This window comes from Brachybacterium sp. AOP3-A1-3, assembly GCF_052378285.1.
GTDB lineage: Bacteria > Actinomycetota > Actinomycetes > Actinomycetales > Dermabacteraceae > Brachybacterium.
Genome location: NZ_JBQSXM010000002.1, coordinates 282008 through 339678 on the forward strand (window position 1 = coordinate 282008; position 57671 = coordinate 339678).

Genomic DNA, 57671 nt, shown 5'->3' on the forward strand with positions numbered 1-57671 from the left:
GACCGCGCCGGCGGCGGGATCGACGCCGAGCATGGTCCAGCCGGTGAATCCGCCGGTGGTGGGGGTGCCGGCCGGGCTCTTCCCGGAGTTGCCGTTGATCAGGGTGGTCACGCCCTCCGTGGCCGCGCCGTGGAAGGCGCCGACGTGTCCGTTGACCAGCGCGACGGACTTCCCGGAGGTGCGGCGGAAGTCCGCCAGCAGATCCTCGACGGCGCGGGCCTCGCGCTGATCGGTGAGCTGGCTGGTCATGCTGGGCAGGGGATCGGTGGGCGGGTGGTGGAAGAAGACCGTGACCCCGGTGAGGTCCGCGTCGCCCGCGGCCTCCTCGAGCGTGCTCTCCAGCTCGGCGATCTGGTCGATGCCCCCTCCGGCGAGCGTGCCCGAGGAGGTGTTCAGCGTGACCACCCTCGTTCCGCCGAGATCCTGCTGCGTGGTGACGGGACCGAAGGCGGCCTCGAAGGTCGAGATGTCCCCGCCCATCACCTCGTGGTTCCCGGGCACGTACACGTACGGGATCTCCTCGCCCCACTCCTCCTCGAGGATCTGCGCGGCCAGGGCGAAGTCCTCGGGGGCGGCCTCGTCGACGAAATCGCCGTTGATGACCAGCAGGTCCGGTTCGGCATCCTTGATCTCGCGCAGCGTGCGACGCGCGCCCTCGACGGCCCCTGACCCGGGATCGGCGGCGATGAACTGCGCGTCGCTCAGCACGGCGATCTGCTGGGGACGATCCACCACGCTCCCGGTGGACAGCAGGGCCGGGTCGTGCACGGGCGACTGCTCGGGGAGGTCCACCGCCGGGGTGGTGATCGCCTCGAGATTCGCGACGGCGATGTCACCGGAGTACTGCGCCTCGGGGCGGGTCTCCATCATCCGCACCCGCTGCACGGTGAGCGGCTGCGCGAGGCCCTCGGGCACGGTGAAGCGCACCTGCTCCCAGCCCTCGTGGTCGATCATGTCGCCGTCGAGGTTGGTGACGGTGCCCTCGGCGTCGGCCACCTGCAGGCGCGGCCAGGCGCCGCTGGCATCGCCGCGTACGTCCATCGTGAAGGCGAGTGCATCGCCCTGGACCGTCACCGGCTCCGTCGCCACCAGGTAGAAGCCGCGGGTGGCGGTAGAGGTGGTGAAGTCGTAGCTCATCCCGATCGCAGAGCCGGCTTCGCCGTCGGGGCCCTCGGCGGCGCTGATCGTGCCGGTCGCGCGGGCCGCGTCCGTGGCGAACGCGGAGAGGTCCGAGAGGTCCAGCACCGTGGTGATCTCGGTGCCGTGGGTGAGAGCCACCGTGGTGGAGAGATCGCCGACGGTGAGGGTCGCCGAGCCCGTCTCGGTGGCGCCGGTCGCGGTGACCGTCCACGCACCGGTCCCGTCCGGGGTGACCTCGAAGCCGCCGTCGACGGCGACCTCCACGTCGGCGGTCTCGATGCGGGCCCGCTGCCCGTCGGCGTCGACGCCGTCCAGGGTCAGCTCCGCGGAGTCCTCGGCGTCGGCCAGGTTCAGGGCGCGCACCGCCGGTTCGAGGCCGACGGGCGTGCCGAGCACGCGCAGCTCCAGGCGGTCCTCGAGCGTTCCCGTCGAGTACGTCACCGAGCCGGTCCCGCGCCCGGTGCCGCGCACGACCGCGCCCTCGGCGTCGGAGGAGACCAGGTCGAGGGGCCCGTCGGCCGCGAAGAAGCCCTCCGCCTTCAGCGGTTCGAAGTTCGCCCCGAGACCTGTGCCGCGCAGGGTGCGCTGCAGGCCGGGGAAGACGGCGTTGTCGTCCAGCGAGGTGGTGGTCTGCACGGCGGTGAGCTCCTCCAGCGGGGCATCGGAGTAGAAGACGAGAGCGTTGGGGACGTCACGGACCTTTCCGTCCGAGGGACTGTTCCAGATCGAGGAGCCCTCGGCGCCGGCGGTGCGCGCGGCGAGGGCGGAGGAGCCGCCGCCGTCGAGGTTCACCGCATTGTGCGCACCCATGTCCTGCAGGATCTTCCCGGCCTCCGGCAGCGTCATGCCGCGGGAGTCGGTGGTGCGGCCATCGATGACCATGACGAACAGCTCGCTGCCGTCCCGGGACACGCCCACCGCCGTGCGCGGATGGTCGCCCGTCACGAGCGAGTCGTCGCCCATCTCGGGCACGGCGCCGTCGGTGAGGATCTGGTGGGAGCCGGCGAGGCCGAAGTCCACGTCCGCACTCGGGCCCACCTCGATGTCGACGCGGTCGCCCACCTCGAGGTCGGCGATGGTCTCCGCGCCGTCCTCGCGGCCCAGGAGCACCTGCTCGCCCTCGGCGATGTCCGGTTCGCCGGCGCTGTCCTGGAGGCCGCTGACCTCGGTGACGACGCCGTCGACGATGCTCGCGCGGGCCACCTGCTCGGCGGGGGCGTCGGGGGCGCCCATCGGACGGTCCAGGGTGTACTCGCCCCAGGCGGCGGTGTACAGACCGATGCCATCCGCTGAGATCGAGGGGTTGTTCATCCCGGCGAGCTCGAGCGAGGTGCCGTCGGCGAGGGTCGCGGTGCCCGTCGCCGAGAGCGCCTGGATCGCGGCGTGGCCGTCGGCGATGGTGAGGGCCGGCTGCGGGGAGGGGGAGCCCATCTGCACGCCCTGCTGCGAGATGGAGGTGTAGATCGGGGCGTCGGAGTGGTTGATGTCGAAGAAGGTGCCGTTGACTGCGGCCACGGCCCGGTCGCCGTGCTCACCGGAGGCCATCACCTCCTGCAGCGGCGCGCGCCCGGAGACGGAGTCGCCGTGGGCCACGTCCAGCGAGAGCGTCGGGACGTCGAGGTCCGCGGTGAGCACGCTGCCCTCGTTCCAGCCGCCGTCCTCCAGGCGGGAGAAGTTCGTGAGGTCCAGGCCCGGGGCCACCTGATAGGTGCGGGAGTCGCGGAGCACGCCGTCGGCGGCGAGCTGGTCGTCGGTGACCTCGGCGGCTGCGGGCGGGGCCTGCATCGCCTGCAGAGCCAGGGCGGAGGGGGCGAGCAGGGCGAGGGCCGCGAGCAGAGCGAGGAGCCTCGCGGGTGGGGAACCCGCTGCCGGGGAGGAGGGGCGGGTGGGCGAGGAGTGGGCGACCATCACGATTCCGGGAGAGGTGGGGAGAATGGGTGGGGGCGCCCACACCGTATGCTCCCTGCGCTCCCGGGGAGGGGCGAACGGGTGAACGTCCGGTGGCAGGAACCGTCGTGGGCCGTCATGCTGGGGGGATGGCGGAGATGACGGACGAGCAGTGGAAGCAGGAGCGCGAGCTCGTGCTGTCCGAGTACGGCACCTGGCGCATCACGGCCGATGACGAGGCCCCGGTGGCGGGAGAGGTCAGCACCCTGGAGACGCTGCTGCGCCTGAAGGCCGAGCAGCAGGGGAGCCCGGAGCCCGGATGGTGGACGCAGGAGCTCGCCACGCAGCTGCTCACCGAGGTCGTGCCGCGCACCGTCGTCCAACCGCGCGAGCGCGTGATGGACATGGTGCCCACGCTGGTGCGCTTCTTCACCTATCTCGCGGAGACCGGTCGCTGGGAAGCCGGCGCGATGCCGATCACGGAGGCGCCCGCGATGGTGGAGTCGCTGGAGTTCGCGACCCTCGAGGCGGCGGATGACCCCTCGCGCCGCTCCTTCTCCACGAACGTGCTGGGTCACGGCATGGCCCTCGGAGTCGACCTCGAGGACGACGAGCAGCTGGCCGGCTACATGCACTGGTACAACTCGCTGCCCGACGAGGAGCGCGTCGAGCTCAGCGACACCGGACGCCTGCCCGCGCCGACGGTGGCCTTCGATCGCGAGGAGGAGATGCAGGCCGCCCGGACCGACAGCACCGTCTCGGGGACCTGGCCGTGGTTCCTGCCCGCGCTCGACGAGGACGACGGGATCGCCCTGGAGGACATGGTCCCCGGGGATGACCACGCGGTCTACGCCGGCAACGCCTTCGTGCGCCGGGCCGCGGCCCTCCTCGATCTCCTCGGGGACGGGGACCGTCCCGTCACCGCCACCGGCGCGCTGAACCGGGCGGACTGCATCGTGCTGCTGGAGGGCGAGCACGCGGGGACGGCGCCGGCGGTGCGGACGATGTGGGAACGTCCCGAGCTCGCCGGTCCCTGGGTCACCCTGCTGGACGGCGGCTGGCTCGAGGTCACCGGCTCCCGGGTGCGCCGTCGGCCGGGACCCGTGCCCTACGTCGCCCCTGATGCCGACTCCGAGGCCGCAGAGGGTTTCGTCGAGTTCGGCCATGCGGTGCTCACCGCGCACCTCTTCGGCAAGGACGCCCGGGAGATGGAGGACGGAGGGTTCCGCGGGATGCCCGACACCATCGCCGCGCTGCTCACTGCCTGCGGACCCTCAGGGCTCACCCTGCCCCGCCTGCAGTCGTCCGATCCGTACGCCCCGCAGGTCCCGATCGACCCGGCCACCGGGGAGTGGGACCGCGACGAGGTCAGCCGCTTCGTCGCCGTGCAGAGGGACCTCGGCGACCTCGCCGAGATCGGGATCCTCGAGCGGGACGGCGAGCACTACACCGGTTCCCCTGCCGTGATGGTCGCCCTCGTCGCGCTGATCAGGGACCAGAACGCACCGGATGACGGAACCGACGGCCGGATCTAGCGGGCCGGGACCCAGGCGGTGTCGGCGACGCTGCCGGGCAGGTACGCAATCGCGGTGAAGTCCGAGGCGGGCCGGGCGATGTCGCCGCGCTGCGTGACGGGTGCTGAGGAGTCGATCTTCCAGCCGAGGAATCGCCGGGGCCCGGGATGGGAGAACTCGGTGGTGAGGACGAACGAGTCGTTGCGGGCGGCGAGCGCCGCCTCCGTCGAGCCGGGCAGCACTGCGGGGAGCGGCACGGAGCGGTAGTCGTCCTCGCCGGTCGACGGGTCCACCGCCCGGCACATGCCCTCACCGCACAGGATGCCGACCGCGGCGTAGTCACCGCCGAGTTCATCGGCCAGAACCTGCCCCATCGCGGGCCCTCCGTAGAAGTCGGGGTTGATCGCCACGTGCTCGTTGTGGGCCCACAGCGCGGTGAGCCCGTTCGTCGGCCGCTGTTCGAGGAGGGTGGCGGCCATGAACCTGTCGCGGAGGTGGAGATCCGGAAGCTCTGGTGCATCCCGGTAGGCCTCGATCCAGCGGAGGAGCTGACGGGCGAGGGCTCCCGTCGACGGTTCGGGACCCGTGGCGAGCCGGCGGCAGAGACGGGTGAGGTTCGCCCGGGCGGGGCCGAGGGGATCGCTGCCGCCGGCGAGCTCGTGCAGCGGCGGTTCGTCGTGGCCGCGGTCGAGCAGGCCCTGCGCGGCGAGGGACGGCTTCTTGATGTCGATCCCGAGGAACGCGATGCGGCGATCCGGGGGCAGCGAGCGGTTCAGATCCCGGAGCGCGCCGAGACCCTCGCGGATCACCGGGGTTCTCCACACGGAGGTGGCCCGGGCCCAGGCGGCGTCGAGGTCTCCGTCACCGCGAAGCGCCCTGTCCACCTGCAGACCCAGTGCGTAGGACTCCTCGAACGCGAGGGCCGAGAGCTTCCCGCGACGAGCGAGCTCGAGCACCAGCTCCATCTTCGCCGCGAAGACGTTCGCGCTGCCATGGGTCGGTTCACCCAGACCGATCACCCCGTCCGCAGGAACCAGTTCGAGGAGATGGTCGGCGGGAAGCGTGGTCACCCCTCCAGTATTGCGGCCGCGCCACCTATCGTGGAGCCGCGCACTGCTGCCACACTCCCAGGAGCGATCGACGATGACGCTGCCCACCACCCGCCTGCACGCCGCCTCCACCGCCCTGCCGCCCGGCGTGATCAGGCCCCGGGGATGGCTCGAGCGCCAGCTGCGGCTCCAGGCCGAGAACATCACCGGGCAGCTCGAGGAGATCTGGCCCGACGTGGGCGCCGACAGCGGCTGGCTCGGCGGGACGGGGGAGAGCTGGGAGCGCGGCCCGTACTACCTCGACGGGCTCGTGCCGCTCGCGCACGCCCTCGGCGACGAGTCGCTGATCGCGAAGGCCCAGCCGTGGATCGAGTGGATGCTCGCCTCCCAGCGTGCCGACGGGTTCTTCGGCCCGGCGGCGACCGAGGACTGGTGGCCGCGCATGGTCGCCGCCAAGGTCCTCGTCCAGCACGCCGAGGCCACCGGCGACGAGCGCGTGGCCCCGTTCCTGCTGCGCTGGCACCGCTACCAGCGCGAGCATCTGCCCTCACGGCCGCTGACCGACTGGGGCAGGGCACGCGGGGCCGAGGACGTGCTCACCATCGCCTGGACCCATCGCGCCACCGGCGAGGACTGGCTGCTCGAGCTCGCCGCGCTGGTGCAGGAGCAGACCTTCGACTGGAACGACCACCTCACCACCGAGCTGATCACCGGGCAGGCCCAGGTGTTCACCCACTCCACCCATGGGGTGAACGTCGCCCAGGGTCTGAAGACCGGGGCGACCGCTCATCTGCTCGACGGCGACCCCGCCCACCGCGACCGCACCGAGGCCGCCCTCGCCGCCCTGGACCGCTGGCACGGACAGGCCCACGGCTGGTTCTCCGGGGACGAGTGGCTCGGCGGGCGGGAGGCCACCGCCGGCATCGAGACCTGCCTCGTGGTCGAGATGATGCACACCGCCTCGACCCTCTCCCGCGTGTTCGGGGACGCGAACCACGGGGACCGTCTCGAATCGCTCGCCTACAACCTGCTGCCCGCCTCGAGCGACCCGTCGATGCGCGGGCACCAGTACCACCAGCAGGGCACCCAGCTCGAGATCTCCGTGGCCCGGCGGGACTGGTCCTACTCGAGCGATGACGCGAACATCCTCGGCCTCGAACCGCATTTCGGGTGCTGCACCGCGAACCTCCACCAGGGATGGCCGAAGTTCGCCACCTCCCTGTGGGCGCGCGACGCCGACGACGCACTGCGAGCGGTCGCCTACGCCCCCGCCACGGTGAGCACCGAGGTGCGCGGCATCCCGGTGCGGATCGACGTCGAGACCGACTACCCCTTCGAGGACACGGTGCGGATCACCGTCGACGCCGACGAGCCCGGCGTGCGCTTCCCGCTGCGGCTGCGGGTGCCCTCGTGGTGCGAGGACCCGACGCTTCGGGTCGACGGGGTGCAGATCGCCGTCGAGGCAGGAATCGCGAAGGCAGGCAGTGATGGGCACGTCGAGATCGACCGGGAGTGGTCCGGCGAGGTGACCCTCGAGCTGACGCTGCCCATGCGCCCGCGGATCGTGCGCCGGGAGCGCCAGGCCGCCGCGGTGCACCTCGGCCCGCTCGTGATGGTCGCGAGCCCCGGGGAGATCTGGACCGAGGTGCCCGACGCCCCGGGGCTGGGGGAGTGGACCGTGCATCCCCGCACCACCTGGAACTGGGCGCTCGCAGATCTCGAGAAGGCGCCCGAGTGGGCGGTGCGTCGCGGCGCGGTGCCGGAGGTGCCGTTCTCGCTCGGCGAGGCGACGACCGTGGAGGCCGTGGGTGCCAGGGTGCGGCAGTGGGGGAAGGACGGCGCCTCCGCCGCCGTTCCGCCGGCGAGCCCGGTGCTCGACCACGGGCCGATCCATGGGATCCGCCTGGTGCCCTACGGGACGGCGAGGCTGCGGGTGATGGAGTTCCCCGTCGTCGGGGCCTGGAGCAGCGCGGACAACCAGCAGCTGTTCTGAGCCGCGGCCCGGCTCCGCGGGCCACTTCCGGCGGAATTCCCCCTGCGTCCCCCTGCGCCGTAATCCCAGTATATGCCCTGGTGGGGGGCTTGCGGCAAGGTCCCCCCGGTGCGCAAGAATCACCGGTCGATCACATCGAGCACCGGGGGAACCATGACCACGACCAGTATTTTCTACCTGCGCGGGCAACGGGCTCACAAGGCCGCGCCCGCCCGCATCGCCGCTGACGACGCTTGTTTCCGGCAGGTCGCGGAGGCGCTCGCGGCGGATATCCGCGAGGTGCAGGGCAACCTCGAGGAGACGCTCCTCCATCAGACCGGGGACGCCGCGGGACGGGTCGAGCGCGAGGCGCGCGTGGACCACTTGCGCGCACGCCTGCACGGGCTGCGGCGCGTCGAGCTGGACGCCGTGCTGGGTCGGATGACCCCGCAGGACGGTTCGGCGCCGCTCTACGTGGGACGGCTGGCGGTCCACGACGACGGCGGCACCCCGCTCCTGCTGGACTGGCGTTCGCAGGCAGCCGAGCCCTTCTTCGCCGCGACCCGTGCGCACCCGCACGGGCTGCTCTCCCGCCGCCGGTACCGCTGGGAGGGCGGCCGGATCCGCGACTACTGGGACGAGACGCTGGGGGAGAGCGCGGAGCAGGGCGACGGCGCAGAGCTCGGGACCAGCCCGGACGAGGAGTCGGCGCTGCTGGACGCCCTGACCCGCGCGCGCACCCCGCAGATGGGCACCGTGCTGACCACCCTCGCCGCAGACCAGGACGCCATCATCCGCGCGAGCTCCCGTCGCCCGCTGGTGGTCGAGGGAGGGCCCGGCACCGGCAAGACCGTCGTCGCCCTGCACCGCACCGCCTACCTGCTGTACACGGACCCGCGCCTGCGGGACCGCCGCGGCAGGGTGCTCGTCGTCGGCCCCCATCAGCCCTACCTCCGCTATGTGGCCGATGTGCTCCCCAGCCTCGGCGAGGAGGACGTGCTCACCTGCACGCTCGCCGACCTTGTTCCCGAGGGTGCGCATGCGGTCCCCGAGAGCGATCCGCAGGTGTCGGCGCTCAAGGCAGGTCCTGCGCTGGTCGCCGCGATCGAGCCCGCGGTCGCCCTGTACGAGGAGCCGCCGGAGGTGGCGCACGTGCTCGAGAGCCAGTGGGGCCCCGTGCGGCTGGAACCCGAGCACTTCGCCGACGCCTTCGAGGCCGTGCATCCTTCGACCCCGCACAACCTCGCGCGCGAAGAGATCTGGCAGGAGCTGGCGGAGATCGTCCTGGCGCAGCTCGACCCGGGCGAGGATCCGGAGGAGGACCCGGTCGTCGAGCAGGTGCGCGAGGAGCTCGCCGCGGACGAGGAGCTCGTGGTGATCGTGCACCGGGCCTGGCCGCTGCTGGAGGCGAGGGATCTCGTCGGGGATCTCTTCGAGGTCCCCGCCTACCTGCGGCGATGCGCGCCCACCCTGGGTCCGCAGGAGGTGCGGATCCTGCAGCGCGAGCAGCCTCGCGCGTGGACGCTCGAGGACCTGCCGCTGCTCGACGCCGCCCGGCACCGGCTCGGCGATCCGGGAGCCGACGGTCGGCGTCGCCGGCAGGACGCGGCCCGCCGGGAGACCGTCGAGGAGGTGGAGCTGATGACCGACTACCTCATCGCCTCCGACAGCTCCGACATGAAGGAGATGTCCATGCTGCGCGGCGAGGACCTGCGCAATGCGCTGGAGGATTCCACCTACGTCGAGGTCGCGGCACCGGACGTGCTGGCCGGCCCGTTCGCCCACGTCGTCGTCGACGAGGCGCAGGAGCTCAGCGATGCCCAGTGGGCGATGATCCTGCGGCGCTGCCCGTCGGAGAGCCTCACCCTCGTGGGTGACAGGGCGCAGGCGGCGCACGGCTTCACCGAGACCTGGGAGGAGCGGCTCGCCCGGGTGGGCCTGGAGCGGGTGGAGCGGTCCACGCTCACGCTGAACTACCGCACCCCGGCAGAGGTCATGGAGCACGCGGAACCGGTGATCCGGGCTGCGCTGCCCGATGCGAACGTGCCGACCTCGATCCGCGAGTCCGGGATGCAAGTGCGCCACGGCCGACCCGACGAGCTCGGCACGATCCTCCAGCGCTGGCTCGCCGAGCACGAGGAGGGGACGGTCTGCGTGATCGGGGAGGACACCGGGTACCGGCAAGAGCGCGTCATGACGCTCCCGCCCCACCTGGTGAAGGGGCTCGAGTTCGACCTCGTGGTGCTCGTGGAGCCGGAGAGCCTCGGGGCCGGCATCGAGGGCGCGGTCGCGCGGTACGTCGCGATGACCCGGGCCACGCAGGAGCTGGTGGTGCTCTCGACGGAGTCCTGATTCCCACGTGGGCAGTGAAGTTGTGGCAGGCTGTGCGGGTACCGCTGGCCCCCTCTCCACCAGGAGCGAACGACGATGACGCTGCGCGCCACCACGCATGACGGCACCCACCCCCGCCCCACGATGATGCGCGAGGACTGGACGCTGCTCGACGGCGCCTGGGGATTCGCCCATGACGACGACGCGGTGGGCCTTGCCGAGCGCTGGTTCGAGCCTGCCCGCGACGAGCACTTCGATCGCGAGATCACCGTGCCCTTCGTGCCCGAATCCGAGGCCTCCGGGATCCACGACACCGCCTTCCACCCGGTGGTCTGGTACCGCCGCACGATCACCGCGTCGGCCGCTGCCGGCACTCGGCTCCTGCTGCACCTGGGCGCCGTGGACCACGAGGCCCACGTGTGGGTGGACGGGCACCTGGCCGGGCACCACGTGGGTGGGCAGACCGCTTTCACCTGCGATCTGACCGACCTCCTCGCCGAGGGCACGGAGCACGTGCTCGTGGTGCGCGCCCACGATGATCCGCACGACGTCGAGCTGCCCCGGGGGAAGCAGGACTGGCGCGAGGAACCGCACGGCATCTGGTACCACCGCTCCACCGGGATCTGGCGCAGCGTGTGGCTCGAGACCGTGGCCGAGCAGCACGTCACCGGATTCCACTGGGACTTCGACATGCCGCGCGCCCGTGTCGACGTGACCCTGCGCCTGGCCCGTCGGCCCGAGCCCGGCACCACCGTGCGGATCGCCTTCGCGGGGGAGGAGCAGAGCCTGGGCGCCGTCGAGGTCGCCGCGCACGACCCGCGCGTGCAGACCACCATCGACGTGCCCGCGGTGCGCAACACCCAGGACCGCGACCGCCTGCTGTGGAGCCCCGAGCATCCGCACCTCGTGGACGTCACCCTGCAGGTGCTCGTCGACGGAGAGGTCGTCGACGAGGCCGCGAGCTACCTCGGCCTGCGCACCACCGGCATCGACCGCGGCCGGTTCCTGCTCAACGGGGAGCCGTACTTCGTGCGCTCCGTGCTCGAGCAGGGCTACTGGCCCACCTCCCAGCTCACCGCACCGACCCTCGCGGCGTACAAGGAGGAGGTGGAGCTGATCAAGGAGCTCGGCTTCACCGCGGCCCGTATCCACCAGAAGGTCGAGGATCCTCGCTTCCTGTTCTGGGCGGACCGGCTCGGCCTGCTGATCTGGGGCGAGACCGCCAACGCCTACTCGTACTCACCCCGCGCCGTCGCCGCGATCACCGCGGAGTGGACGGAGATCGTCGAGCAGGTGCGCGCCCATCCGTCGGTGGTCACGTGGGTGCCGATGAACGAATCCTGGGGCGTGCGCGACCTCGCCGACCACGCCCCGCAGAAGGACCTCACGATCGCGCTGACCGCGATCACCCGGGCCCTGGACCCGAGCCGGCCCGTGGTCGCCAACGACGGCTATGAGATCACCGGCGGGGACATCCTCGCGCTGCACGACTACACGACCGACGCCGCGACCCTGGAGCGTCGTTATGCCGATGACACCGCGGTGCAGGACGTCCTGGAGGGCCGGGGTCCGCAGGGTCGGCGCCCGGTCGACGACGCCGCCCAGCACGTCACCGAGGGTGCCCCGGTGATGCTCACCGAGTTCGGCGGGATCGCCTACGCCGCCGAGAACACCTGGGGCTACGCGACGGTCACCACCCCGGAGGAGTTCGAGGCGAAGGTGGGCGGGCTGTTCGCCGCGCTCAACGCCAGCCCCGTGCTCGCCGGTCACTGCTACACGCAGCTCACCGACACCCTCCAGGAGGCCAACGGCCTCGCGGACGCGGACCGTCGGCCCAAGCTCGACGCGGCCACGATCCGGGCGTTCGTGACGGGGCGCGCTGAGCGGTGATCGCACGACGGTGATCGCACGACGGTGAACGCACAACGGTGCACGCACGATGTGATGGTGAAGGCGCTGCTCGGGACGCGCTGGTCCGGTGACCACTTGGACATCTGACCGAAAGTTCCTACGGTGAGGCCATGGAACCCGTCCCCGCGTCCCGTGCCCGCCCGCCGATCCATCGGACCCGTCGGACCGGAGAAGGCCGATGATCGCGCTGCTGAGCGCGGTCGGGGCCCTCGCGGTCCTCTCCTTCGTGCTCTTCGTCGCGCTGGGCCTGCTCAAGGGCTGGCACGACACGACCGCCCGGACGCTGCTGCGCGTCGCGGGCGGTCTGGGCATCGTGTGCGCCGTGATCGGCGTGCTCATCCCCGTCGTCATGCCCTGACGGCGGGGGAGCGGGGGCGTCAGAGGACGCCGCGCATGCCCTGGTGCACCGGCTTCGAGATCGCCAGCATGATCAGGCCGATCGCGATGGTCACCGCGCCGAGGATGCCGAAGTAGGCGCCCTCGGTCTCGGCGGAGTAGAACTGCGCGAGCGCACCGGAGAGCGACGTGCCCAGGGCGATCGACAGGTTGTACAGCGCCATCATCATCACCGGGAACGCCGCGGGGGCGAGCTTCGTGGTGAGCGAGAGACCCACCGGGGACAGCGAGAGCTCGCCGAGCGTGGCGACCAGCATGATCAGGGCGATCCACAGCACCGGCACCGAGGCCACCGGGACCATCGGCAGGAACAGCAGGAATGCCGCGCCCATCAGCATGATGCCCAGGGCGAACTTCTTCGGGGTGGTGGGCTGGCGGGTGCAGAGCTTCGTCCACAGCGCCGCGAACAGGGGTGCCAGCGTGATGATGAAGAACGGGTTGAAGGACTGCGCCCAGGAGATCGGCATCTCCCAGCCGAACAGGTTGCGGTCCAGCCGGGTGTCCGAGTACAGCGTGATCACCGTGAACTGCTGCTGGAACAGCGCGAAGAACGCCGCGGTCCCGACGAACAGCGGGATGAAGGCGACCACGCGCGAGCGTTCGTCGCCGGTCACCTTCTCCGAGGTCAGCAGCAACGTGAAGATGACGACCGCGCCGACCACCGACAGGCTCACCATGATGGTCGCCAGGTTGCCGGGGTTCATCGCCCCGGTGAGCACGAGGATCAGCACCACCAGCACCACGACCACGGCGATCGCGGCCCACAGCGGGTACTTCGAGCGCGGCAGGGGATCGGGGACCACGTGCACGGTGCGCGGCAGCGACCTACGGGTGAGCAGATACTGCGTGAGCCCGACGGCCATGCCGATCGCGGCCAGCCCGAAGCCGAGGTGGAAGCCCCATTCCTTCTGGGCGAAGCCGGTCACGAGCGGACCGAAGAGCCCGCCGATGTTGACGCCCATGTAGTAGATGGAGAAGCCGGCGTCGCGCCGGGTGTCCTGGAGGTCGTACAGCGAGCCGACGAGCGTCGCGGCGGTGGCCTTCAGGCCGCCGGAACCGATCGCGACCAGCAGCAGTCCGGCGACCAGGCCTGGCACTCCCGGCACGAGGGCCAGGGCGAGGTGGCCGATCATGATCATCACGGCGCTGCCGAACAGGGTCTTCTCCGGGCCCAGCAGCCGGTCCGAGACCAGCGCGCCGAGGATCGAGAAGATGTACACCGAGCCGCCGTACGCGCCGACGATGCTGAGGGCTACGCCCTCGTCGATCCCCAGACCTCCGGCCGTGGCCGAGAAGTACATGTAGATCGCGAGGATGCCCTGCATGCCGTAGAAGCTGAAGCGCTCCCACAGCTCCACGCTGAACAGGTTCGCCAGCGGCCGGGGCTGGCCCATGAAGGTCTTGCCGGAGGGATTGTGCAGATCCGCCTCACGACTCTCGGCCGCGGGGGCCGACGGGGTCGGAGCGGAGGGGTCTGAAGAATTCACGGTCAATCATCCTGCGACACAGGACGTCCTCCGTCACGTTCAGGGACGCGGATGTGACGGGTCAGTCGCGGAGCCTGTCATGTCGGTCGCCTGCGGGGACAGGTCCGGCAGCTCGTGGATCCCGAACTCGTGGCGCAGCACCCGTCGCGCGGCGTGCCAGCCGTTCATGCCGTGCACGCCCGGGCCGGGCGGCGTCGCGGCAGAGCACAGGTACCAGCCGGTGTCGGCGAGCCGGTACGGATCCCAGCGGGCGGTGGGTCGGGCGATCATGCGCCACATGGTGACCTGCCCCAGCGAGATGTCCCCGCCCACGAGAGCGGGATTGTGGTGGGGCATGTCTGCCGCGCTCACCCCGCGAGAGGCGACCACCACGTCGCGGAATCCCGGCGCGAAGCGCTCGATCTGGCGCATGACCAGCTCGGTGGGGTCCGTGGTGTCGCCGGTGGGGACGTGGGCGTAGGCCCACAGCGGTCGCAGGCCGGCCTGGATGCGGGAGGGGTCGCCGACGGACGGGTCGCTGACCAGCGTCACCGGATGCTCGGGGACCCGGCCGGCCGCGACCTCGGCCTCGGCGGCCGCCATCTGCGCACGGGTCCCGCCCAGGTGCTGCGTGCCGGCGCGGCCCACCTCCGCATCGCGCCACGGCACCGGGCCGGACAGCACGAAGTCGACCTTCGCGGCGGCGTTGCCGTGCCGGAAGCGCCGCAGCGAGTCCTCGAGGGACCGGGGCAGTCGGTTCGCGAGGATGTCCGCCGCGGCGCCGGCGGTCGTGTCCAGCAGCACCGCTCGCGCCGACGGGACATCGCGCCAGGTGCTCACGTGGTGACCGGTGACGATCTCGCCGCCATGGGCGCGCAGGTCGGCGACGAGGGCGTCGATGATCGCCTGCGAGCCGCCGACGGGGATCGGCCAGCCGGTGCCGTGCGCCAGGGTGCCCAGCAGTGCGGAGGTGGCGCCGAGGGCGAGGGACGGAAGATCCCCGATCGCGTGGGAAGCGACCCCGGTCAGGAGGGCCCGGGCCCGCTCCGTGCGGAAGGGCAGGTTCCAGGCGGCGGTGCCCTGCAGGCCCAGCAGAGCACCGAACATCGGCGCCGCGGCGAGCGTGCGGGGGCTCAGCAGCGCCGACGGCACGGACCGCTTGTCGCCCAGGGACAGCTCGACCACCAGGTCCCAGTGGGCCGCGAGGGTGCCGAGGGTGGCGCGCCAGGCGGCGGCGTCGGCCCCGAGGCCTGCGGCGGTGCGCTCCACATCCCGCCAGGCGATCGCCGCGGGCTCGTCGTCCAGGGGCTGGGCGTAGGACGCCTCCGGGGTGCGCAGCTCCACCCCTCGGGCCCTCACGTCGAAGGCACGGAAGAACGGGCTCGCCAGGGCGAGCGGCTGCACGGCCGAGCAGATGTCATGGGTGATGCCGGGGGCGAGGCCGAGATCCAGGGTGCGGGCGCCGCCGCCGATCGTGTCCTGCGACTCCAGCACCTGCACCCGCAGCCCGGCGCGGGCGAGGGTGACGGCGGCGGCGAGGCCGTTGGGCCCCGAGCCGACGACGACGGCATCGAGCTCGGCGAATCGCTGTGCACTCATGTCCCCAGCTTAGACGTCGTGATCCGAAAGCCAGCAGAGACCAGCAGAGACCAGCAGATGAGATCCCAGCTGCCGTTCATTAACGAAACGCAGGTGTCGCGTAATGTGGAGACATGGAGACCACGCCTGCCCCGTCCGCCCCCGCGAAGCGCCCCCGGAAGCAGGCGGTGCTCGAGGTGAGGGACAAGACCCGTCTCTCCCCGCGCCTGCTCCGAGTGACCCTGGGCGGGGAGCAGTACGACCACCTCAACCGCAACGAGAACAGCGACGCCTACGTCAAGCTGCTCATCGCCGATCCCGCCTCCGGCCTGCACCCGCCATACGATCTCGACGCCCTCCGCGAGGAGCAGCCCGAGCTGCTCCCGGCACGCCGCACGTACACCGTGCGTCATTGGGACGACGAGGCCCGCACCCTCGACCTGGACTTCGTGCTGCACGGCCACGGCGAGGACAGCGGGATCGCCGCCCGCTGGGCGGACGAGGCCCTGCCCGGCGACCTGATCGCCCTCTCCGGAGCCGGCGGCGGCTACACCCCGCAGCCCGGCACCAGGACCCACCTGCTGATCGGCGACCACGCCGCGCTGCCCGCGATCGCCGCGTCCCTCGAGGCCATGGACGAGCAGGCCGAGGGTCTCGTGCTCCTCCACCTCGATCACGAGGAGGACGCGCTCGAGCTCCCACGGCCCGCCGGTGTCGAGCTGCGCTGGATCGTCGGTGAGCGCGAGCTGCTGCTCGAGGCCGTGCGCGGTCTGGACCTGTCCCGCACCGAGGGCCTGCAGGTGTTCTGCCACGCCGAGCGAGGGCTGACCAAGCAGCTGCGCCGGCTCCTCGTGAAGGACTCCGGGATCCCGCGCGAGCAGATCTCGGTCTCCGCGTACTGGGCGCTGGGTCGGATCGAGGACCAGTTCCAGGCCGAGAAGCGCGAGATCATCGGGAAGATCGACGACTGATGGCCGACGGTCTCGTCCTCGGGCCCGACGGGCTCCACCGGCCGGCCTGGGCCTCCGTGCACGAGGACCTCCGCCACTACTACGACACCGAGTGGGGCCTCCCGGTGCGTGACGAGCACGGAGTCTTCGAGCGCCTCGCCCTCGAGGGGTTCCAGTCCGGGCTGTCCTGGGCGACGATCCTGCGCCGACGCGAGGGGTTCCGGCGGGCCTTCGCCGGCTTCGAGGTCGAGGTCGTGGCCGATTTCGGTCCCGAGGACGTGGAGCGGCTGCTCCACGACGAGGGCATCATCCGCCATCGCGGCAAGATCGAGGCGACGATCTCCAACGCGCGGGCCACGATCGCCCTGCGCGGCCTCGACGGGCTCGGCCCGCGCGGCGAGCTCGGGCCCGGCGCCGATCTGGCGGATCTGGTCTGGTCCCACCGGCCCGAGCGCACCCCGATGCCCGCGACCGCGCAGGACGTCCCCACCACCAGTGCCGAGTCGATCGCCCTGGCGAAGGAGCTCAAGCGCCATGGGTTCCGTTTCGTCGGCCCCACCACGATGTTCGCGCTCATGGAGGCGCTCGGCGTGGTCGACACCCATCTGCTGGGATCGCACCGCCGCGGATCCTCGCAGGTGTGGACGCAGCACGGCTCTCCCGCCTGACATGACGGTGCGTGACCCGGTGCGACGTGAAGCCCGCGCACGGCCACAGTCCGTCACACTCCTCGCGCGCACTGCGCGGTCTCCCCGAAGCTGAGCAGGATTCCGCACAGGACGACACCCCCGGGGAGGCCACGTGAGCACGTCAGCGATCCACGCAGGCTGGAGCGGCGGCGACATGCACGGCGCCGTCACACCCCCGATCTACGCCACGAGCGCCTATGCGCACCCGGACCACGATTCCCTCAAGGAGCTGTTCGCCCGGCGCCGCAGCGGCTTCGCCTATGCCCGTTCCGGCAACCCCACCACGGCGGTGCTCGAGCAGCGCCTCACCGCGCTCGAGGGTGGGATCGGGGCGATCGCGGTGGCCAGCGGCCAGGCCGCCACCACGATCGCCCTGTGCGCGCTGCTCGAGCCGGGCAGCCATGTCGTCGCCTCCGAGCTGCTGTACGGCGGAACCACCGAGTTCCTCGACGACACCCTGGCCGACCTCGCCGTGACCACCACGACCGTGGATCCCTGGGACCTCGATGCCTGGGAGCGTGCGATCACCCCGAGCACCCGCGTGGTGCTCGTCGAATCCATCGCGAATCCCGGCGCGCAGCTCGTGGACCTCGACGCGATCAGCGCGATCGCCCACGCCCATGACGTGGCGGTGGTCGTGGACGCGACGCTGTCCACCCCCGCGCTGTACCGGGCGGGCGACCACGGGGCCGACGTCGTCGTGCACTCCGCCACCAAGTACCTCTGCGGCCACGGCACCACCATCGCGGGGATCATCGTGGACACAGGGCGCTTCGACCCGCGGCGATGTCCGCAGCGCTGGCAGCGGCTGACCACCCGCAACCGGCGTTTCGGCGTCGTCTTCGCCGACGACTACGAGCGCGGCGCCTCGGGGCTGCTGTCCTACGCCCGCGCGAAGTACGTCACCGACTTCGGGACCACCCTGCCGGCGACCAGCGCGCAGCAGATCCTGGTGGGCATCGAGACCCTCGACCTGCGGATGCGCAAGATCAGCGCCGATGCCGCGACGCTCGCCGGGCGCCTGCACGGCAGCGCCGGGATCGCCCGGGTCAACCATCCGAGCATCCCGGGCCGTCCCGACGCGCACCTCGTCCGTCGCGACTTCCCCCACGGCACCTCCGGCGTGTTCTCCGTGGACCTCGCCGGGGGAGAGGAGGCGGCCGCCGCCTTCTGCAACGCCCTGGAGCTGTTCACCCTCGCCGTGAACATCGGCGATGCCCGATCGCTGGTCTGCCACCCCGGGACCACGACGCATTCGCATCTGACCGAGCCCCAGCGTCGGGCCTGCGGGGTGCACCCGGGCACGGTGCGCCTCAGCATCGGCCTCGAGGATCTCGAGGACCTCTCCGCCGATCTCGAGCGGGGCCTGGCCGCCGTCGAGGCGGTCGCACCCGGGACCGATCGAGCGGCGCAGGAACCGGCTCTGCTGAGCTGATGCCGCACAGGCCGCGGTGATGTCCGACGCGTCGGGGAACACCCCGGGCGTGCTCGGAGTTCGACCGGACATGTGGATCCCTGGAGGCAGCGTGGACGGCGTGGTGGACGTCGTGGTGATCGGTGCCGGCCAGGCCGGGCTCTCGGCCGCCCATCATCTGCTGCGCCGGGGCGTACGGCCGGCGGCGCTGGCGGCACCGGGGGAGCGCAGCGTCGTGATCCTCGACGCCGGGAGCGGCCCGGGCGGGGCGTGGAGGCATCGCTGGGACAGCCTGACCATGGCCACCGTCAACGGGATCCGGGAGCTGCCCGGGATGCCGGTGGTCGAGGCCGATCCCGCCGACCCCGCGAACCGTGCGGTGCCCGAGTACTTCGCCGACTTCGAGCGACGGTTCGAGGTCCCGGTCCAGCGGCCGGTGCGTGTGGTCCGGGTCGAGGACGACCCGGAGACCGCCGCCCGGGAAGGGACGGCACTGCTCCGGGTGCACGCCCTCGGGCCCGATGACGTCCCGCTGCCGCCGCTGCGCACCCGCGCGATCCTCAACGCCACCGGGACCTGGACGAGACCCTTCCTCCCCGCCTCTCCGGGTGCCGCCGACTTCCGCGGCCGGCAGCTGCACACCGCGGGCTATGTGCGGGCCGCGGACTTCGCCGGTCAGCGTGTGGGCATCGTCGGGGGAGGGATCAGCGCGCTCGGCTTCCTCCAGGAGATCGCCGACGTGGCCGAGACGTTCTGGTACACGCGGCGGGAGCCCGTGCTCGAGGACGGCCCGTTCACCCAGGAGGACGGGCGCGAGGCGGTCGCCGGGGTCATCGAGCGGGTGCGGCAGGGGCTTCCGGTGGGCTCCGTCGTCTCGAACACCGGCCTGCGCTGGACCCCCGCGCTGCGGGACGCGCAGCGTCGTGGGCTGCTCGAGCGCCGCCCGATGTTCGTGCGGATCACCCCCGACGGGGTGCGAGAGGCCGACGGGACGGAGACCGGGCTCGACACGATCCTGTGGGCCACCGGGTTCCGCCACGAGCTGCGCCATCTGCGGCCGCTGGGCCTGCACAACGCCGCCGGCGGCATCGCCCTGGACGGCACCGCCGTGGTCTCGGACCCGCGCATCCACCTGCTGGGCTACGGCCCCAGCGCCTCGACGATCGGCGCCAATCGTGCCGGTCGCGCCGCGGTCACCGCGCTGCTGGCCGCGCTCGAGCGCGAACCGGCGGTCTCTGCCTAGAGTGGGCAGGGACCCGCCACCAGCCCAGGAGGATCCCGATGACCGACACCGCCGCCCAGCCGCTGCCGCCCCTGCCGGAGCACGGGATCCGTCGGGTGCTGTGCGTGGTCGCCCACCCCGACGACATGGAGTACGGCGCCTCCGCCGCCGTCGCCGCCTGGACCGCGGCCGGCATCTCCGTGACCTACCTGCTGCTCACCCGCGGCGAAGCGGGGATGGCCGAGGACCCCGAGCTCGTCGCCCCGCTGCGCGCGACGGAGCAGCGCGGCGCCTGCGACGTGGTCGGCGTGGAGGATCTGCGGATACTCGAGCATCCCGACGGCATGCTCGAGGCGACCCTCGGCCTGCGCCGCGACATCGCCCGCGTGATCCGCCAGGTGCGCCCGGATCTCGTGCTCACCACGAACTTCGACCTCGAGGCCTACGGATCGCTGAACCAGGCCGATCATCGCGCCGCCGGCCTCAGCGCCGCCGACGGCGCCCGCGACGCCGCCAATCCCTGGGTGTTCCGTGAGCTGCGTGAGCAGGAGGGACTGGAGCCATGGAGCGCCCGCGCCCTGCTCGTCGTCGGCCATCCCGCCCCGACCCACGCCAAGGCGGTCGGGCCCGAGCAGGTGCAGGCGTCGGTGGACTCGCTGCGCGCCCATGCCGCGTATCTCGCGCACGTGACCGGGCACCCGGTGCCCGAAGGGTTCATCCCCCAGATCCTCCGCGACGGCGGCGAGGCCGCCGGGACCGAGCACGCCGTGACGATGCGGGTCCACGACCTCGGTGGGCTCCGGAGCGCCGAGAGCGACTGACCACCGCACTTCTGGACCGAGCGGTCGTCAGCACCCTTGTCGTCCTCCGGGCACGCTCCTAAGGTGATGACCACACAGGACGATGAACATCGGCGCCCCGGCGCGGTCACGTCTCCGCACCCGGGCTCCGGGAAGGAGCAGTCCATGACCACCACCCAGCACGAGGGACTCGATCTCTCGCAGATCCCCGAGCTCGCCGCCCAGCTGCGCGTCGACTCGATCCGCGCCTCCACGAGCGCCGGTTCGGGACACCCCACTTCGAGCATGTCCGCCGCGGACCTGCTCGCCACGCTGATGAGCCGCCACCTGCGGTACGACTGGGACGACGCCGACGCCCCCGGCAACGACCACCTCGTCTTCTCCAAGGGACACGCCTCCCCGCTCCTGTACGCCGTGTACAAGGCCGCCGGCGTCGTCTCCGACGAGGAGCTCATGACCGGCTACCGCCGCTTCGACGAGCGGCTCGAGGGCCATCCCACCCCGGTGCTGCCCTGGGTGGACGTCGCCACCGGCTCGCTCGGCCAGGGGCTCCCCGACGCGGTCGGCATCGCCCTGTCCGCGAAGTATCTCGAGAAGGCCCCGTATCGCGTGTGGGTGCTGTGCGGTGACAGCGAGATGGCCGAGGGCTCCATGTGGGAGGCCCTCGACAAGGCGTCCCTCTACGGCCTGACCAACCTGATCACGATCGTCGACGTCAATCGGCTCGGACAGCGCGGCCCCACCGATCTCGGCTGGGACCTCGAGGCCTACCAGCGCCGCGTCGAGGCGTTCGGCGCCCGGGCGATCGTGCTCGACGGGCACGACCTCGACGCGATCGACGCCGCCCTGGCCGAGACGGACGGCGACCTCGACAAGCCCCTGGTGATCCTCGCGAAGACCATCAAGGGCAAGGGATACCCCGAGGTCGAGGACGCCGAGGGCTGGCACGGCAAGCCGCTGCCCGAGGACAAGGCCGCCGAGGCCATCGACGGCCTCGGCGGCGAGCGCCACCTGCTCGTGCGCGGGCCGAAGCCTCCGGAGGTCGAGCGCGCGGCGCCCGAGGTGGGCACCGCGAGCATGCCGACCTTCGAGAAGGGCGAGGAGGTCGCGACGCGGAAGGCCTACGGCGCCGCACTCGCCGCGCTCGGTGATGCTGATCCCCGCATCGTCGCCCTGGACGGCGAGGTCTCCAACTCCACGGGGACAGGCACCTTCGTCGAGAAGCATCCGGATCGATTCTTCGAGATGTTCATCGCGGAGCAGCAGATGGTGGCCGCCGCCACCGGGCTCGCCACCCGCGGCCACATCGCCTTCGCCTCCTCCTTCGCCGCCTTCCTCACCCGTGCGGCGGACTTCCTGCGGATGGCCCCCGTCTCCCGTGTCGACCTGCGGATGGTCGGCTCCCATGCGGGCGTCGAGATCGGGGCCGACGGACCCTCCCAGATGGGCCTGGAGGATCTGGCGATGTTCGCCGCCCTCCAGGGCTCCACGGTGCTCTACCCCTCCGACGGCACCTCCACCGCGGCTCTCGTGCAGCAGATGGCGGAGACCTCCGGGGTGAGCTACCTGCGCACCACACGGGGCGAGTACCCGGGACTGTACGAGGCAGGGGAGGAGTTCCCCGTCGGCGGATCCAAGACGCTGGTGGAGTCCGCGGATGACGACGTCACGCTGATCGGCGCGGGCGTCACCCTCCACGAGGCGCTCTCGGCGGCCGCCGCTCTCGCGGAGCAGGGCACCCGGGCGCGGGTCGTGGACGCCTACTCGGTCAAGCCGATCGATGCCGAGGGCATCCGTGCCGCGGTCGAGGCGACCGGCGGACGGGTCGTCGTCGTCGAGGACCACCACGCCGAGGGCGGACTCGGAGCCGCGGTGCTCGCCGCGCTGGCCGCGGAGCCGATCACGGACCTGCGCTTCAGCCACCTCGCGGTGGACGGCGTCCCGGGATCCGGCACCCCCGCCGAGCTTCTCGACTGGGCCGGGATCGATGCGGCCCACATCGCCGAGGCGGCCCGCAGCCTGCTCGAGGCCTGACCGCCCCGTCCGGACGGCCCCGTCCGAACGGCCCTGTCCGACAGCGACGGCCGCCCCTGATCTCGGATCAGGGGCGGCCGTCGTCCGTGCGGAGCGACTGTCGGTGCAGGCGCCAGGAGGTCGGTCGGCGGAGCCGGCTCGCGTCGGGGTCGTCTATGTCGTCGTCTACGTCGTCGTCGTCTTTGTCGTCGTGTTTGCCGTCTACTTCGTCGTTTTCTTCTTCGTCCGTCCCAGCTGCAGGTCCTCCATGTCCTCGAGCTCGCGGTCCTTGGTCTCCGGGACCCTCAGGAACACGAACAGCAGGCTGAGCAGGGCGAACAGGGCATACAGGCCGTACGCGAAGCTCAGGCCGACGGTCGACAGGGACGGGAACGTGGCGGAGACCGCCCAGTTCGCGGCCCACTGCGCAGCAGCGGCGACGGCGAGGGCCGAGGCCCGGATGCGGTTGGGGAACATCTCGCCCAGGAGCACCCACACCAGCGGGCCCCAGGTGGTCCCGAAGAACATCACGAAGGCGTTGGCGCTGATCAGCGCGACCGTGGACCAGGGATCCGGGAGGGTGATGGCGTCGGTCCCCGGGGCGATCTCCCCGAAGGAGAACGCGAGCGCCATGAGTCCGAGGGAGACGGTCATGCCGGCCGAGCCGACCAGGAGCATGAGGCGGCGTCCCACCCTGTCGACCAGGAGGATCGCGATGATCGTGGCGACGATGTTCATCACCGAGGTGAACGTGCTGGTGAGCAGGGCCTGGGATTCGTCGAAGCCGACGGACTGCCACAGCGTCGTCGAGTAGTAGAAGATCACGTTGATGCCCACGAGCTGCTGGAACAGCGAGAGCAGGATGCCGATCCAGACGATGGGCTTCAGCCCGAAGCGTCCGCCGACGAGATCGCGCAGGCTCGCCTTCTCCTCCCGCTCGAGGGTGCGACGGATCTGCTCGATCTTCAGGTTGACGTCGAGCTCACCGGTGAAGTCGTAGAGCACCCGCGAGGCCTTGTCGAGCTCGTTCTTCGCGATCAGGTAGCGCGGGGACTCCGGCAGGAACAGCGCCATGACCCCGTAGACCGCGGCGGGGATGGCCTCGATCATGAACATCCAGCGCCAGGCGTCGACCCCGAACCAGAAGGACTCGGCCGCACCACCGGCGGTGTTCGCCAGCAGGGAGTTGGAGAGCAGCGCGGTGAAGATGCCCAGCACGATCGCGAGCTGCTGGAGGGAGCCCAGACGGCCGCGGTACCTGGCCGGGGCGACCTCCGCGATGTAGGCCGGAGCGATGACGCTCGCGGCGCCCACGCCGAGACCGCCGACCACGCGCCACACGATGAGGTCCCACACCCCGAAGGCGAGGCCGGAGCCGATCGCGGAGATGAAGAAGAGGATCGCGGCGATCACCATGACAGGGATGCGTCCGAAGCGGTTGGACAGGCTGCCGGCGAACCAGGCGCCGACGGCGCAGCCGATCAGCGCCGAGGAGACCGCGAAGCCGGTGAGCCCGGCGCCGAGGGCGAACTCGTCGGACAGCGCATTGACGGCGCCGTTGATGACGGAGGTGTCGAAGCCGAACAGGAAGCCGCCGATCGCGGCGGCCACGCTGATGACGACGACCTTGGGGTTCAGATGCTGGGCGTGCTGCGCCGTGGAGCCGGCGGACTGCTCGGATGTGGACATGGGAAGGACGCCTCCCGTTCGGTATCGGTGTCGCGGTCGCGGATGCTGACACGCTATACCCGGCGTGACCAGCGCGTCGGACCGGGCGGTCGCTCCAGGGTCCGGCGGTCAGCCCTGCCGGCGCACCTGGGCGGCGTACTCGTCCAGCACCCCGAGGATCTCGGTGTGCTGCCACACCCGGTTGCGTGAGCGCCCGGTCGCCTCGGTGAGCACGCCGGTCTCCGTGAGCTGGGCGAGGGCGCGCTGCGCGGTCATCGCGGTCACCCCCAGGTTCCGCTGGAGATGCGCCGCATTGACGATCGGCTGTCCCACCAGCAGGGGCAGCACCCTCCATGCGAGCGCATGGCGGCGCACGCCGGCCAGACGCTCCCGATCCCGCTCCAGCTGCGCGGCGAGATCGTCGACCAGCTGCGTCCCGGTGACGGCGGCGTAGCGGGCGGCCTGCGCGAACTGCTCGACGACGGGTCGGGCGTTCCCCTCCCGGTAGGCGGTGAGGGCTTCGGTGTAGCCGAGCAGGTCCGTGAGCAGACCGGCCGAGACCGGGGCCGTGGTGCCCGTCAGCAGACCCTTTCCGGTGAGCATCGCGTGCACGAGGGCACGTCCGGTACGGCCGTTGCCGTCGGTGAAGGGATGGATCGTCTCGAACTGGGCGTGCGCGATCGCCGCGTGGAGCAGCACCGGGAGGTCGTCCCGGGCGATGAAGGTGAGCAGATCCGCCATCGCGGCAGGCACCAGCTCCGCCTCCGGGGCGATGTGCACAGCGCCGAGCGGGCTGTGCCCGCTGCGTCCCACCCAGACCAGCTGCTCGCGCAGACGGCCTGCCGTCGGGTCCGGGGCGAGCAGCTCTGCCTGCATGCTCAGGACGGCCTGGAGATCGAGGTCCGAGGCGAGTCGCAGAGCCGCCTCCATAGTGCGCACGTTCGCGACCACGGCGCGCGCGTTCGCGCTGCGGGATTCCTCGAGCTCCGCGAGGGCGAGCTGCCGCGCCCCGACCGTGAGGTCCTCGATCTGCGAGGAGGAGGCCGACTCCGTGCGCAGCAGGATGCTGCTCATCGGGCCGAGGGCGGGGTTGTCCGCACCGAGTCGGGCGGCGGCGTGGAGCCCGAAGGTGGTCAGGGCACGCTCCGCGTCGGCGACATCGGCGGCGAGATCCCCGGGCAGGGCGAGATCGAGGCGGTGGTCGAGGTCGTGGTCGGCCGCCCCGGCGGGACGGGACAGCGCCGCGGGCACCGTGGACTCATAGGGTCCGGTGCCCCGGGACCGGGCTGACCGCGAGACCAGGCCGTCATCGGGCACGACCCAGGTCCCTGCACGCCGGGTGGTGGCGGGAACGGGCAACGGCGCCGGATGTGTGGGCATGCCGCCAGTGTAGTAACACTTCGGGGAGGAAGTGTTATCTAGAGACGAGGACCGTGCACATCCGGCGGGAAGGACAGCCGTCGGGATCAGCCCTCCGAACCAGCCCTCTGGATCAGCCCTCTGGATCAGCCCTGCGGATCGGCCGCGGTCGTGGCCTCGAGCCGCTCGAGCTCCTGCTCCGCGATGACCGGATCGAGCTTCACGAAGATGCCGGTGGGCTTCACGACCTTCTGGCCGACGCCCACCGGGTGGTGCCCCCAGGCCGGGACGCCCGTGTAGTCGCCGGTGATGATCGGGTATCCGGGACCGCCGTCGAGGTCGTCGACCTCCACGATCGAGGGCATCGGGGCGATCAGCCGTTCCCCGCCCAGCGCCTTCTCGACCTCGTTGGCCGAGTGCGGCAGGAAGGGAGCCATCATCGTGTTGAGGTCGGTGACGGCCTGCGCGAGGACGTGCAGCACGGTGAGCAGGCGGGGCCGCTGCTCGTCGGCCTTCATCTTGAAGGGCTCGGTCTCGGAGACGTAGCGGTTCGCCTCGCCGACGAGACGCATGACCTCGGCGATCGCGGCGCGCTGCCGGTGCGCCTCGATGAGACCGCCGACGGTGTCGAAGCCCTGCCGGATCGCGCCCAGGAGCTTCTCGTCGACTTCCTCGAGCTCCCCGGCGGCCGGGATCTCGCCGACGTTCTTGGCGATCATCGCCGCGGTGCGGTTGACCAGGTTGCCCCAGCCGGCGACCAGCTCGTTGTTGGTGCGAGAGACGAAGTCGACCCAGGTGAAGTCGGCATCCTGGTTCTCCGGACCCGCGGCCGAGATGTAGTAGCGCAGCGCATCGGGCTGGTATCGCTCGAGCATGTCGCGCACGTAGATCACGATCTTCTTCGACGAGGAGAACTTCTTGCCCTCCATCGTGAGGAACTCGCTCGAGACGACCTCGGTGGGGAGCTTCAGCTCGCCGAACCTCCCGGGCTCGCCGCCCTTGTCGCCCTTCCCGTTCTGGGCGATCATCTCCGCCGGCCAGATCTGCGAGTGGAAGACGATGTTGTCCTTGCCCATGAAGTAATAGGCGAGCGTCTCGGGGTCGTTCCACCAGGCGCGCCACGCCTCGGGGTCGCCGCTGCGGCGCGCCCACTCGATCGAGGCGGAGAGGTAGCCGATCACGGCGTCGAACCACACGTACAGGCGCTTGTTCGGCTGGTCCTCCCAGCCCGGCACCGGGATGCCCCAGTCGATGTCTCGGGTCATCGCGCGCGGCTTGATGTCGTCGAGGATGTTCTGGCTGAAGCGGATCACGTTCGGGCGCCACAGGCCCGTGGCCTCGCGGTCGTCGAGCCAGCGGCCCAGCTCGCCGGCCAGGGCCGGGAGGTCGAGGAACCAGTGGGAGGTCTCGATGAACTCCGGGGTCTCCCCGTTGATGCGGGAGATCGGGTCGATGAGGTCCGTGGGGTCGAGCTGGTTGCCGCAGTTGTCGCACTGGTCGCCGCGGGCGCCGCCGGCGCCGCAGATCGGACAGGTGCCCTCGATGTAGCGATCGGGCAGGGTGCGGCCGGTCGACGGGGAGATCGCGCCGGAGGTCAGCTTCTCGACCATGTAGCCGTTGTCCCGCACGGTCACGAACATGTCCTGCACCACCTGGTAGTGGTTGCGCGTCGTGGTGCGGGTGAACAGATCGTAGGACAGCCCGAGCGCGACGAGGTCCTCGACGATGAGGCGGTTGTTGCGGTCGGCGAGCTCGCGCGCGGTGATGCCCTCGGAGTCGGCCTCCACGAGGATCGGGGTGCCGTGCTCGTCGGTGCCGGAGACCATGAGCACGTCGTTCCCGGCCATGCGCATGTAGCGGGAGAAGACGTCGGAGGGGACGCCGAAACCGGCGACATGGCCGATGTGGCGGGGACCGTTGGCGTACGGCCAGGCGACCGCGGACAGGACTGTGCTCATAGCAGTCGATTCTAGGGGAGTGCGGGTGGGTTCTCCGACGGGTCCTCCGATATCGGGTCCGCGGTGCCCGCTGAGGCAGGGTCGGACGGGGCGTGGTGGAGCACGGCCCGCCATCCGAAGCGGACAGCCCCGCCCACATGCCGGGAGGAGTCGTCGAGGAAGGCGACCTGGTCGGGGCGCAGCGACGTTCCGAGCTCCTGCTCGATCCGGGCATGGGCGCGGGCGTAGGCCTCCTGGTCGGGCTTGGCCGCGCCGAGATCTGCGGTGTTCAGCAGGAAGCGTCGGCCCGGACCGAGGAAGGGCGTCATCCCCAGCTCCTCGAGCTCCTCGGGCACCCGGTCCGTGCCGTTGGTCAGCACGAACACCCCGAGTCCCGCGGCGCGCAGCGATTCGAGCTGCGTCAGGACCCCCTGGTCGATGCGGGCGGGGGAGGCGAGCCAGGCGGCGATCGCGGCGTCGGCCGCCTGCGGGCTGCTGCCTGCCGCGACCAGTGCGGAGGCGGCGTGCTCGCGCCATCGGCGATGGGTGCCGCGCCCGCGCACCACCTCGTCGAGGAACGGATGACCGAGCACAGCCTGGTACGCCGTGCCGGCGGGAGTCCCGGTGATCCCGTCGAGCTCGGCCCACAGCGACCCGTCGAAGATTCGCAGCACGCCGTCGAGATCCGACACGACCGCCCGGATGTCGTGGTCGCGGACCAGCTCGCGCAGCTGCTGCAGGGAGGTGCTCATCGCGCCATCGTACGAAGGCGGGGCGAGAGGCTCCTGGAGGCGAACGGAGCGGAGCACCCGCCCGCCCCGATACCCTGGACCCATGAGCACCGAAGGACTTTCCGCAGCGCAGAAGAAGATGGCCGACGAGGGGGTCGCACAGACCGCGATCGACGTCTTCTCCCATTACTACGGGCAGCTCGAGGACGGGGTCACCGGCTCCATCCCCGAGGACACCATCGAGCCCTACCTCGACCCGCCGCTGCTCGAGGACGTCTCGATCGATCCCGCGCACGCCAAGCAGGTCTTCGACCAGCTCGCGATCATCAACCTCAACGGCGGCCTGGGCACCTCGATGGGCCTGGACCGTGCCAAGTCGCTGCTGCCGGTGCGCGAGGGGAAGACCTTCCTGGACCTCATCGTCGAGCAGGTCCTCGCCGCCCGCCGCGGCACGGGCTCGCGCCTGCCGCTGATCTTCATGAACTCCTTCCGCACCCGCGAGGACACCCTCGAGGTGCTCGCGAAGTACGAGGACCTGCCCGTGGGCGACCTGCCCCTGGACTTCCTGCAGAACAAGGAGCCCAAGCTCCGGGTCGACGACCTCACCCCGGTGGACTGGGAGGCGGACCCGACGCTCGAGTGGTGCCCGCCCGGACACGGCGACATCTACACCGCCCTGCAGACCTCCGGCCTGCTCCAGCAGCTGCTGGACGCCGGTTTCAAGTACGCCTCGGTCTCCAACTCGGACAACCTCGGCACCGTGCCCAATCCGGTGATCGCCTCCTGGTTCGCCGCCACCGGCGCTCCGTACGCGGCAGAGCTGTGCCGTCGCACCCCCGCGGACCGCAAGGGCGGCCACCTCGCCGTGCGCAGGTCCGACGGCCGCCTCATCCTGCGGGACACGGCCCAGACCCCGGCGGAGGAGATGGACTACTTCACCGACGAGCACCGCCACCCGTTCTTCCACACCAACAACCTGTGGTTCGATCTCGAGCAGATGGCGGCCGTGCTCGAGAAGCAGGGCGGCATCATGGGTCTTCCGCTCATCCGCAACGAGAAGACGGTGGACCCCGCCGACAAGACCAGCACGCCCGTCTACCAGATCGAGTCCGCCATGGGCGCGGCGATCGAGGTGTTCGACGGGGCGACCGCCATCGTGGTGGGACGTGACCGCTTCCTGCCGGTGAAGGCCACCAGCGACCTGCTCCTCATGCGGTCGGACGTCTATGCGCTCGATGAGCGCGCGGCACTGGTCCAGCAGGTCGAGTCGGTGCCGACGGTGTCGCTCGCCCCTGACTGCTACAAGCTGATCCAGGACTTCGAACCGCGCTTCCCGCAGGGTGTGCCGTCCCTCAAGGAGGCCACCAGCCTCGACGTGCAGGGCCGCTGGACCTTCGGTGCGGACGTCTCCGTGTTCGGCGACGCCGTGCTCGGCGACGAGGGCGGCGAAGTCCCCGAGGGCGCCCGGGTGGGCACGGCCAGCACCTCCTGACCTCCAGCACCGCCCGCCCTCCGGCACGGCCAGCACCGCCTGCCCTCCAGCACCGCCCGTCCTCCAGCACCTCCAGACATCCAGCACCGCTTGACCTCCAGCACCGCTTGACCTCCAGCACCGCCTGACCTCCAGCACCGCCTGACCGCAGTTACCCGCATCCGTGTCCGTGCGATCGTTCGGTCGTCGGGACGGATTCCCCGCAGGACTTCCTGGTGCGATGCCTATCGAGTGCGTCCTTGGCGTTGCCCTAGGACTGCTTATCCAGCTCCAAGGACGCACTCGACGAGGGCACGGGGGTCTGGCGCCTCTGCTGAGAGCGGCGCGCTTCCACTGAGGGCGGTGCGCCTCTGCAGTGTGCGGTGCGACTCTGCTGAGGGCGGCGCGCTTCAGCGTCTCGCGATCGACAGCCGGGGCACGTCGACAGTTGGCGCTGACGGTGTCTGTGTTCCTCTGTGTTCCTCTGTGTTCCTCTGTGTTCCTCTGTGTTCCTCGGTGTTTCTCTGTGCGCCGCGGACCTGCGTCGTCAGCTGGGGAGGAAGGGTTCGTCCTCAGCTGACCTGCGATGTGTGCACAACCCGACGAGCCGCGTTCAGGTGTTCGATGCTGTCGGTATGCCGAGCCGACCGCGCCCACTTCCTCCAGATCTGCCCTTCGCCGTCTTCACGACGGAGGAGGCGACGGGGCTCGATGTCTCCAGCGCTCGGCTGAGGGCGTCAGATCTGCGCTCCGTGGCCCGTGGGCTGTGGGCGCGCCGTGACCTCCCGCTCACCGAGCTGGATATCGTCGCCGCGTACTGCCGCCAGGACCCCGCGGTCTTCGCCGCCGGGCTCACGGCTGCTCGACTCTGGAAGTTCCCGCTGCCCGGCGCCCTGTCCGAGGACGTCGTCGAGCCTGTCAGGTCGACCGGGCATAGGTCGGGTCGATCCGTGTTCAGACCGCGCGGGAACTGGGTGGACACCCGTATCCATCTGGCGACTGCCGGCGTACGGCGTCGGGAGACGGCACTCCTGAGGTGGAGCCTCCTCCCGATGGAGCCGACCCTGCTCGGCAGCGACTCCGGAGTACGGATCACCTCGAGGATCCGGACATACCTCGATCTGGCCGGGACACTGCGTCAGGACGCGCTCGTGGCCATCGGCGATCATCTGGTGCGGAGGCCGCGCTCGAAGTTCGAGGGTCGCGCCGAGCCCTACACCACGTGCGTCGATCTCGCGGACGCAACGCAGCGGTTCTCGGGCCGTGGTGCCCGGAAGCTGCGTCGGGCGGTGGATCAGGTCCGAACCAGCAGTGATTCTCCCGCGGAGACCAGGCTCCGCCTCGCCCTCGTCGCTGCTGGCCTGCCGGAGCCGCTGGCCAACGTGCGCATCTCGGGGCCGGTGGAGGCGGACGAGGGGCCATGCGATCTGGGCGAGCCCGACCTGCACTGGCCGCAGTGGAAGGTTGTCGTCGAGCATGAGGGCCCGCACCATCTCCGGGCCGAGCAGCTGGCCAAAGACATCTCACGGGGAGATCGCCGTCGAGCGGCAGGATGGCAGGAGGTGCGGACCACAGCGGACGATCTGTCCTTCGGCTGCCGAAAGGCGGTGGCGCGCGTTCGCGCCGCCCTCGTCGCAGGAGGGTGGAGACCGTCGTGAGCCCGTGAGCCCGTGAGCCCGTGAGGAGTGTGCCGTGGCCCGTGGCCGGTGGCCCGTGAAGAGCGGTACGCGAGACCAAGCAGGGGACGCGGACCGTGGAGTGCGGTACACGTGACCAGACAGGGACGCGGCTCTTGGAGATGATCGACGGGCACCGGGTGGGCGTGAGCGGGATCCGGGCAGGACCCAGCCGCGCACCTCGGGCGGACGTCAGATTCTGCTCTTCCAGTGCGTCCTTGGCGCGCCCTCCGCTGATCGAGGACAGCGCCAAGGTCGCACTGGAGCCGCTGGAGCCGCTGGAGCCGCTGAGTTGCTAGAGCCGCTGGGACCGCTGGACCGCTGGGCCGCTGGGCCGCTGGGGCTGCTGGGCCGCTGGGCCGCTGGGCCGGCCCTGGCTCAGCTCAGGTGCGTCCACTGCCGCCGCGGGGTGGCGGCGAGGGCGAGGGTGCGGGCGAAGCCGGCCTGGTCGAGCAGGTGGGTGCCGACGTCGGTCTCGCGGGAGCCGATGACCAGGTCCGTCTCCGGATCGCGCCGGTCCTCCCACAGCCGCTGAGCGTAGGCCTGCGTGATCTTCCGACCCTGGACCCGAGCGCCCAGGATCGACTCGGCCATCAGGAGGTTCGACAGCAGGATGGCGTTGAACTGGATCGGCTGCTCGTCGAATCCCGCCCCCGTGGTGTAGGGGTCGTAGTAGGCGACGATCGATCGGGCCAGCGCCAGCGCGTTGTCCCGGTGCGTCGCATCGCCGGTGAGCTCGTAAGCGAGAGCCTCGCAGCCCAGCGGGACCCCCTGGTTGTAGGTCCAGAAGGTCCTGTCGATCTTCCCCTCGAGATCGATGTTGTCCCAGAACAGCCCGACGTCGGGATCGAGCAGGGTGTCCCGGCCCCAGGCCATCCAGCGCAGGGCGTCCTCGAGCGCGCTCTCGTCGCCGGTGAGCTGATGGATGCGCAGCGCCACCTTCGCCGAGGGGAAGGTCGAGACCGTGTTGCGGGAGTGGTTCCAGTCCCCCTGGGTCCAGAAGATCCCGCCGGGGGAGGGCAGCGAGGGATCGGTCGACTCCCCGGAGCGGAACAGCTCCAGGAGTTCGACCGCCCGATCCAGGTCCCCGGCGGCGCCGCCGCTGACCAGGTGCTGCTCGATCTCGAGCAGGGCGATCCAGTCGTTGTCGTCGTAGAAGAAGTCGCCGTTGGCGCCCTGCTGCGAGTCCGTGGCGGCGGTGTATCCCGGCACACCGGTCGTCCCGCCCTGCGGGTACCAGTAGTGCTCCTGGGCGCGGATCAGCGCCGCGTCGGCGGCGTCGAGATCGAGATCGCCGAGATCGGCCGACGGGCCGCCCGCGTCCAGTGCGGTGATCAGCTCGGTGACGGCGGCGCGGGCCTGGGAGAGCGGCCAGACGTAGGTGAACTCCGGGTCGTCCGCCTGGCGGGGGAAGCGTTCGATGAGCATGTCCGGATCGGTCTCGGCCGGGAAGTTCGTGAGCAGGGCGCGGGTCGCGTCGACCGCGCGCTGGGAGGTCTCGCGCGGCGACGGGGCCTTGCCGCCCTCGGGGTCCATCTCGGTCACGGCAGGATCGGTCCTCTCGGTCGGTGCGGGGAGGGCGGGCGCGGCCAGGGCAGGTGCGGCCAGAGCAGGCGCAGCGCTCAGCGCCCCGCCTCCGAGCGCGGTGGCAGCGAGGACGGTGCGCCGTGACGGCGCGGACGGGATGGGCATGACGAGGCACCTCTGTGCGGTCGGAGCGGGATCGGTCCCGCCCTACGCTAGCCGCGGGCGTGACCTGTCGCACAGCGTTTGGTCGAGAGTCTGGAACGGGCCACGGCAGAGCGCCCCTCGGGTCAGGACCTGGCAGTCGTCGGGCGCGACGAGGCGTCCGGCTTCTCCTCCGGCTTCTCCTCGGGCTTCACCAGCAGGTGCCCGATGGGTGGATCCGTCACCCAGCGCGTCAGCCGGCCCACGATCCCCGAGCCCAGGATCGCCGTGAGGAGCAGCGCTGCGACGACCAGGCCGAGGGTTCCCCACCAGGTCGAGGTGATGTCCGGCACCTCGTCGGCGTACCGGAACGAGACCAGGACGAGAGGATGCAGCAGATACACGGTCAGCGAGCGTTCACCCAGCGTCGTCAGCGGTGAGCGGCGCCGCGGCGTCACGATCAGCAGGGCGAGGGCGCCGATCACCCCGACTGCGAGGACGGCGAGGCGCAGGACCATGCCGATGAGCAGCCCGTTGTCCTCGTCGTACGCCTCGCGGAGGAAGAAGATCGACGTGCTGAAGTCCTCCCGCATCAGAACGGTGCAGACGAGGGCCCCCAGCAGCACGAGCGCTCCCAGCCAGCGGTGGCGGAAGGCCTTGAGCCGCTCGAGCATCTGCGGCGTGCACACGAGGCCGACCACGAAGAACGGCAGCATGCTCACCAGCCGGCCCACGGTGAGGGTCGAGTCGAGTCCCGGATCGAGCGGGGAGATCACGGCGATCGCGACGGCGAACACCAACGGGTGGCGCAGCTGGCGCAGCACAGGGGTCGCCAGACGCCACAGCATCAGTGCCAGCAGGAACCACAGCGTCCAGGCCGGCAGGAAGAGCTGGAGGTGGTACTGGTCGCCGAGCAGGACCATCTTGGCGAACTCGTGGATCAGCTGGAAGATCACATACGGCACGACCATCGAGGTGAGCAGACGGCGCACCTGTCGGGGCTCATTGCGGTACGAGCGGGAGAGGAACCCCGAGATCATGACGAAGCCCGCCATGTGGAACGAATAGATCCAGGTGTAGATGGTGTCCGGGAGCATCTCGGAGGACTGGAAGAAGCTCTCGATCGTATGCCCGACGACCACCAGGGTGATCAGGATGCCGCGCGCATTGTCGAGGAACGGGTCCCGGGGCGGACGGGCCGCCGTCGTACGGGACGTCGTCGTGCGGGCCCCCGAGGTCGAGGCATCGCCCGGGGTCTCGGGGTGCGGGGATGCCGGGTCGCCGTCGGGCATGGAGCTCCTTCGAGCTGGTACTCAAGAATGACGGGAGCAGAGTACGACCTCGTGCTGCTGTCGTCCCCCAGGTGCGCCCGGCAGGCTCCGGACGTGTCTCAGGCGTCGCCGCGCAACCACCCTCGGCCGCCGGTGAGGTCCAAGGGTTCGGGCAGCGGGTTGCCGTAGCGGTGGTTCGTCGCGCTGATCGCCTGCTCGTGCAGGAAGGTCAGCATTTCGACCCGTGCGGAGACCACGACGGCACCGGTGAACAGGGCGACCGTGATGTGCTCCGCGATGGCGGACCGCAGGGCAGGGTCCACCTCCCCGATCAGCCGCACGCGGGCCTGCTCCAGATCCGGGATGCGCAGCGCGAAATCCGCGGCGCCCTCGACGAGGACCTGGGTGGATTCGAGCCCCGAAGCGGTGGCGACCGCCGCCAGCTCGGCATCGGCGACCGAGACCTCCACGTCGGCACCCACGGTCGCCGCGGCGTGCAGCACGCGGGTCAGCTCCGCCGGCGCGGTCCCGGGAGCGGCGCGCACCAGGACCGGCAGGGGCAGGTACCGCAGCACGTTGATCTCCCCGTGCAGCTGCTGCTGATCGCGCGGTGCGAACGTGGAGGACCAGTGCTCCCGGTCCGAGTGTCGGGCGCGCTCGAGCCACGCCTCGTCCTGGCCCGGAACGCGCGGCGCGGCATCGGCGGCGTCCATCAGGTGCACCAGGTAGTTGGGGCCGCCGGCCTTCGCCGTCTGACCGATCGCGGAGCGCTTCCAGCCGCCGAAGGGCTGGCGCTGCACGATCGCTCCGGTGATCCCGCGATTGACGTACAGGTTCCCGGCCTCCACGTGCTCCGTCCACCAGGCGACCTCGGCAGGCTCCAGGGAGTGCAGGCCGGCGGTCAGCCCGAAATCGGTGCCGTTCTGGATGCGCATCGCCTCCTCGAGGGAGCCGGCGTGCATGATGCCCAGCACCGGACCGAAGTACTCGGTGCGGTGGAAGGCGGAACCCTCCTCGACACCGGTGCGCACACCGGGGGTGAAGAGGCGGCCGCTGTCGTCCAGCTGCCGGGGACGGGCGAGCCAGGATTCGCCGTCGCCGAGCTCCGTGAGACCCGAGGCGAGCTTCTCGCCGGGCTGCTCGATGACCGGTCCCATCTGCACGGTCGCATCCGTCGGCTCGCCCACGTGCAGGCTGAGCACGGCGTCGGCGAGCTGGGCGGAGAAGCGGCGGGACTGGGACACGGAGCCGACGGCGATGACCAACGACGCCGCCGAGCACTTCTGGCCAGCATGACCGAAGGCGCTCGCGGCGACATCGTGGGCGGCCAGGTCGAGATCGGCGTGCGGAGTGACGATGATGGAGTTCTTGCCGCTGGTCTCGGCCAGGATCCGCAGCTCGGGCCGCCAGGAGGCGAACAGCGCGGCCGTGTCCGATGCTCCGGTGAGGACGAGCTGGTCGATGCGGGGGTCGGAGATCAGCGCCCGCCCCACCTCGTCCTCGGGGACATCGACGAGCGTGAAGACGTCCTGCGGCACTCCGGCCTCGTGGAAGAGACGGCCCAGGAGGGCTCCGCAGCGGCGGGCCTGGGGCGCCGGCTTCATGATCACGGCGCTTCCGGTGACGAGGGCGGCGAGGGCGCCTCCGGTGGGGATCGCGACCGGGAAGTTCCACGGCGGGGTGACCAGCGTGAGCGGTCGCGGGGAGAAGGTGACGTCCTTCAGGGCGGCGAGCCGCTCCGCCTGCTCCGCGTAGTAGAGGGCGAAGTCGATCGCCTCGCTGACCTCGGGGTCTCCCTGCTCGAGGGTCTTGCCGGTCTCCGAGGCCATCACTTCGAGCAGGTCGCCGCGATGCGCGGAGAGCGTGCCGGCGACGCGGCGCAGGATCAGGGCGCGCTTCTCCACGTCGAGGGCGGCCCACCCCTGCCCCGCGGCGAGCGCCCGCGTGATCGTGCTGCGGACCCCCTCCACCGTCTCGATCCGCGCCGCACGCGCCTCGTCCTCCCCGAGCGAGGAGCTGCGGATGCGATGCGTGATCTGCTCGGCCCATTCCTGGTTCGCGGGAGTCGAGAGGTCGGTGTCCGGGGTGTTGCGGAAGGCGCCGGGAACGGAGGGCAGGGCTGAGCTCCCCAGCTGGGCGAGGGCGCCCTGCGTCTCGGTGGAGCGGTCCTGATCGCGATGGGTGGGCAGCGAGGATTCCCGGAGGGCGCGGTCCAGCGCCCTGGCGAACCGCTGCTGCTCCCGCTCGAACAGGTCCGCCTGGGTGTCGAGCTCGAAGGCCGCCGAGAGGAAGTTCTCCGAGGAGGCGTTCTCCTCGAGGCGACGCACGAGGTAGGACACGGCGACGTCGAAGTGCTGCGGGTGGACGACGGGCACGTACAGGCGCATGGTGCCGGTCGCCTCCCGGACCACGGCCTGCTGACCGGGAGCCATCCCGGCGAGCATCTCGAACTCGACGCCGCTGCCGGCCCCCGCAGGGATCCCGCGCTCTCCCATGAGCAGATGCGCGAAGGCGACGTCGAACAGGTTGTGGCCGGCCACCCCGAGATGCACGGCGGCGAGCTGCTCGGGATGGAGGGCGTCCAGGAGCACCCGCTTGTACTGGGCGTCGGTCTCCTCCTTGCTGAGCAGCGGCGCCTGCATCCAGCCGTGCACGGAGGCGTCGACCTTCTCCATCGCGAGGTTCGCGCCCTTGACCAGGCGCACCTTGATCGGAGCGCCGCCGTCGGCCACCCGGCGCTCGGCGAAGCGTCGCAGCCGAGCCATCGCCGACGGGGCGTCGGGGAGGTAGGCCTGGAGCACGATGCCGGCAGGCATCCGGGAGAGCTCGGGACGGTCCAGGAGCTTCTCGAAGACCTGCAGGGTCAGCTCGAGGTCGCGGAACTCCTCCATGTCCATGTTCAGGAACGTGGGATGGTCCCCGTGAGCCGCCTCGAGGTACAGCGGGAGCAGCGTCTCGACGATGTGGTCGACGGTCTGCGCGGCCGCCCACAGCGGCAGATGATCCACGATCGAGGAGACCTTGATCGAGGCGTAGTCGACGTCGTGCCGGGCGACGAGCTCGCGCACGCCCTGCAGCCGACGGGTCGCCTCCTGAGCGCCGAGGACGGCCTCGCCGAGCAGGTTGATGTTGAGCGCGGTGCCATCGGCGGTGAGCCGGGTGATGGCCGTGGAGAGCGGGCCGCTGCGGGCGTCGAGGATGAGGTGGGAGACCATCCGGCGCATCGCCGCCTGGGCGGTGGGCACCACGAGGGACGGCGCGATGCGCGAGCCGACGCCGCCCAGGGAGACCACCCGACGCAGCGCGGGCGGGAGGAAGGCCGGCGGATCCTGCGCGAGACGACGCAGCTCGACGGCCGCGGCCTTCGGGTCCTCAGGGCGGATCACGCGATCCACGAAGGCGAGGGTGAAGTTCAGACCCTGCGGATCGCGCAGGAGATCCGACAGCATCTTCGCCGGCCCCGGGACGGAGCGGGTGGCGGCGGCATCGACCCAGGCGCGCACCTGTGCGGCGACGTCCTCGATGGTCAGCGTGGTGGTCATGCGCTCATCGAGCGGGAACTGCGACGTGGACAACGTGTCTTCTCCTCGGTCGCCGTGCAGGACGGCGGAAACAGTCGGCGCAGGGCTTCATCGCCCTCCTGTGATGGTAGATCCTCCGCACCGCCGCGGAGGCTCACCGGTGCTCCGATTCGTGGAGGTTGTGTAACCGGGATGGGACCATTCCGGGACGACGCGGGATCTGCCTGGACGCCCCTCGTCGGGCGCGCTGTGCTGAACCAGTCGGTAGGATCCGCAGGACGTTCGTGACCGGGCTGTGACACGATGCGGGCACGACACCGACGTTCTGAAGGAGGCAGTGATGAAGAAGTTCATTTTCCTGGCCGGTCTCGCGGTCGGATTCGTGGTCGGTTCCCGTGCGGGTCGCGGCCCGTACGAGTCCCTCGAGCGCACGGCACGGCAGGTCGCCGATGATCCTGAGGTCCAGCGTCGCGCCACGCAGGCCAAGGAGACCGCGGGTCGTGTCGCGCAGGACACCGCGACCACCGTGAAGGACAAGGCTCCGGAGGTCGCTTCTGCGGCCAAGGGTGCCGCGTCAGGTGCTGCCGCCTCGGCCTCGGGGGCCGCGGCGTCCGCCAAGGAGCGGCTCAGCAGTGGGCAGCAGGACGACTTGGACGCGGAGTCCACGAGCGGTGGCGGCGATGCCGAGGTCGGCGACGACCGCCCGCTCAGCTCCTGAGTCGCCGACGACGAGACGCGCCGCGGTTCCCGATCCGGGAGCCGCGGCGCGTCTCGTCGTGCTGCTGTCGGAGCAGGAGGGCGTCAGCCGAGCACGGCGACTCCGGCGGCGTCCTGCTCCTGGAGGAAGCAGGGACCGCACAGGGAGACGTAGGTGACGTCGGTTCCGTCGATCGCGACCTGCTCGCCCTCGAAGACGAAGCGTCCCTCGATGTTGCGGCAGTTGAACTCCGCCTGGGATCCGCAGCGGCACATCGTCGGCAGCTTCTCGACGTTGTCGGCGAGCTCGAACAGGCGCGTCGCGCCGGGGAACATGGCCGTGCGGAAGTCGGTGCGCAGCCCGTAGCAGATCACGGAGATGCCATCGAGCTTGGCGATGCGGAAGAGATGGTCGATCTGGACGGGCTCGAGGAACTGCGCCTCGTCCACCAGCACGCAGTGCAACGGCCGCAGGCCCCGCTCGTCGGCCATGGCCGCCACCCGCTCACGGAGATCCTCACCGGGATGGGCGAGCACGTCCACCTGCCGTCTGGCGCCGCCCCGGGCGACGACCCAGTTCTCGCCCTTGGTGTCCAGCGCCGGCTTCACCGTGAGGGTGGCCAGGCCCCGCTCGTCGTAGTTGTACGCCGTCTTGATGAGGGTGTCGGACTTCCCGGAGTTCATCGCTCCGTACTTGAAATGCAGCTTGGCCATGCGTGAGTGCTCCGGGGTGGTGAGGGGGGTGGGGCAGGGTGCCCAGCGTACGGGCCGACGGATGCGGGCCGGGGCGGGGCGCCCTGCTCAGAAGGCGTCCAGCACGCTGGGCCGGGGCCCGGCGAGGAGGGCGTCCAGGAGACGCCCGGCCTCGGCGTCGGCCTCGACCTCCAGTCCCAGTCGGCGGGCGTCGGCGATGGTCCGGCCGCCCACCAGCAGGAGCGACGCGGCGTGGATGCTGAGGCGGACGGTTCCGCCGTCGGCCGTGCCGGCGTCCTCCGTGGGCTCCGCGGAGATCGTCCCGTCGGCGGCCGTGACGACCCACGCGCCCCCCGCACGGCAGATGCCGGCCGGGACGGTGGCGTCCTCGACCACGAGCCGGAAGGACCCGGCGAGCCCGGCCGGGGCGCGGCGGGCCTCGAGGGCCGCCGCCGTATCGATCACGCGCATCATGAGCAGCGGGATCGGATCCGGGGTCGGTCGGGAGCCGGCCCCGGGCAGCACGTCGAGCACGGGATCGTCCGTGCGCAGGCGCAGGCAGACCTGTTCGAGGACCGTCGACCAGGAGGCGAGGGAACCCAGCAGGGCGATCCGGTCCTCCCGGGTGCGGCCCAGGAGCTCGTGGACCTGCAGCCCGTACCCCCGCTCGGAGGAGGGGACCCGGTTCCAGGAGACGTATCCGTGATCCGTGCCGGTGTCGTCCTCGAGCAGCAGCGCCGACCAGCCGTCGCTCGGCAGACCCTCGGGGAACAGCGGTCCCTCGCGCAGCAGCATCGCGTTGTCGCCGGCCGTGAGCTCCCGGTACAGAGCGTGCACACGCGGCATGGTCTCCTCGGTGACCGGGACCAGGCGCCTGCCCGGGACCCGAGGCAGCTGCTGCAGGTCCAGCAGCGGGACGATGATGCTGTGCAGCGAGGCGACCACCTGGTAGCCGAAGCGGCGGTAGATGGACGGGTTCGAGGGATAGAGCATCGAGACCGGCATCCCCTCCGCGTCGCAGCGGGCGAGGATCGCCATGATCAGCTCGCGGAAGAGTCCGCCGCCGCGATGCGCGGGGTGCACGGCCAGGCCCCCGATGCCGCCGCAGGCGATCTTCGCGCCCTCGCCCCACGTGATGCGGTCGCGTCGGATCCTCGCGCCGGCGGCGATCACGCCGTCGGCGCCTCCCGGCAGGGCGGAGGAGTCGACACCGATCGGGATCTCGCCGGGGGTGAAGGGACGCGGCTCCGGATCGGGCGGCGGCCCGCCGAAGGCGCCGGAGGAGAGCCTCCGATAGGAGACATGGTCATCGGACGTGAGGTCGCGGACAGGCATGGCGAGGAGTCTAGGTCGGGTGCTGTTGCATACTGACAGCGCCGTACCCAACGTTGAGGAGCTGCTGTGAACCCACGCCGTGATCATCCATCGGCGAGCGCGCCACGTGAGGGGGCCCGCAAGCCCCTGACCCGTCCCAACAGCGCCCAGCACTCCCATCGCGAGTCCCTGTTCAAGCGGCTCTCCGCCGGGGATCCTCGCAGCGACCAGGACCCGCAGCGTCGGATCCCGGTGGGGCTGTCGACCTCCTCGGTGTTCCCCGCGGGCGTCGAGGAGTGCTTCCGCCTCGCCGCCGAGATCGGCTACGACGGGGTCGAGGTGATGGTGTCCTATCCCAAGGACAGCCAGGACCCGAAGATCCTGCGCGAGTACTCCCAGCGCTACGGCCTGCCGATCCTCTCCCTCCATGCGCCGACGCTGTTCTTCCTGCAGGGGCTCTGGGGCCGTGATGCCTGGGTCAAGATCGAGCGCACCGTCGAGATCGCCAAGGAGCTCGGGGTGCCGACGGTCGTCGCGCACCCTCCGTTCCGGTGGCAGGGGAAGTACGCCCGGGAGTTCGTCACCGGGGTCGCCGCCCTGGAGGAGAAGCACGGGGTCGCGATCGCGGTGGAGAACATGTACCCGTGGCGGCTCGGTGTACGCGAGCTGCTCAACTATCTTCCCGATCACGACCCGACCGATGAGGACTACGCCCACGTCACCGTCGATCTCTCCCACGCCGCGACGGCGGGGGACGACGCCCTGGAGATGATCGACCGCCTCGGCGACCGGCTCACCCACCTGCACCTGGCGGACGGCTCCGGCCGTACGACGAAGGACGAGCACCTGCCGCCGGGGGAGGGCAACCAGCCCTGCGCCGAGGTGCTGCGGCGCCTGGCCAACCGCGGCTGGGAGGGCTCCGTGCTCCTGGAGGTCAGCACCAGCGGCGACGCCGAGCATCGCGAGCAGATCCTGCGCCAGTGCCTGCTCTTCGCCCGCCATCATCTGGGTCACCACCTCCCGGACGCCCTCGATCCCGGGGACCTGCCGGAGGGCTGACCGGACGTGGCATCCGCCACCTCGGCAGACAGCCCACAGGTGTCGGTGGGAGACTGGCCGTCGCATGTGCTCGACCCGGTTCTCGACGCCCCTCGGGGCGCGCCGATCAGGGTCGGCGTCCGTCCGGCGGCCATGCCCACCACGAAATGCACGAGACGAACGAGGTATCGCACGCAGATGGGGAACGGGAACACAGCATTCGTCCACAGGAACGCGAGCCTGCTCTCGGTCGAGATGACTCTTCCGCAGGTCACGGTGACCTCCGACGAGATCGACGAGATGCTCGCTCCCGCCCGCAAGCGACTGCGCCTGCCCAAGGGCGTGCTGCAGCGGGTGGCAGGGGTCTACGAGCGCCGCTGGTGGCGTGATCCGCAGAACGGCTGGAAGCAGGGCGTCGTGCTCGCCGCCGAGCGCGCCATGGCCAAGGCCGGGATCATGCGCGACCAGGTCGGGCTGCTGATCAACGCCTCGGTCTCCCGCCAGCATCTGGAGCCCGCGGTCTCCACCGGTATCCATCACTCGCTCGGGATGCCGTCCAGCTGCATGAACTTCGACATCACCAATGCCTGCCTGGGCTTCGTCAATGCGATGACGATGGCCGCCGGCATGATCGACGCCGGGCAGATCCAGTACGCCCTGATCGTCGGGGCGGAGGATGTCGAGCAGGTCCAGCGCGGCACGATCGACCGCCTCAACTCCAAGACCTCCACCCGGGCGGACTTCAACAACCAGTTCGCGTCCCTGACCCTGGGGTCGGGAGCCGCCGCCGCCGTCATCGGCCCGGCGGATCTCCACCCCGAGGGCCACCGGCTCAAGCACACCCAGTCCCGCGCCGGCACCGAGCACCATGAGCTGTGCGTCGCGGACATGCAGGACATGCGCACCGACTCCGCCGGGCTGCTCGAGAACGGGATCCAGCTGATCCTGGACACCTGGAAGGGCGCCAACGAGGCCGGTCTCGACTTCAAGAGCATCGACCACGTGATCCCGCACCAGGTGTCTATGGTCTACACCCGCAACTTCTCCAAGATCACCGGAGTGGGGATGGAACGCATCCCGGTGAGCTTCCCCGACTGGGGGAACATCGCCGCCGAGGCGGTGCCGATGACTCTCGCGAGCATCCAGGACGACGTGAAGCGGGGTGAGCGCGTCCTCCTCATGGGCGTCGGCTCCGGACTGAACACCGCGATGATGGAGGTCCAGTGGTGAACACCAGCACCCGGAGCACGGGCCGCCGCCGTGCGGCGACGCCCGACGTCCCCGGCATGCCCGAGGTCGACCCCCGTCTCAGCCGCACTCTCGAGGTGCGCGACCACGCCGGGGAGCAGCGCCGCTGGCACCTGCTGGACTCCGGCCCGCTGCTGGCCGAGCGCGGCATCACCCCGCAGGGCACCCTGCTCGCCGTGCACGGCAACCCCACGTACTCGTTCCTGTTCCGCTCGCTGGTGCGCGAGGACATCCCGTGGCGCCTGATCGCCGTGGACCAGCTGGAGATGGGCTGGTCCGAGCGCACCGGGGTCACGCGCCGCCTGCAGGACCGCATCACGGATCTGTCGCTGCTGACCGATGCGCTCTCGCTCCGCGGCCCCGTGGTCACCGTCGGCCACGACTGGGGCGGCATCGTCTCCGTCGGCTGGGCACTGGACAACCGCCATGACCTCGCCGGCATGATCCTCACCAACACCGGGATCCACCAGGAGCTCGTCGAGAAGCTGCCCAAGGCGCTGCAGCTCGCGACCGCCCCGGCCTTCCTGCCTGCGTCGACGTCGCTCACCGACGGCTTCCTGCGCACCACCCTCGCGCTGTCGCGGCCGCCGCTGCCCAAGGAGGTCCAGGACGCCTACCTCGCGCCGTACCGCACGCGAGCCCGACGCAAGGGCATCGAGCAGTTCGTCGCCGACATCCCCGCCGACGCGGACCACCCCTCGCGTCCCGCGCTCGAGCGCCTCGCCGAGGGCATCCGCCACCTCGAGGTCCCCACCCTGTTCGCCTGGGGCCCGAAGGACATCACGTTCTCGGACCGCTACCTGCGCGATCTCATCGAGCGCGTGCCCCACGCGGACGTGCACCGTTTCGAGAAGACCTCCCACCTGGTCTGGGAGGACGCCGACGTCGCCGGCCTGGTCTCGCAGTGGCTGCGCACGCGGCTGAGCCCGTCGGCCGCGGAGCTCGAGCCCGCTCGGAGGATCGCCTCGCCGCGCCCGGTCTCCTCCTATGCGGAGCCCGCCCCGGAGCGTCACGTCGGCGAGCCGATCGCGCGCCTGGCCGCCGATCCCGCCCATGCCCACCGGCCGGCGGTCGTGGAGATGGCCGGTCCGGACGGCGAGCGCCGAGAGATCTCATGGTCGCTGCTGAACCGCCGGGTCGATGACATCGCCGCCGGCCTGCTCGGGCACGGGGTGCGCCCCGGTGACCGGGTCAGCATCCTCATCACCCCCGGCGCAGATCTCACCGGCGTGCTCTACGCGTGCCTGCGCATCGGCGCGGTCGCGGTCATCGCCGACGCCGGCCTGGGCATCCCCGGCCTCACCCGCGCCGTCATCGGCTCCCACCCGGACTGGCTGATCGGTATCAAGACCGCTCTCGTGGGCGCGCGCACGATGGGCTGGCCCGGTCGCCGGATCAGCGTCGAGCAGCTGCCCACCCTGGATCGCGCCGCCTTCGGCGTCGAGACCTCGATCGCCCAGCTGGCGACGTCCGGGTCGATGATGCGCGACCTCGGTGCGCCGCTGGCCGCCGACTGGCCCGACGCGGACGCCGACGCCGCGATCCTGTTCACCTCCGGCTCCACCGGGCCCGCCAAGGGCGCCGTGTACACCCACCGCCAGATGAGCGCCATGTTCACCGCGGTGGGGGACACCCTGCAGCTGGACCCGGAGCGCGGCCTGGTCGCCGGCTTCGCGCCCTTCGCCCTGCTGGGCCCGGCGCTGGGAGCACCCACGGTGGTCCCCGACATGGACATCACCCGACCCGGCGAGCTCACCGCCCCGGCGCTCGCGGAGGCCATCGCGGCGCTCGGCGAACCCGCCGTGTTCACCGCCCCCGCCGCGCTGCGCAACATCCTGGACACGGCGGCCCAGCTCGACGAGTTCGGGCGCGGGGCGATCGCGAGCGCTGCGAGCTTCTTCTCCGCCGGCGCGCCGATCCCCGCGCACCTGCTGCGCGAGCTGAAGAGCCTCATGCCGCACGCGAGGGCCCTGACCCCGTACGGGATGACCGAATGCCTCGCCGTCGCCGCGATCGACCTCGAGGGCATCGAGGCCGCCGGCGAGGGGTCGGGAGTCTGCGTGGGCAGGCCCGTTCCGCGCACGGAGATCGCCATCGCCGTCATGGACGAGGACGGCCGCACCAGCGGGGAGATCACCGAGGATCCCGACACGACCGGAGAGATCCTGGTGCGCGCCCCGCACGTGCGCGACCGCTATCTGATGCTGTGGGGGACCACCCACGCCTCGATGCGCTTCGAGGGCTGGCACGCCACCGGCGACGTGGGCCATCTCGACGCCGAGGGCCGCCTCTGGGTCGAGGGCCGTGCGGACCACGTGCTCGCCACCGCCGAGGGGCTGTTCACCCCGGTGCAGATCGAGGACGCCGCCGAGACGGTGCCGACCGTGCGTCGCGCCGGAGCCGCCGTCGTCGGCCCTCGCGGCACCCAGCAGGTCGTCGTGATCCTCGAGACCGAGGACGGCTACCGGGCCGGCAGGCCCGGGAAGCCGCGCGCCGCCGCGACCTCGCTCCAGGAGGCCGTGCGCCGCGCCGTCCGTGAGCGGTCCGGAGCCGAGGTGGTCGCGGTGTTCACCACCAGCGCGCTGCCCACGGACATCCGCCACAACTCGAAGATCGACCGGGCGGCGCTGTCCCGCTGGGCCGGCCGGACCCTGCGCGGGGAGAAGGCCGGGTCGCTGTGAGCGCGCCGACGGTCCTGGTGACCGGGGCCTCCGGCATGCTCGGGGGCGCCGTCGCGACGACCCTGCGCGATCGGGGCGCACGGGTGCGCGCCTTCCAGCGCCGTCCTGCCCAGATCCCCGGCGTCGAGGACGTCACCGGATCCCTCACCGAGGCCGCCGACGTGCGGCGCGCCGTCCAGGGGGCCGACGCGGTCATCCACCTCGCCGCGAAGGTGTCGATCTCCGGCCCGGAGCACGAGTACCGCGCGATCAACATCGACGGCACCCGCCACGTCGTGGACGCCCTGCGCGCCCAGGGCGGCGGGACGCTCGTGAACGTGTCCTCCCCGTCGGTCGCCCACCTGGGACGCGCCATCGAGGGGCTCGACGCGACCCCGGCCGATCCCGCGCGCGCCCGCGGGCACTACTCCCGCACCAAGGCCGCCGCCGAGCTGCTGGCCATGGGGGCCGACGGCGAGGACGGCCTGCTGGTCACCACCGTGCGGCCGCACATCGTGTGGGGCCCGGGGGACACCCAGCTGGTGGGACGCATCGTGGACCGCGCTCGCAGCGGCCGCCTGCCCCTGCTCGACGAGGGCATGGCCCTGATCGACACCACCTACGTCACCAACGCCGCCGAGGCGATCGTCGCCGCGCACGATCGCATCGAGGACGTGCACGGCGAGAGCTTCGTGATCACCAACGGCGAGCCGCGCACCGTGCGCGACGTGTTCAACGGCTGGTGCGACGCCGCCGGCGTGCGCCGGCCCAGCCTCCGGATCCCCGGCAGCGTGGGCCGCCTCGCGGGCCGCGTCGTGGAACGCATCTGGGAGGCACGGCCCGGGCACGACGAGCCACCGATGACCGAGTTCCTCGCCGAGCAGATGTCGACCGCGCACTGGTTCGACCAGCGCCGCACCCGTGAACGCCTGCAGTGGACGCCGCGCGTCACGATGGACGAGGGCAACGAGCACCTCGCCGCCTGGTTCCGCGAGCACCCGGTCACCGACTGAGCGCTCGGGGTGCAGCGCACTTCGCGCTCGCCCCTCCCATCCCTCCGCACGGAAGATCCTGGACCTGACATGAACCAGCACTCCTCCCTCCCCGGCCCCGACGGGGCGCAGGACGCGGATCCCACCGACGAGGCCCTCCTGGCGGAGATCGACGCCGAGCTCGCCGCCGAACGCACCGCGACCCGGCGTGCCGGCGCGCGGAGGACCGGTGGAGTGCTCCTGATCGGCTCCGTGCTGGGATGGATCGCGGCGCTCGCGCTGCTGCTGGACAAGGAGATCCTGCTCAAGAATCCCGATGCCGCGCTCGGCTGCGACGTCAATCCCTTCATCTCCTGCGGCGACGTGATGATGACCTGGCAGGCGTCGGCACTGGTTCTTCCCAACCAGGCCATCGGTCTGACGGGCTTCGCGATCATGGGCGTGGTCGGGGCGCTCATGCTCAGTGGCGTCGCGCTGCCCGCCTGGTTCCGCTGGGCCCGCCTGGGCGGGGTGGCGTTCGCCTTCGGCTACGTCCATTTCCTCGCGATCTCGGCGATCTACGTCATCCATGCCCTGTGCCCCTGGTGCATGGTCGTGTGGACGGTGAGCGCCCCGATGTTCTTCGCGACGTTGGCCCGCAGCATCGAGGGCGGGGATCTGCGCCCGCCTGCGCCGCTCGCGAACCTGCTGCGGCACTGGGTGATCCTGAGCCTCGCGTGGTACCTGCTGGTCGTGCTCGCGATCCTCACCGGGTTCTGGCGCCAGTGGCTCGCGGTGGCCGGACTGTACTGACCCGACGAGCCGTCGCTCGCCTCACCGTTCCTCCCCAAGGCCTCGTCGTCCCCACTGCGGGGGCGCCCGCTGACCGGGCAGGGGCCTGCTCCCTACAGTCGCGGGCATGGGAGCACATGAGGAGTCCTCGCCGACGCCCCGCGGCGCGGCAGGTCGTCACCGCCGCCACGGGCAGGCGCTGATCGAGCGTCGCGACCACACGGAGCCGACCACCCGCCGCCGGCTGTCCCTGCCGTTCCCGCCGCCGTCCGCCCTGGTGGGCATCGCGGTGCTCGTGCTCATCGCGGTGGGGGTCATCCATCTGTCCGGCTCGGGCACCGCGGTCCCGCTGCAGGGCGAGGAGATCGCCGGCCAGCAGGCGGACGGGCAGCCTGCCGAGGACCAGGAGGCCGAGGCAGGCTCGGAGGTCCCCTCGACGGACTCCGGGGACGGCTCCGCCCCCACTCCAGCCTCCGCCTCGCCGGCCGACGGTGCCGACGGAGTCGCGAGCGGCCAGGAGGAGGTGGTGGTCCACGTCTCCGGAGCCGTGCAGTCCCCGGGCGTCGTGCGCCTGCCGCCGGGATCCCGGGTCGAGGATGCTCTGCAGGCCGCGGGAGGCACCACGGAGGAGGCCGACCTCGCGGCCATCAACCTCGCCCGTCCCGTCGCGGACGGGGAGCAGATCCATGTGCCGGTGCCGGGGGAGGAGGCACCGCCCGTCCCCGCGGCGGGTGGCGCCGGAGACGGGAGCGGGGGCGGCGAGGGCACCGGCGCCGATGCCGGGGAGGGCGCCGACGGCGGGACGATCGACCTCAACACCGCGAGCGCCGCCCAGCTCGAAGAGCTGCCGGGAGTGGGCCCGGCCATCGCCCGGCGGATCCTCGAGCACCGGGAGAAGAACGGTCCCTTCACCTCGGTCGACGGCCTCCTGGAGGTCTCCGGGATCGGCCCGGCCACGCTCGAGAAGATCCGGGAGCGGGCGCGCGTATGAGCGGTCGCGAGAGGTCTCGTCGCGGGGCACGAGGGGCGGCGCGCCGATGAAGCGCTCCGACCTGCGCCTGCTCCCCGCGGCGACCTGTCTCTGGGCCGTGGCGGTCCTCGGAGTCACCGCGGGGGCCGCCGCCGCCGTGGCCGCGACGGCGGCGATCGTGGCGCTCGCGCTGACCGCGATCCTGCTGATCGGCGATCCCCGGGTCCGGCACGGGATCTTCGCCCATCTCGGCATCCTGGCACTGGCCGGGGTGCTCCTGTTCCCGGCGCTGCTGCGCCACGGCGACGCGTCACAGCTCCTCGAGGAGGCGGCGCGCGACGAGCTGGTCGTCGAGCTCACGGTGATCGCCTCCGCGGATCCTGCCGCGCCCGATTCAGGCCCGCAGTGGTCCCGCGGCGGGATGCAGGTCATGGCCCGCACCGCCCGTGGCACCGCGCAGCTGGGACGGGAGGAGAGGGTCCTTCCCGCGTCCCTCCCGCTGCTGCTGCGAGCCGACGGGGAGGCGGCCGACGGACTGGAGCGGGCGCGCGACGGCGACCGGGTCCTCGTGCGCGGCACGCTGCGCACGAGCGGAGACCTGATCGTGCTCCGTGCCTACGACGCCACCCTGGTGCCGGGCTCGGTCTGGAGGGAGCAGGCGCAGGATCTGCGGCACGAGCTGCGCCGCCAGGCCCGCGCCGCGACCGCGCACCTGCCCGTGGACGAAGCCGCGCTGGTGCGCGGCATGACCACGGGGGACACCTCGGGACTCCACGAGGAGACCGAGGAGATCATGCGACGAGCAGGGATATCGCACCTGGTCGCCGTGTCCGGGGCGAACATCGCGCTGGTCCTGGCCGCCGTGCTGGGCCCGCTGCTGCTGGCCGGGGTGCGGCGGAGGCCACGGATCGCGATCGCCGCCGGGGTGCTGCTGGGCTACGTGTGGCTGGTCGGTGACGAGCCGAGCGTGCAGCGGGCGGCCACGATGGCGGTTCCCCTGCTGGCCGCACGCTTCGCCGGGGTGCGGGCCTCCCCGGTCGCTGCCCTCGCCCTGACCGTCGCCGTCTGGTCGATCCTGGATCCGGTCACCTCCGCGTCGATCGGATTCCTGCTCTCCGCGGTGGCGACCGCCGCGATCCTCATCGCCGCCCCGCCCCTGGCGGCGGCTCTCGTCGAGCTGAGCGGGACGAGGCTGGGGGAGGGCCTCGCACTGGTGATCGCGGTGCCCATGGTCGCCCAGCTGGCATGCACCCCGCTGCTGATCCTGCTCACGCCCGAGATCTCCCTCTGGGCGGTGCCGGTGAACCTGCTGGTCGGTCCTGTGGTGGGGCCGACCACCGTGATCGGGCTGCTCGCACTCCTGATCGGCATCCTCTGGCCGGGCGCGGCCTCGATGCTCAACACGGTCGCCGCCGGCGGCGCGCACCTGGTGCTGCTGATCGCTCGGACCGCCGATGCGCTCCCGGGATCACGGATCGCGGTGCCCGGAGGCGCGGTCGGTGTGCTCCTGGTGGTCGCGGTGCTCATCGGGCTGACCATCGCCGTCGCGGCTCGGAAGGCGCCCCTGGTGCGGTGGGCGGTGGCCGCCGTCCTGGTCGCCGCGCTCGCCCCGACACTGGGCCGCCTCGTCCCCGGCGGGAACGTGCCCGCGTGGACGGTCGCCGTCTGCGCCGTGGGGCAGGGGGACGCCCTCCTGCTGCGTGCCTCCTCAGGATCCACCGGATCGGCGGCGACGGCGCCGCCCCCGACGGTGCTGATCGACACCGGCCCGGAACCGGAGGCCCTGCGCGCCTGCTTGGACCGTCTGGGTGTGGACCGGATCGACCTTCTCGTGCTCACCCATCCCCACGCCGATCACGTGGGCGGTCGCGCTGCCCTCACGGGAGCACGGGTGCCCGCCGAGCAGTGGATCTGCCCGCTGCCCGAGGCGGGCGACGAACGGGTGGGCGCCACGCCGACGACGGTCGTCACCACCGGGCAGGCCTGGAGCGTGGAGGGACTCCGCCTGGACGTGCTGTGGCCGGGCTCGGCCCAGGACGCGATCGCCATGACGGCCCAGGAGGACGGCTCCGGGGAGGGTGACGCCGCGAACGACTGCTCGGTCGTCGTGGCCGGCACCTGGCCGGACGGCACTCGCCTGGTGTCCCTGGGAGACCTCGAACCCGCGGCGCAGGCGGCCCTGGGGGAGACGGGCCCCGGGCCCGCGGACATCATCAAGGTCGCCCACCACGGGTCACGACGTCAGGACCCGGCCCTGTACGACCAGTTGGACGCGGATCTCTCGCTGATCACCGTCGGCCAGGACAACACCTTCGGGCATCCCACCGAGGATCTCCTGGACCTCCTGCACGACGCCGGCACCGCGACGATCCGCACGGACGTCGACGGCACCGTCGTGCTGCCGGTCGAGGACCCTGCGGCGGCTCGATCCGTCGGCCCGGCCAGATAGGATCGTCCAGGTCCCCGAACACCAGAGGAGTTTCCGTGAGCGATGTCGAGTGGCACAGCGTCGCCCTCGCACCGATCGTGCTCATCCACGGCACCGAGGCGCTGATCGCCGACCGCGCCGTGCAGCGGCTGCGCACGCTCGCCAAGGAGGCCGATCCGTCGGTGGCCTTCCACGATCTCGTGGGGGAGAACGCCGGTGCCGGGGCTCTCGCCCAGCTCACCAGCCCCTCCCTGTTCGGTGAGCCGCGCTTCGTGATCGTGCCGGAGCTGCAGGTCGCCCCGGACGCGATCGTCCTGGAGCTCCTGGATTACCTGCGCAGCCCCGAGTCGGACGTGACCCTCGTGCTGGTCCACCGGGGAGGCAATCGGGGCAAGAAGCTCCTGGACGCGCTGAAGAAGGCGGGCGTGCCGCGCGTCGATGCCAGCCCCGTCAAGCGCGCCGGGGACAAGCAGACCTTCGTCGCCGCCGAGTTCGCACGGGCCGAGCGGCGGATCCACCCCGAGGCGATCGCCGCCCTCGTCGACGCCTTCGGCGCAGATCTCGCAGAGCTCGCCGCGATCAGCCGTCAGCTCATCGAGGACACCACCCCGGAACAGGGCCAGCAGGCCCCACAGCTCTCGCTGCAGGACGTGCACGCCGTGACGGCGGGCCGGGTGGAGTCCACCGCCTTCGCCGTGGCTGACGCCGCGATCGCCGGGCGCGAGCAGGAGGCGCTCCAGCTGCTGCAGCAGGCGCAGCTCGCCGGCGCCGATCCCGTCCCGATCGTCGCCGCGATCGCGTCGAAGATGCGGTCCCTCGCGAAGGCGTCGTCACCCGGCGCGAGCGCCCGCACCCTCGGCATGCCCGACTGGATGCTGCGCAATCTCACCCGCGAGGCCCGGAGCTGGAACGACCGCTCACTGGCCCGGGCGCTGGAAGCCGTGGCGCGCGCTGACCACGAGGTCAAAGGCGCCGGTCGTGACCCGAGATGGTCCGTGCAGCGCATGGTCATGGAGATCTGCCGGGCCCGCCGCGCCCGCTGATCTCGTCGACCCCGGCCCTGGTTCCGGACAGCAGAAGGCCCGGTGCGGACGGATCCGCACCGGGCCTTCATCACCTCGTCAGACGAGGATGCAGCGAAGCTGCGATGTCACTTGGAGGCGCCGGCAACCAGCTTGGCGAGACCGGACTTGCGGTTCGCTGCCTGGTTCTGGTGGATGACGCCCTTGGAGACTGCCTTGTCGAGCTTGCGGGACGCGGCCGAGAGGGCCTCACCGGCGGCGGCGGCGTCGCCGGTCGAGACGGCGGCCTTCACCTTGCGGGTGTACGTCCGCAGCTCGGACTTGACGGCGCGGTTCCGCAGACGGGACTTCTCGTTCGTCTTGTTCCGCTTGATCTGGGACTTGATGTTTGCCACGAAGACTCTTCTCTTGTGCTGCTCTGGTGGATCATCCGGGACGGCCGAGGACGGATCCGACGGGGACGGCGGTGGGGACTCGCCTGGAGACGTCGGTACCGGGTCGCTGCCACGGGTACTCGCCCGGGTCGCACGAGCCGTCACCCCTGACACGGCGGGATCACGGCATGCGCACACCGAACGGTATGTCACACATACGGGGCAAGACTTTACCAGAAGCCCCTCCCAGGACGTACCCGGTGTGCGGCGTGTCTCCTGCGATCCGGGCGGGAGCGGGGGGCAGCGGGAGCGGGGGTCAGGAGCGCCAGCCGTGCACGGCGCTCACCGCGGCGGCGACCCGGCCGAAGGTCTCCTCGTCCAGGCGCCCGCCCTCGCGGCGGACCGTGGCGGGGACGATGCGCAGCAGACGGTCCGCACGCACCTCGGACGGGCGGTCCTTCCGGTCCCAGTCCCCGGTTCCGATGTCCACCCAGGTCGCGCCGTGCTGATCGGTGATGACCTGGTCCGACTCCGCGCGGTCACGGGAGGTGAGCATCAGCGCCACCAGCACCGACCCCGTCCCGTCGGCTCCACCGGCCTCGGCGCTCTCCTCGGCGAGGACGAGCACCGGGCGGTCCTTGCCCTGGGAGGCGTCCTCCTCGTAATGCACCCAGGTCCACACGATCTCCCCGGGGTCGGGCCGGCCGTCTGCGTGGGGCGCGTAGGAGATGGCGACCGCACGGGAGGGATCGCGGTCGGCGAGCACCTGCTCGCCGCCGCCCCCGGAGGGCGCACGCTCGGCAGGGCTCGCACTGCGGGGGTCCGCGCTGCGGGGGCTCGTGCTGCGAGGGGTCGAGCCCCTCTGTCCCTCCCGCACCGCACGCACGGCGGCGCGGCCGAGGCCACGGGCGCTGCGGCGCACGGACGGGGAGCGGATCGCGGATCGGAGGAGTGAGGACAGGCTGGAGCCCAGAGACATGGTTCTCGTTTCCTGGGCGTTGTGCGCCCGCGTCGGGAGGGGGACGGTGTTAGATGGTAGGCATGCCCTCCACCTCCTTGTTCCAGAATGTCGAGGCGGGAGCGGGCGGCGACGAGATGTTCGCGCCCGACGCCTCGGTGCGCCCCACCTATGCGGCCCTGCACGACGCCCTCGCCGGCCTCGGGCCCGAGGAGTTCCGCTCGCGCTCGGAGTCCCTCGCCCACAGCTATCTCGACCAGGGGATCACGTTCGACTATGCGGGCGAGGAGCGCCCGTTCCCGATCGACGCGATCCCGCGGGTCATCGATGCGCAGGAATGGTCCCGCGTCTCGCGCGGCGTCGCCCAGCGGGTCCAGGCCCTCGAGCGCTTCCTCGATGACCTCTACACCGACCGTGCGGCGATCACGGACGGCGTGATCCCCCAGGAGCTCGTCTCCTCCTCGACCTACATCGTCGACGCGATGGTGGGATACCGGCCGCCCAACGGGGTGCGCATCCACATCTCCGGCATCGACCTCGTACGCGACGGCGCAGGGGAGTTCCGCGTGCTGGAGGACAACGTGCGCACCCCCAGCGGGGTGAGCTACGTGCTCTCGAACCGTCGCGCCATGGCGCAGGCCTTCCCCGAGCTGTTCGCGCCTCGTCCAGTGCGGCGCGTGGGCGAGTACCCGGGGCGTCTCCTGAGCGCGCTGCAGGCCGCGGCGCCGGACGTCGCCGATGAGGACCCCACGGTCGTGGTGCTCACGCCGGGCCGCTATAACAGCGCCTACTTCGAGCACTCGCTGCTGGCCCGCACGATGGGGGTCGACCTGGTCGAGGCCGGGGACCTCGTCGAGCGCAACGAGCGCATCTACATGCGCACCACTGCCGGACTGCGTCGCGTCGACGTCATCTATAAGCGCACCGACGATGATTTCCTCGACCCCGAGGTGTTCCGGCCCGACTCGATGCTCGGCGTCCCCGGGCTGGTGCGTGCCGTGCTGGCGGGCACCGTGGTGGTCGCCAACGCGATCGGCAACGGGATCGGCGACGACAAGCTGACCTATACGTATCTCCCGGACCTGATCCGCTACTACCTGCACGAGGAGCCGATCCTCCCCAACGTCGACACCTGGCGGCTGGAGGAGCCGGAGTCGCTGACCGAGGTGCTGGACCGGCTCGACGAACTGGTCGTGAAGCCGGTGGACGGCTCCGGGGGCAAGGGCATCGTCATCGGCCCCGCGGCCTCTGCGCAGGAGCTCGATGCGCTGCGGGGGCGGCTGCTCGCCGACCCTCGAGGCTGGATCGCGCAGCCGGTCGTGCAGCTGTCCACCATCCCGACCCTGGTCGAGGGCGGGCCCGAGTGCCGCCATGTGGATCTGCGCCCGTTCGCCCTGAACAGCGGCGACGACATCTGGGTGCTGCCCGGAGGGCTCACGCGCGTGGCGCTCCCGCGCGGCGAGATGATCGTGAACTCCTCGCGCGGCGGGGGATCGAAGGACACCTGGGTGTTCGCGACCGACCGGCCGGCACCCGCCGGGACCGGCACGGCCTCCGCGCAGGCGCAGTCGCAGTCCTCCGCCGAGGAGGAGCGGATCGAGGATCCGCTGGACGAGAACTACGAGGAGTACGACGATCTCCCCGAGGACCACTCGGAGGAGCCGACGCGCGAGCCCGACCCGGTGACGTCCGCGATCCCGCTCCTGGACCTGCAGGATGCGCTGGATCCCGAGGACGACCGGGCCGTGCCGGATCCCGGCGCCGGGCCGGCGGGGAGCAGCGCGGACGGGATTGCCGCAGCGGGCGAGGAGGAGGCCGATGATGCTCAGTAGGATCGCGGATTCGATGTTCTGGATCGGGCGCTACGTCGAACGCGCCGATCAGACCGCCCGCATCCTCGATGTGATGCTGCAGTCGATCACGGAGGACGCTCCGCAGGACGTTCCCGCCGCCTGCTCCCGGGTCTACGAGCTCTTCGGAAGCGGGGCGGCGGACGACGCGGACCTCACCGTGCAGCGGGTGCTCGACCGTCTCGTCACCGACCGGCAGAACCCCTCGTCGGTCGCGGGCGCTCTGCGGACCGCCCGCGAGAACGCACGCGGAGCGCGCGAGGCGCTGTCCACCGAGGTCTGGGAATCGCTGAACACGACCAGCATGGGCATGCCGCGCGGCGTGCGCCCCTCGCGGATGCACGGGGCCTTCCAGTTCGCGAAGGACCGCTGCGCCGTGGTCAACGGGCTGGTCGACTCCTCGATGACCCGTGACGAGGCCTGGCTGTTCCTGCGGATCGGTCAGCTGCTGGAGCGGGTCGACATGATCGCCCGGATCCTGCAGGCGCACGATCTGGACGATTCCTCCGATGCCGCCACCGTGATGCTTCTGCGCAGCTGCAGCGCCCACGAGGCGTACATCCGGTCCTACCGGGGCCGGGTGCGCGCCTCCCACGCGATCGAGTTCCTGCTGCTGGATTCGATCTTCCCGCGCTCGGCCGCGCACTGCCTGCTGGAGATCGACGAGGCGCTCGAGACCCTCGCCAAGCTGCATGGCAGCTCCTTCGACCGGATGGGCACGGCGGAACCGGGCCGACGGATCGTGGGCCGGGCGGCGGCGAGCCTGCGCTTCCGCTCGCTGGACGACATCGTCGCGGACTTCGAGGACGAGATGGAACAGCTCCAGAAGGTCACCGGGGCGGTCACCCGCGCCCTGGGCACGACCTACTTCCACCCCGCCACCTGACGTCCACCCTGCGACCTGACGTCCACCCCGCCACCTGACGTTCCGCCCCGCGACCTGATCTCGGCAACGCCCTCCGGACCGCGCGCCGAGGTGTGACGTCGGTCCATGGGCGGCGGCGGGGCGGGACGGGGCGCGGCCCCCATGAGACGATGAACCGATTGCCCTGCGCAGCTGCGCAGCGGCTCGCTGTGATGAGAGGACGTAAGCCGGTGACCCCGAGGATCGCGGCCGATGAGGCCCGGGACATCCTTCCCGCGTCGACACCCCAGGAGCGGCTGCGGAACTTCTGCATCATCGCGCATATCGACCACGGCAAGTCGACGCTCGCCGATCGCATGCTCCAGATCACCGGGGTGGTCGAGGCACGCGCCATGCGCGCCCAGTACCTCGACCGGATGGACATCGAGCGCGAGCGCGGCATCACCGTGAAGAGCCAGGCCGTGCGCATGCCCTGGCAGGTCGACGGCACGAACTACGCCCTGAACATGATCGACACCCCGGGCCACGTGGACTTCACCTACGAGGTCTCCCGGTCGCTCGCCGCCTGCGAGGGCGCGATCCTGCTGGTCGACGCCGCGCAGGGCATCGAGGCGCAGACGCTCGCGAACCTCTACCTCGCGATGGAGAACGACCTCACCATCATCCCGGTGCTCAACAAGATCGACCTGCCCGGTGCCGAGCCCGAGAAGTACGCGGCGGAGATCGGCCAGCTGGTCGGTGTCGAACCGGACGACGTGCTGCGGGTCTCCGGCAAGACCGGCCTCGGCGTGGAGGACCTGCTGGACCACGTCGTCCGGACCCTCCCGCCCCCGGTGGGCGATGCCGACGCGCCCTGCCGCGCGATGATCTTCGACTCCGTGTACGACACCTACCGCGGCGTGGTCACGTACATCCGCATGATCGACGGATCCCTGAAGTCCCGTGACCGCATCGACATGATGTCCACCGGCGCGCACCATGAGCTGCTCGAGATCGGCGTGAGCTCCCCGGAGCCCCATCCCACCCCGGGCATCGGTCCCGGCGAGGTGGGCTACCTGATCACCGGCGTGAAGGACGTGCGCCAGTCGAAGGTCGGCGACACCATCACCACCTCGATCCGCGGCGCGACCGAGGCGCTCGAGGGCTATGCGGACCCCAAGCCGATGGTGTACTCCGGGCTGTTCCCGATCGATGGCTCCGACTACCCGGTGCTGCGCGACGCCCTGGACAAGCTCAAGCTCAACGACGCCTCGCTGAACTACGAGCCGGAGACCTCCACCGCGCTCGGCTTCGGCTTCCGCGTCGGCTTCCTGGGCCTGCTGCACCTGGAGATCGTCCGCGAGCGTCTCGAGCGCGAGTTCAACCTCGACCTGATCTCCACCGCCCCGTCCGTCGTGTACCACGTGGTCATGGAGGACGGCACCGAGGTGGAGGTCATGAACCCCTCCGACTTCCCCGAGGGCAAGGTGAGCGAGATCAGCGAGCCGATCACGAAGGCCACGATCCTGGTGCCCGCCGAGTTCATCGGCGCCGTCATGGAGCTGTGCCAGTCCAAGCGCGGCAACCTCGGCGGCATGGACTACCTCAGCGAGGACCGTGTGGAGCTGCGCTACACGCTGCCTCTCGCGGAGATCGTCTTCGACTTCTTCGATCAGCTGAAGTCCAAGACTCGCGGTTACGCCTCCCTGGACTACGACGTCTCCGGCTCCCAGACCGCGGATCTCGTGAAGGTGGACATGCTCCTGCAGGGCGAGCCCGTTGATGCCTTCAGCGCGATCGTGCACCGCGACAAGGCGTACAACTACGGCGTCGAGATGGCCGGGAAGCTGAAGAAGCTCATCCCGCGCCAGCAGTTCGAGGTGCCGATCCAGGCCGCCATCGGTGCTCGGATCATCGCCCGCGAGAACATCCGCGCCATGCGCAAGGACGTGCTGTCCAAGTGCTATGGCGGCGACATCTCCCGCAAGCGCAAGCTCCTGGAGAAGCAGAAGGAGGGCAAGAAGCGCATGAAGAACATCGGATCCGTCGAGGTCCCGCAGGAAGCCTTCATCGCCGCGCTCTCCTCCGATGAGGGCGATATGCCCAAGGACTCCAAGAAGAAGTAAGACTCCACGAAGAAGTGAGGACCGACGGGGAGCCCAGCCCCCACCGGACCCTG

At 71.2% G+C, this 57671-nt stretch carries 40 protein-coding genes (1 of these 40 cut by a window edge); 25 read left to right on the forward strand and 15 right to left on the reverse strand.

Annotation, left to right across the window (positions count from 1 at the left end; all coding sequences use genetic code 11):
* Positions 1-3048: the 5' portion of a phosphodiester glycosidase family protein gene (locus ACT3T5_RS04070; RefSeq protein WP_444593677.1), read on the reverse strand. It extends 360 nt beyond the left edge of the window; only the first 3048 of its 3408 coding nucleotides appear in the window; its start codon is at positions 3046-3048; its stop codon lies beyond the left edge, outside the window.
* Positions 3049-3176: 128 nt separating this feature from the next.
* Here ACT3T5_RS04070 and ACT3T5_RS04075 point away from each other — a divergent pair, with 128 nt between their 5' ends.
* Positions 3177-4562 (forward strand): hypothetical protein, encoded by a 1386-nt coding sequence (locus ACT3T5_RS04075; RefSeq protein WP_444593678.1) that lies wholly within the window; start codon positions 3177-3179, stop codon positions 4560-4562.
* On the opposite strand, the gene ACT3T5_RS04080 is transcribed toward ACT3T5_RS04075, so the two are convergent.
* Positions 4559-5611: an erythromycin esterase family protein gene (locus ACT3T5_RS04080; RefSeq protein ID WP_444578920.1), complete on the reverse strand. Its 1053-nt coding sequence runs from the start codon at positions 5609-5611 to the stop codon at positions 4559-4561. The two genes, ACT3T5_RS04075 and ACT3T5_RS04080, sit on opposite strands and share 4 nt — an antisense overlap.
* A gap of 73 nt (positions 5612-5684) precedes the next feature.
* Here ACT3T5_RS04080 and ACT3T5_RS04085 point away from each other — a divergent pair, with 73 nt between their 5' ends.
* The 4 genes from ACT3T5_RS04085 to ACT3T5_RS04100 all read left to right on the forward strand — a co-directional run bounded on the left by ACT3T5_RS04085 (position 5685) and on the right by ACT3T5_RS04100 (position 12162).
* The gene (locus ACT3T5_RS04085) at positions 5685-7583 is read left to right on the forward strand and encodes a beta-L-arabinofuranosidase domain-containing protein (protein WP_444593679.1); all 1899 of its coding nucleotides are present in this window, start codon (positions 5685-5687) and stop codon (positions 7581-7583) included.
* A 153-nt stretch (positions 7584-7736) separates the two neighbouring features.
* Positions 7737-9914: an RNA polymerase recycling motor ATPase HelR gene (helR, locus tag ACT3T5_RS04090; RefSeq protein WP_444593680.1), complete on the forward strand. Its 2178-nt coding sequence runs from the start codon at positions 7737-7739 to the stop codon at positions 9912-9914.
* Positions 9915-9989: 75 nt separating this feature from the next.
* Positions 9990-11783 (forward strand): glycoside hydrolase family 2 protein, encoded by a 1794-nt coding sequence (locus ACT3T5_RS04095; RefSeq protein WP_441447818.1) that lies wholly within the window; start codon positions 9990-9992, stop codon positions 11781-11783.
* A 199-nt stretch (positions 11784-11982) separates the two neighbouring features.
* Entirely contained in the window at positions 11983-12162 is a 180-nt protein-coding gene (locus tag ACT3T5_RS04100; RefSeq protein ID WP_193117535.1) for a hypothetical protein, read from the forward strand.
* A gap of 19 nt (positions 12163-12181) precedes the next feature.
* On the opposite strand, the gene ACT3T5_RS04105 is transcribed toward ACT3T5_RS04100, so the two are convergent.
* Positions 12182-13594 (reverse strand): peptide MFS transporter, encoded by a 1413-nt coding sequence (locus ACT3T5_RS04105; RefSeq protein ID WP_444593785.1) that lies wholly within the window; start codon positions 13592-13594, stop codon positions 12182-12184.
* 132 nt (positions 13595-13726) lie between these two features.
* Entirely contained in the window at positions 13727-15265 is a 1539-nt protein-coding gene (locus ACT3T5_RS04110) for a phytoene desaturase family protein (protein WP_444578914.1), read from the reverse strand.
* A gap of 113 nt (positions 15266-15378) precedes the next feature.
* Between ACT3T5_RS04110 and ACT3T5_RS04115 the strand changes: the two genes are divergently transcribed.
* From ACT3T5_RS04115 to ACT3T5_RS04140, 6 genes are all read left to right on the forward strand, one after another.
* Positions 15379-16215, forward strand: coding sequence for a siderophore-interacting protein (locus tag ACT3T5_RS04115; RefSeq protein WP_444578912.1), 837 nt, complete (start codon positions 15379-15381; stop codon positions 16213-16215).
* The gene (locus ACT3T5_RS04120; RefSeq protein WP_444593681.1) at positions 16215-16862 is read left to right on the forward strand and encodes a DNA-3-methyladenine glycosylase I; all 648 of its coding nucleotides are present in this window, start codon (positions 16215-16217) and stop codon (positions 16860-16862) included. The genes ACT3T5_RS04115 and ACT3T5_RS04120 overlap by 1 nt, the downstream gene beginning before the upstream one ends.
* 133 nt (positions 16863-16995) lie before the next feature.
* Positions 16996-18318 carry an O-acetylhomoserine aminocarboxypropyltransferase/cysteine synthase family protein gene (locus ACT3T5_RS04125; protein ID WP_444578909.1) on the forward strand — a complete coding sequence of 441 codons (1323 nt, stop codon included), beginning with the start codon at positions 16996-16998 and terminating at the stop codon, positions 18316-18318.
* A gap of 70 nt (positions 18319-18388) precedes the next feature.
* Positions 18389-19540, forward strand: coding sequence for an FAD-dependent oxidoreductase (locus ACT3T5_RS04130; protein ID WP_444593786.1), 1152 nt, complete (start codon positions 18389-18391; stop codon positions 19538-19540).
* A gap of 38 nt (positions 19541-19578) precedes the next feature.
* Positions 19579-20340 (forward strand): PIG-L deacetylase family protein, encoded by a 762-nt coding sequence (locus ACT3T5_RS04135; protein WP_444593682.1) that lies wholly within the window; start codon positions 19579-19581, stop codon positions 20338-20340.
* Positions 20341-20484: 144 nt separating this feature from the next.
* Entirely contained in the window at positions 20485-22353 is a 1869-nt protein-coding gene (locus ACT3T5_RS04140; protein WP_444578904.1) for a transketolase, read from the forward strand.
* A 201-nt stretch (positions 22354-22554) separates the two neighbouring features.
* Here the strand turns inward: ACT3T5_RS04140 and ACT3T5_RS04145 are convergent, their stop codons facing one another.
* From ACT3T5_RS04145 to ACT3T5_RS04160, 4 genes are all read right to left on the reverse strand, one after another.
* Entirely contained in the window at positions 22555-24021 is a 1467-nt protein-coding gene (locus tag ACT3T5_RS04145; RefSeq protein WP_444593683.1) for a sugar porter family MFS transporter, read from the reverse strand.
* Positions 24022-24129: 108 nt separating this feature from the next.
* A complete protein-coding gene (locus ACT3T5_RS04150; protein WP_444578902.1) occupies positions 24130-25380 on the reverse strand; it encodes a Fic family protein in 1251 nt (416 codons plus the stop codon).
* Positions 25381-25505: 125 nt separating this feature from the next.
* Complete coding sequence (gene metG / locus ACT3T5_RS04155; RefSeq protein WP_444578901.1) at positions 25506-27317, reverse strand: methionine--tRNA ligase; 1812 nt, start codon at positions 27315-27317, stop codon at positions 25506-25508.
* An 11-nt stretch (positions 27318-27328) separates the two neighbouring features.
* Entirely contained in the window at positions 27329-28048 is a 720-nt protein-coding gene (locus ACT3T5_RS04160) for an HAD family hydrolase (RefSeq protein WP_444578900.1), read from the reverse strand.
* An 82-nt stretch (positions 28049-28130) separates the two neighbouring features.
* Here ACT3T5_RS04160 and ACT3T5_RS04165 point away from each other — a divergent pair, with 82 nt between their 5' ends.
* Positions 28131-29519, forward strand: a complete 1389-nt coding sequence (locus ACT3T5_RS04165; protein ID WP_193117545.1) for a UTP--glucose-1-phosphate uridylyltransferase — start codon at positions 28131-28133, stop codon at positions 29517-29519.
* Between the two features lie 614 nt (positions 29520-30133).
* The gene (locus ACT3T5_RS04170; protein ID WP_443351779.1) at positions 30134-31156 is read left to right on the forward strand and encodes a hypothetical protein; all 1023 of its coding nucleotides are present in this window, start codon (positions 30134-30136) and stop codon (positions 31154-31156) included.
* A 396-nt stretch (positions 31157-31552) separates the two neighbouring features.
* On the opposite strand, the gene ACT3T5_RS04175 is transcribed toward ACT3T5_RS04170, so the two are convergent.
* From ACT3T5_RS04175 to ACT3T5_RS04185, 3 genes are all read right to left on the reverse strand, one after another.
* Complete coding sequence (locus ACT3T5_RS04175) at positions 31553-32866, reverse strand: glycoside hydrolase family 76 protein (RefSeq protein WP_193117547.1); 1314 nt, start codon at positions 32864-32866, stop codon at positions 31553-31555.
* Positions 32867-32988: 122 nt separating this feature from the next.
* Positions 32989-34134: an acyltransferase family protein gene (locus ACT3T5_RS04180; RefSeq protein WP_444593684.1), complete on the reverse strand. Its 1146-nt coding sequence runs from the start codon at positions 34132-34134 to the stop codon at positions 32989-32991.
* Between the two features lie 98 nt (positions 34135-34232).
* Positions 34233-37688, reverse strand: a complete 3456-nt coding sequence (locus ACT3T5_RS04185; RefSeq protein ID WP_444593685.1) for a bifunctional proline dehydrogenase/L-glutamate gamma-semialdehyde dehydrogenase — start codon at positions 37686-37688, stop codon at positions 34233-34235.
* Positions 37689-37974: 286 nt separating this feature from the next.
* On the opposite strand from ACT3T5_RS04185, the gene ACT3T5_RS04190 reads away from it, so the two are divergent.
* Positions 37975-38352: a hypothetical protein gene (locus ACT3T5_RS04190; protein WP_193117549.1), complete on the forward strand. Its 378-nt coding sequence runs from the start codon at positions 37975-37977 to the stop codon at positions 38350-38352.
* Between the two features lie 83 nt (positions 38353-38435).
* On the opposite strand, the gene ACT3T5_RS04195 is transcribed toward ACT3T5_RS04190, so the two are convergent.
* Positions 38436-39044, reverse strand: coding sequence for a thymidine kinase (locus tag ACT3T5_RS04195; RefSeq protein WP_193117550.1), 609 nt, complete (start codon positions 39042-39044; stop codon positions 38436-38438).
* A gap of 87 nt (positions 39045-39131) precedes the next feature.
* Positions 39132-40358 (reverse strand): GNAT family N-acetyltransferase, encoded by a 1227-nt coding sequence (locus ACT3T5_RS04200; protein WP_444593686.1) that lies wholly within the window; start codon positions 40356-40358, stop codon positions 39132-39134.
* Positions 40359-40424: 66 nt separating this feature from the next.
* On the opposite strand from ACT3T5_RS04200, the gene ACT3T5_RS04205 reads away from it, so the two are divergent.
* From ACT3T5_RS04205 to holA, 8 genes are all read left to right on the forward strand, one after another.
* Positions 40425-41396 carry a sugar phosphate isomerase/epimerase family protein gene (locus ACT3T5_RS04205; RefSeq protein WP_443351129.1) on the forward strand — a complete coding sequence of 324 codons (972 nt, stop codon included), beginning with the start codon at positions 40425-40427 and terminating at the stop codon, positions 41394-41396.
* 177 nt (positions 41397-41573) lie between these two features.
* Positions 41574-42605, forward strand: a complete 1032-nt coding sequence (locus ACT3T5_RS04210) for a 3-oxoacyl-ACP synthase III (RefSeq protein ID WP_193117553.1) — start codon at positions 41574-41576, stop codon at positions 42603-42605.
* A gap of 56 nt (positions 42606-42661) precedes the next feature.
* Entirely contained in the window at positions 42662-45304 is a 2643-nt protein-coding gene (locus ACT3T5_RS04215) for an alpha/beta fold hydrolase (protein WP_444593787.1), read from the forward strand.
* Entirely contained in the window at positions 45301-46296 is a 996-nt protein-coding gene (locus ACT3T5_RS04220) for an NAD-dependent epimerase/dehydratase family protein (protein WP_193117554.1), read from the forward strand. The genes ACT3T5_RS04215 and ACT3T5_RS04220 overlap by 4 nt, the downstream gene beginning before the upstream one ends.
* A 69-nt stretch (positions 46297-46365) precedes the next feature.
* Complete coding sequence (locus tag ACT3T5_RS04225; protein WP_444593687.1) at positions 46366-47067, forward strand: vitamin K epoxide reductase family protein; 702 nt, start codon at positions 46366-46368, stop codon at positions 47065-47067.
* 106 nt (positions 47068-47173) lie between these two features.
* Complete coding sequence (gene cas5 / locus ACT3T5_RS04230) at positions 47174-48037, forward strand: CRISPR-associated protein Cas5 (protein WP_444593688.1); 864 nt, start codon at positions 47174-47176, stop codon at positions 48035-48037.
* 46 nt (positions 48038-48083) lie between these two features.
* Entirely contained in the window at positions 48084-50465 is a 2382-nt protein-coding gene (locus ACT3T5_RS04235) for a ComEC/Rec2 family competence protein (protein ID WP_444593689.1), read from the forward strand.
* Positions 50466-50500: 35 nt separating this feature from the next.
* Positions 50501-51487, forward strand: coding sequence for a DNA polymerase III subunit delta (gene holA, locus ACT3T5_RS04240; RefSeq protein ID WP_444593690.1), 987 nt, complete (start codon positions 50501-50503; stop codon positions 51485-51487).
* Between the two features lie 107 nt (positions 51488-51594).
* On the opposite strand, the gene rpsT is transcribed toward holA, so the two are convergent.
* Complete coding sequence (gene rpsT / locus ACT3T5_RS04245) at positions 51595-51861, reverse strand: 30S ribosomal protein S20 (RefSeq protein WP_193117559.1); 267 nt, start codon at positions 51859-51861, stop codon at positions 51595-51597.
* A 295-nt stretch (positions 51862-52156) separates the two neighbouring features.
* The gene (locus ACT3T5_RS04250) at positions 52157-52819 is read right to left on the reverse strand and encodes a type II toxin-antitoxin system PemK/MazF family toxin (RefSeq protein ID WP_444576964.1); all 663 of its coding nucleotides are present in this window, start codon (positions 52817-52819) and stop codon (positions 52157-52159) included.
* A 62-nt stretch (positions 52820-52881) separates the two neighbouring features.
* Here ACT3T5_RS04250 and ACT3T5_RS04255 point away from each other — a divergent pair, with 62 nt between their 5' ends.
* From ACT3T5_RS04255 to lepA, 3 genes are all read left to right on the forward strand, one after another.
* Complete coding sequence (locus ACT3T5_RS04255) at positions 52882-54630, forward strand: circularly permuted type 2 ATP-grasp protein (protein ID WP_444593691.1); 1749 nt, start codon at positions 52882-52884, stop codon at positions 54628-54630.
* On the forward strand, positions 54617-55534 hold the full coding sequence (locus ACT3T5_RS04260) for an alpha-E domain-containing protein (RefSeq protein ID WP_444593692.1): 918 nt from the start codon (positions 54617-54619) through the stop codon (positions 55532-55534). The genes ACT3T5_RS04255 and ACT3T5_RS04260 overlap by 14 nt, the downstream gene beginning before the upstream one ends.
* A 191-nt stretch (positions 55535-55725) precedes the next feature.
* Positions 55726-57618, forward strand: coding sequence for a translation elongation factor 4 (lepA, locus tag ACT3T5_RS04265; RefSeq protein ID WP_226850141.1), 1893 nt, complete (start codon positions 55726-55728; stop codon positions 57616-57618).
* Positions 57619-57671 lie beyond the last annotated feature (53 nt).

Excerpts from the sequence above, each read along its gene's own strand:
- ACT3T5_RS04175 (WP_193117547.1), bottom strand. The coding sequence starts at position 32,866 with ATGCCCATCCCGTCCGCGCCGTCACGGCGCACCGTCCTCGCTGCCACC.
- helR (WP_444593680.1), top strand. The coding sequence starts at position 7,737 with ATGACCACGACCAGTATTTTCTACCTGCGCGGGCAACGGGCTCACAAG.
- ACT3T5_RS04110 (WP_444578914.1), bottom strand. The coding sequence starts at position 15,265 with ATGAGTGCACAGCGATTCGCCGAGCTCGATGCCGTCGTCGTCGGCTCG.
- ACT3T5_RS04200 (WP_444593686.1), bottom strand. The coding sequence starts at position 40,358 with ATGCCTGTCCGCGACCTCACGTCCGATGACCATGTCTCCTATCGGAGG.
- ACT3T5_RS04170 (WP_443351779.1), top strand. The coding sequence starts at position 30,134 with ATGCCGAGCCGACCGCGCCCACTTCCTCCAGATCTGCCCTTCGCCGTC.
- ACT3T5_RS04105 (WP_444593785.1), bottom strand. The coding sequence starts at position 13,594 with ATGGGCCAGCCCCGGCCGCTGGCGAACCTGTTCAGCGTGGAGCTGTGG.
- ACT3T5_RS04180 (WP_444593684.1), bottom strand. The coding sequence starts at position 34,134 with ATGCCCGACGGCGACCCGGCATCCCCGCACCCCGAGACCCCGGGCGAT.
- ACT3T5_RS04210 (WP_193117553.1), top strand. The coding sequence starts at position 41,574 with ATGGGGAACGGGAACACAGCATTCGTCCACAGGAACGCGAGCCTGCTC.
- ACT3T5_RS04120 (WP_444593681.1), top strand. The coding sequence starts at position 16,215 with ATGGCCGACGGTCTCGTCCTCGGGCCCGACGGGCTCCACCGGCCGGCC.
- ACT3T5_RS04215 (WP_444593787.1), top strand. The coding sequence starts at position 42,662 with ATGCCCGAGGTCGACCCCCGTCTCAGCCGCACTCTCGAGGTGCGCGAC.
- ACT3T5_RS04145 (WP_444593683.1), bottom strand. The coding sequence starts at position 24,021 with ATGTCCACATCCGAGCAGTCCGCCGGCTCCACGGCGCAGCACGCCCAG.
- ACT3T5_RS04140 (WP_444578904.1), top strand. The coding sequence starts at position 20,485 with ATGACCACCACCCAGCACGAGGGACTCGATCTCTCGCAGATCCCCGAG.
- ACT3T5_RS04160 (WP_444578900.1), bottom strand. The coding sequence starts at position 28,048 with ATGAGCACCTCCCTGCAGCAGCTGCGCGAGCTGGTCCGCGACCACGAC.
- ACT3T5_RS04165 (WP_193117545.1), top strand. The coding sequence starts at position 28,131 with ATGAGCACCGAAGGACTTTCCGCAGCGCAGAAGAAGATGGCCGACGAG.
- ACT3T5_RS04085 (WP_444593679.1), top strand. The coding sequence starts at position 5,685 with ATGACGCTGCCCACCACCCGCCTGCACGCCGCCTCCACCGCCCTGCCG.
- cas5 (WP_444593688.1), top strand. The coding sequence starts at position 47,174 with ATGGGAGCACATGAGGAGTCCTCGCCGACGCCCCGCGGCGCGGCAGGT.
- lepA (WP_226850141.1), top strand. The coding sequence starts at position 55,726 with ATGAGAGGACGTAAGCCGGTGACCCCGAGGATCGCGGCCGATGAGGCC.
- ACT3T5_RS04075 (WP_444593678.1), top strand. The coding sequence starts at position 3,177 with ATGGCGGAGATGACGGACGAGCAGTGGAAGCAGGAGCGCGAGCTCGTG.
- ACT3T5_RS04235 (WP_444593689.1), top strand. The coding sequence starts at position 48,084 with ATGAAGCGCTCCGACCTGCGCCTGCTCCCCGCGGCGACCTGTCTCTGG.
- ACT3T5_RS04130 (WP_444593786.1), top strand. The coding sequence starts at position 18,389 with ATGTGGATCCCTGGAGGCAGCGTGGACGGCGTGGTGGACGTCGTGGTG.
- ACT3T5_RS04135 (WP_444593682.1), top strand. The coding sequence starts at position 19,579 with ATGACCGACACCGCCGCCCAGCCGCTGCCGCCCCTGCCGGAGCACGGG.
- ACT3T5_RS04195 (WP_193117550.1), bottom strand. The coding sequence starts at position 39,044 with ATGGCCAAGCTGCATTTCAAGTACGGAGCGATGAACTCCGGGAAGTCC.
- ACT3T5_RS04095 (WP_441447818.1), top strand. The coding sequence starts at position 9,990 with ATGACGCTGCGCGCCACCACGCATGACGGCACCCACCCCCGCCCCACG.
- ACT3T5_RS04225 (WP_444593687.1), top strand. The coding sequence starts at position 46,366 with ATGAACCAGCACTCCTCCCTCCCCGGCCCCGACGGGGCGCAGGACGCG.
- metG (WP_444578901.1), bottom strand. The coding sequence starts at position 27,317 with ATGAGCACAGTCCTGTCCGCGGTCGCCTGGCCGTACGCCAACGGTCCC.
- ACT3T5_RS04150 (WP_444578902.1), bottom strand. The coding sequence starts at position 25,380 with ATGCCCACACATCCGGCGCCGTTGCCCGTTCCCGCCACCACCCGGCGT.
- ACT3T5_RS04100 (WP_193117535.1), top strand. The coding sequence starts at position 11,983 with ATGATCGCGCTGCTGAGCGCGGTCGGGGCCCTCGCGGTCCTCTCCTTC.
- ACT3T5_RS04260 (WP_444593692.1), top strand. The coding sequence starts at position 54,617 with ATGATGCTCAGTAGGATCGCGGATTCGATGTTCTGGATCGGGCGCTAC.
- ACT3T5_RS04255 (WP_444593691.1), top strand. The coding sequence starts at position 52,882 with ATGCCCTCCACCTCCTTGTTCCAGAATGTCGAGGCGGGAGCGGGCGGC.
- ACT3T5_RS04190 (WP_193117549.1), top strand. The coding sequence starts at position 37,975 with ATGAAGAAGTTCATTTTCCTGGCCGGTCTCGCGGTCGGATTCGTGGTC.
- ACT3T5_RS04250 (WP_444576964.1), bottom strand. The coding sequence starts at position 52,819 with ATGTCTCTGGGCTCCAGCCTGTCCTCACTCCTCCGATCCGCGATCCGC.
- ACT3T5_RS04115 (WP_444578912.1), top strand. The coding sequence starts at position 15,379 with ATGGAGACCACGCCTGCCCCGTCCGCCCCCGCGAAGCGCCCCCGGAAG.